Source organism: Sporosarcina sp. E16_8 (assembly GCF_017347095.1).
In the GTDB taxonomy this organism is placed as follows: Bacteria; Bacillota; Bacilli; order Bacillales_A; family Planococcaceae; genus Sporosarcina.
Window position 1 is genome coordinate 1 of record NZ_JADPRZ010000015.1, and the last position, 57,671, is coordinate 57,671.

Annotated in this window: 59 protein-coding genes and 1 riboswitch (1 of these 60 running past the window's edge); of the genes, 17 read left to right on the forward strand and 42 right to left on the reverse strand. The window is 40.0% G+C overall.

What is annotated here, in order from left to right:
* Positions 1 to 79: 79 nt before the first annotated feature.
* The 20 genes from I2484_RS21995 to I2484_RS11215 all read right to left on the reverse strand — a co-directional run bounded on the left by I2484_RS21995 (position 80) and on the right by I2484_RS11215 (position 17,357).
* Positions 80 to 247, reverse strand: coding sequence for a DUF7957 family protein (locus I2484_RS21995; protein WP_481886403.1), 168 nt, complete (start codon positions 245 to 247; stop codon positions 80 to 82).
* 237 nt (positions 248 to 484) lie between these two features.
* Positions 485 to 1,162, reverse strand: coding sequence for an endonuclease V (locus tag I2484_RS11125; protein ID WP_255551334.1), 678 nt, complete (start codon positions 1,160 to 1,162; stop codon positions 485 to 487).
* 25 nt (positions 1,163 to 1,187) lie between these two features.
* The gene (locus tag I2484_RS11130) at positions 1,188 to 1,610 is read right to left on the reverse strand and encodes a toxin-antitoxin system YwqK family antitoxin (RefSeq protein WP_207151096.1); all 423 of its coding nucleotides are present in this window, start codon (positions 1,608 to 1,610) and stop codon (positions 1,188 to 1,190) included.
* A complete protein-coding gene (locus I2484_RS11135) occupies positions 1,600 to 3,525 on the reverse strand; it encodes a T7SS effector LXG polymorphic toxin (RefSeq protein ID WP_207151097.1) in 1,926 nt (641 codons plus the stop codon). The genes I2484_RS11130 and I2484_RS11135 overlap by 11 nt, the downstream gene beginning before the upstream one ends.
* 437 nt (positions 3,526 to 3,962) lie before the next feature.
* Complete coding sequence (paaX, locus tag I2484_RS11140; RefSeq protein WP_207151098.1) at positions 3,963 to 4,841, reverse strand: phenylacetic acid degradation operon negative regulatory protein PaaX; 879 nt, start codon at positions 4,839 to 4,841, stop codon at positions 3,963 to 3,965.
* A gap of 57 nt (positions 4,842 to 4,898) precedes the next feature.
* The gene (locus I2484_RS11145; protein WP_207151099.1) at positions 4,899 to 6,104 is read right to left on the reverse strand and encodes an acetyl-CoA C-acyltransferase; all 1,206 of its coding nucleotides are present in this window, start codon (positions 6,102 to 6,104) and stop codon (positions 4,899 to 4,901) included.
* On the reverse strand, positions 6,101 to 6,973 hold the full coding sequence (locus tag I2484_RS11150; protein ID WP_207151100.1) for a 3-hydroxyacyl-CoA dehydrogenase: 873 nt from the start codon (positions 6,971 to 6,973) through the stop codon (positions 6,101 to 6,103). Before I2484_RS11150 ends, I2484_RS11145 begins: the two co-directional genes overlap by 4 nt.
* A 220-nt stretch (positions 6,974 to 7,193) precedes the next feature.
* Positions 7,194 to 8,711 carry an aldehyde dehydrogenase family protein gene (locus I2484_RS11155; protein WP_207151101.1) on the reverse strand — a complete coding sequence of 506 codons (1,518 nt, stop codon included), beginning with the start codon at positions 8,709 to 8,711 and terminating at the stop codon, positions 7,194 to 7,196.
* Between the two features lie 14 nt (positions 8,712 to 8,725).
* Positions 8,726 to 9,499 carry an enoyl-CoA hydratase-related protein gene (locus tag I2484_RS11160; protein ID WP_207151102.1) on the reverse strand — a complete coding sequence of 258 codons (774 nt, stop codon included), beginning with the start codon at positions 9,497 to 9,499 and terminating at the stop codon, positions 8,726 to 8,728.
* Between the two features lie 12 nt (positions 9,500 to 9,511).
* Complete coding sequence (locus I2484_RS11165) at positions 9,512 to 10,288, reverse strand: enoyl-CoA hydratase/isomerase family protein (RefSeq protein ID WP_207151103.1); 777 nt, start codon at positions 10,286 to 10,288, stop codon at positions 9,512 to 9,514.
* Positions 10,288 to 10,590, reverse strand: coding sequence for an EthD family reductase (locus I2484_RS11170; protein WP_207151104.1), 303 nt, complete (start codon positions 10,588 to 10,590; stop codon positions 10,288 to 10,290). The genes I2484_RS11165 and I2484_RS11170 overlap by 1 nt, the downstream gene beginning before the upstream one ends.
* Before the next feature lie 17 nt (positions 10,591 to 10,607).
* Positions 10,608 to 11,108 carry a 1,2-phenylacetyl-CoA epoxidase subunit PaaD gene (gene paaD, locus I2484_RS11175; RefSeq protein ID WP_207151105.1) on the reverse strand — a complete coding sequence of 167 codons (501 nt, stop codon included), beginning with the start codon at positions 11,106 to 11,108 and terminating at the stop codon, positions 10,608 to 10,610.
* Positions 11,109 to 11,135: 27 nt separating this feature from the next.
* Positions 11,136 to 11,948, reverse strand: coding sequence for a 1,2-phenylacetyl-CoA epoxidase subunit PaaC (gene paaC / locus I2484_RS11180; RefSeq protein ID WP_207151106.1), 813 nt, complete (start codon positions 11,946 to 11,948; stop codon positions 11,136 to 11,138).
* Positions 11,945 to 12,292, reverse strand: a complete 348-nt coding sequence (gene paaB / locus I2484_RS11185; protein WP_207151107.1) for a 1,2-phenylacetyl-CoA epoxidase subunit PaaB — start codon at positions 12,290 to 12,292, stop codon at positions 11,945 to 11,947. Before paaB ends, paaC begins: the two co-directional genes overlap by 4 nt.
* A 17-nt stretch (positions 12,293 to 12,309) precedes the next feature.
* A complete protein-coding gene (gene paaA, locus I2484_RS11190; RefSeq protein WP_207151108.1) occupies positions 12,310 to 13,260 on the reverse strand; it encodes a 1,2-phenylacetyl-CoA epoxidase subunit PaaA in 951 nt (316 codons plus the stop codon).
* A 633-nt stretch (positions 13,261 to 13,893) separates the two neighbouring features.
* Complete coding sequence (locus I2484_RS11195; RefSeq protein ID WP_207151109.1) at positions 13,894 to 14,358, reverse strand: hypothetical protein; 465 nt, start codon at positions 14,356 to 14,358, stop codon at positions 13,894 to 13,896.
* A gap of 13 nt (positions 14,359 to 14,371) precedes the next feature.
* Positions 14,372 to 14,797, reverse strand: coding sequence for a hypothetical protein (locus I2484_RS11200; RefSeq protein WP_255551337.1), 426 nt, complete (start codon positions 14,795 to 14,797; stop codon positions 14,372 to 14,374).
* A 106-nt stretch (positions 14,798 to 14,903) separates the two neighbouring features.
* Positions 14,904 to 15,992, reverse strand: coding sequence for a class III poly(R)-hydroxyalkanoic acid synthase subunit PhaC (gene phaC / locus I2484_RS11205; RefSeq protein ID WP_207151110.1), 1,089 nt, complete (start codon positions 15,990 to 15,992; stop codon positions 14,904 to 14,906).
* Positions 15,993 to 16,078: 86 nt separating this feature from the next.
* Positions 16,079 to 16,861 (reverse strand): 3-oxoacyl-[acyl-carrier-protein] reductase, encoded by a 783-nt coding sequence (gene fabG / locus I2484_RS11210; protein ID WP_207151111.1) that lies wholly within the window; start codon positions 16,859 to 16,861, stop codon positions 16,079 to 16,081.
* Between the two features lie 73 nt (positions 16,862 to 16,934).
* The gene (locus I2484_RS11215) at positions 16,935 to 17,357 is read right to left on the reverse strand and encodes a DUF4349 domain-containing protein (RefSeq protein ID WP_207151112.1); all 423 of its coding nucleotides are present in this window, start codon (positions 17,355 to 17,357) and stop codon (positions 16,935 to 16,937) included.
* A 388-nt stretch (positions 17,358 to 17,745) separates the two neighbouring features.
* Between I2484_RS11215 and phaQ the strand changes: the two genes are divergently transcribed.
* From phaQ to I2484_RS11230, 3 genes are all read left to right on the forward strand, one after another.
* Complete coding sequence (gene phaQ / locus I2484_RS11220) at positions 17,746 to 18,156, forward strand: poly-beta-hydroxybutyrate-responsive repressor (protein ID WP_207151113.1); 411 nt, start codon at positions 17,746 to 17,748, stop codon at positions 18,154 to 18,156.
* Between the two features lie 81 nt (positions 18,157 to 18,237).
* The gene (locus I2484_RS11225) at positions 18,238 to 18,744 is read left to right on the forward strand and encodes a hypothetical protein (protein ID WP_207151114.1); all 507 of its coding nucleotides are present in this window, start codon (positions 18,238 to 18,240) and stop codon (positions 18,742 to 18,744) included.
* A gap of 61 nt (positions 18,745 to 18,805) precedes the next feature.
* Positions 18,806 to 19,210 carry a MaoC/PaaZ C-terminal domain-containing protein gene (locus I2484_RS11230; RefSeq protein WP_207151115.1) on the forward strand — a complete coding sequence of 135 codons (405 nt, stop codon included), beginning with the start codon at positions 18,806 to 18,808 and terminating at the stop codon, positions 19,208 to 19,210.
* A gap of 882 nt (positions 19,211 to 20,092) precedes the next feature.
* Here I2484_RS11230 and I2484_RS11235 read toward each other — a convergent pair.
* The 11 genes from I2484_RS11235 to I2484_RS11285 form a co-directional block, all read right to left on the reverse strand.
* A complete protein-coding gene (locus I2484_RS11235) occupies positions 20,093 to 21,310 on the reverse strand; it encodes an acyl-CoA dehydrogenase family protein (RefSeq protein WP_207151116.1) in 1,218 nt (405 codons plus the stop codon).
* Positions 21,311 to 21,326: 16 nt separating this feature from the next.
* Positions 21,327 to 22,487, reverse strand: a complete 1,161-nt coding sequence (locus I2484_RS11240; RefSeq protein WP_207151117.1) for a CoA transferase — start codon at positions 22,485 to 22,487, stop codon at positions 21,327 to 21,329.
* Between the two features lie 251 nt (positions 22,488 to 22,738).
* Complete coding sequence (locus I2484_RS11245; protein WP_207151118.1) at positions 22,739 to 23,065, reverse strand: DUF3870 domain-containing protein; 327 nt, start codon at positions 23,063 to 23,065, stop codon at positions 22,739 to 22,741.
* Between the two features lie 219 nt (positions 23,066 to 23,284).
* Positions 23,285 to 24,733, reverse strand: coding sequence for an NAD-dependent succinate-semialdehyde dehydrogenase (locus tag I2484_RS11250; protein ID WP_207151119.1), 1,449 nt, complete (start codon positions 24,731 to 24,733; stop codon positions 23,285 to 23,287).
* 58 nt (positions 24,734 to 24,791) lie between these two features.
* The gene (locus I2484_RS11255; RefSeq protein ID WP_346014185.1) at positions 24,792 to 26,207 is read right to left on the reverse strand and encodes an APC family permease; all 1,416 of its coding nucleotides are present in this window, start codon (positions 26,205 to 26,207) and stop codon (positions 24,792 to 24,794) included.
* 95 nt (positions 26,208 to 26,302) lie between these two features.
* Positions 26,303 to 27,655 (reverse strand): aminotransferase family protein, encoded by a 1,353-nt coding sequence (locus I2484_RS11260; RefSeq protein WP_207151121.1) that lies wholly within the window; start codon positions 27,653 to 27,655, stop codon positions 26,303 to 26,305.
* Between the two features lie 600 nt (positions 27,656 to 28,255).
* Positions 28,256 to 28,747, reverse strand: a complete 492-nt coding sequence (locus I2484_RS11265; protein WP_207151122.1) for a DinB family protein — start codon at positions 28,745 to 28,747, stop codon at positions 28,256 to 28,258.
* Positions 28,748 to 29,002: 255 nt separating this feature from the next.
* Positions 29,003 to 29,770, reverse strand: coding sequence for a formate/nitrite transporter family protein (locus I2484_RS11270; protein ID WP_207151123.1), 768 nt, complete (start codon positions 29,768 to 29,770; stop codon positions 29,003 to 29,005).
* 292 nt (positions 29,771 to 30,062) lie between these two features.
* Positions 30,063 to 30,497: a hypothetical protein gene (locus I2484_RS11275; protein WP_207151124.1), complete on the reverse strand. Its 435-nt coding sequence runs from the start codon at positions 30,495 to 30,497 to the stop codon at positions 30,063 to 30,065.
* Positions 30,498 to 31,165: 668 nt separating this feature from the next.
* Positions 31,166 to 31,939: an SDR family oxidoreductase gene (locus I2484_RS11280; protein ID WP_207151125.1), complete on the reverse strand. Its 774-nt coding sequence runs from the start codon at positions 31,937 to 31,939 to the stop codon at positions 31,166 to 31,168.
* Positions 31,940 to 32,499: 560 nt separating this feature from the next.
* Positions 32,500 to 32,865 carry a YhfM domain-containing protein gene (locus I2484_RS11285; protein WP_207151126.1) on the reverse strand — a complete coding sequence of 122 codons (366 nt, stop codon included), beginning with the start codon at positions 32,863 to 32,865 and terminating at the stop codon, positions 32,500 to 32,502.
* A 203-nt stretch (positions 32,866 to 33,068) separates the two neighbouring features.
* Between I2484_RS11285 and I2484_RS11290 the strand changes: the two genes are divergently transcribed.
* Positions 33,069 to 33,992, forward strand: a complete 924-nt coding sequence (locus I2484_RS11290) for an MBL fold metallo-hydrolase (protein WP_207151151.1) — start codon at positions 33,069 to 33,071, stop codon at positions 33,990 to 33,992.
* Positions 33,993 to 34,205: 213 nt separating this feature from the next.
* On the opposite strand, the gene cax is transcribed toward I2484_RS11290, so the two are convergent.
* The 10 genes from cax to I2484_RS11335 form a co-directional block, all read right to left on the reverse strand.
* Complete coding sequence (gene cax, locus I2484_RS11295; RefSeq protein ID WP_481886404.1) at positions 34,206 to 35,261, reverse strand: calcium/proton exchanger; 1,056 nt, start codon at positions 35,259 to 35,261, stop codon at positions 34,206 to 34,208.
* A 226-nt stretch (positions 35,262 to 35,487) separates the two neighbouring features.
* Complete coding sequence (locus I2484_RS11300) at positions 35,488 to 36,690, reverse strand: YbfB/YjiJ family MFS transporter (protein ID WP_207151128.1); 1,203 nt, start codon at positions 36,688 to 36,690, stop codon at positions 35,488 to 35,490.
* A 326-nt stretch (positions 36,691 to 37,016) separates the two neighbouring features.
* Positions 37,017 to 37,451, reverse strand: coding sequence for a YugN family protein (locus I2484_RS11305; protein ID WP_207151129.1), 435 nt, complete (start codon positions 37,449 to 37,451; stop codon positions 37,017 to 37,019).
* A gap of 183 nt (positions 37,452 to 37,634) precedes the next feature.
* A complete protein-coding gene (locus I2484_RS21490) occupies positions 37,635 to 37,763 on the reverse strand; it encodes a hypothetical protein (RefSeq protein ID WP_255551339.1) in 129 nt (42 codons plus the stop codon).
* A 34-nt stretch (positions 37,764 to 37,797) separates the two neighbouring features.
* Positions 37,798 to 37,998, reverse strand: coding sequence for a hypothetical protein (locus tag I2484_RS11310; protein ID WP_207151130.1), 201 nt, complete (start codon positions 37,996 to 37,998; stop codon positions 37,798 to 37,800).
* Positions 37,999 to 38,016: 18 nt separating this feature from the next.
* Positions 38,017 to 39,450 carry a 4-hydroxyphenylacetate 3-monooxygenase, oxygenase component gene (gene hpaB, locus I2484_RS11315; RefSeq protein WP_207151131.1) on the reverse strand — a complete coding sequence of 478 codons (1,434 nt, stop codon included), beginning with the start codon at positions 39,448 to 39,450 and terminating at the stop codon, positions 38,017 to 38,019.
* A gap of 131 nt (positions 39,451 to 39,581) precedes the next feature.
* Positions 39,582 to 41,072 (reverse strand): glycerol kinase GlpK, encoded by a 1,491-nt coding sequence (gene glpK, locus I2484_RS11320; RefSeq protein ID WP_207151132.1) that lies wholly within the window; start codon positions 41,070 to 41,072, stop codon positions 39,582 to 39,584.
* A 57-nt stretch (positions 41,073 to 41,129) separates the two neighbouring features.
* Positions 41,130 to 41,954, reverse strand: a complete 825-nt coding sequence (locus I2484_RS11325) for an MIP/aquaporin family protein (RefSeq protein ID WP_207151133.1) — start codon at positions 41,952 to 41,954, stop codon at positions 41,130 to 41,132.
* Between the two features lie 140 nt (positions 41,955 to 42,094).
* Positions 42,095 to 42,676: a glycerol-3-phosphate responsive antiterminator gene (locus I2484_RS11330; protein ID WP_207151134.1), complete on the reverse strand. Its 582-nt coding sequence runs from the start codon at positions 42,674 to 42,676 to the stop codon at positions 42,095 to 42,097.
* Between the two features lie 63 nt (positions 42,677 to 42,739).
* On the reverse strand, positions 42,740 to 44,383 hold the full coding sequence (locus I2484_RS11335; RefSeq protein ID WP_207151135.1) for a glycerol-3-phosphate dehydrogenase/oxidase: 1,644 nt from the start codon (positions 44,381 to 44,383) through the stop codon (positions 42,740 to 42,742).
* Between the two features lie 1,112 nt (positions 44,384 to 45,495).
* Between I2484_RS11335 and I2484_RS11340 the strand changes: the two genes are divergently transcribed.
* The 4 genes from I2484_RS11340 (at position 45,496) to nagE (ending at position 49,041) form a co-directional block, all read left to right on the forward strand.
* Complete coding sequence (locus I2484_RS11340) at positions 45,496 to 45,759, forward strand: YqhV family protein (protein ID WP_207151136.1); 264 nt, start codon at positions 45,496 to 45,498, stop codon at positions 45,757 to 45,759.
* Between the two features lie 408 nt (positions 45,760 to 46,167).
* Positions 46,168 to 46,650, forward strand: a complete 483-nt coding sequence (locus I2484_RS11345; RefSeq protein ID WP_207151137.1) for a PTS sugar transporter subunit IIA — start codon at positions 46,168 to 46,170, stop codon at positions 46,648 to 46,650.
* 40 nt (positions 46,651 to 46,690) lie between these two features.
* Positions 46,691 to 47,509 (forward strand): PRD domain-containing protein, encoded by an 819-nt coding sequence (locus I2484_RS11350; protein ID WP_207151138.1) that lies wholly within the window; start codon positions 46,691 to 46,693, stop codon positions 47,507 to 47,509.
* Positions 47,510 to 47,586: 77 nt separating this feature from the next.
* On the forward strand, positions 47,587 to 49,041 hold the full coding sequence (gene nagE / locus I2484_RS11355) for an N-acetylglucosamine-specific PTS transporter subunit IIBC (RefSeq protein WP_207151139.1): 1,455 nt from the start codon (positions 47,587 to 47,589) through the stop codon (positions 49,039 to 49,041).
* A gap of 118 nt (positions 49,042 to 49,159) precedes the next feature.
* On the opposite strand, the gene I2484_RS11360 is transcribed toward nagE, so the two are convergent.
* On the reverse strand, positions 49,160 to 50,086 hold the full coding sequence (locus I2484_RS11360; RefSeq protein ID WP_207151140.1) for a dipeptidase: 927 nt from the start codon (positions 50,084 to 50,086) through the stop codon (positions 49,160 to 49,162).
* 715 nt (positions 50,087 to 50,801) lie between these two features.
* Between I2484_RS11360 and I2484_RS11365 the strand changes: the two genes are divergently transcribed.
* The 9 genes from I2484_RS11365 to I2484_RS11405 form a co-directional block, all read left to right on the forward strand.
* Entirely contained in the window at positions 50,802 to 51,371 is a 570-nt protein-coding gene (locus I2484_RS11365; RefSeq protein ID WP_207151141.1) for a biotin transporter BioY, read from the forward strand.
* 384 nt (positions 51,372 to 51,755) lie between these two features.
* Positions 51,756 to 51,864: riboswitch (TPP riboswitch) on the forward strand.
* Between the two features lie 100 nt (positions 51,865 to 51,964).
* Positions 51,965 to 52,951: an ABC transporter substrate-binding protein gene (locus tag I2484_RS11370; RefSeq protein ID WP_255551342.1), complete on the forward strand. Its 987-nt coding sequence runs from the start codon at positions 51,965 to 51,967 to the stop codon at positions 52,949 to 52,951.
* Positions 52,952 to 52,963: 12 nt separating this feature from the next.
* Complete coding sequence (locus tag I2484_RS11375) at positions 52,964 to 53,254, forward strand: thiamine-binding protein (RefSeq protein WP_207151142.1); 291 nt, start codon at positions 52,964 to 52,966, stop codon at positions 53,252 to 53,254.
* Positions 53,255 to 53,259: 5 nt separating this feature from the next.
* Positions 53,260 to 54,024, forward strand: a complete 765-nt coding sequence (locus I2484_RS11380; RefSeq protein ID WP_207151153.1) for an ABC transporter permease — start codon at positions 53,260 to 53,262, stop codon at positions 54,022 to 54,024.
* Positions 54,017 to 54,751, forward strand: a complete 735-nt coding sequence (locus tag I2484_RS11385) for an ABC transporter ATP-binding protein (protein WP_207151143.1) — start codon at positions 54,017 to 54,019, stop codon at positions 54,749 to 54,751. Before I2484_RS11380 ends, I2484_RS11385 begins: the two co-directional genes overlap by 8 nt.
* Entirely contained in the window at positions 54,732 to 55,532 is an 801-nt protein-coding gene (locus I2484_RS11390; protein ID WP_207151144.1) for a TatD family hydrolase, read from the forward strand. The genes I2484_RS11385 and I2484_RS11390 overlap by 20 nt, the downstream gene beginning before the upstream one ends.
* A gap of 330 nt (positions 55,533 to 55,862) precedes the next feature.
* Complete coding sequence (locus tag I2484_RS11395) at positions 55,863 to 56,087, forward strand: small, acid-soluble spore protein tlp (protein ID WP_186670957.1); 225 nt, start codon at positions 55,863 to 55,865, stop codon at positions 56,085 to 56,087.
* Positions 56,088 to 56,458: 371 nt separating this feature from the next.
* Positions 56,459 to 56,878: a MarR family winged helix-turn-helix transcriptional regulator gene (locus I2484_RS11400; RefSeq protein ID WP_207151145.1), complete on the forward strand. Its 420-nt coding sequence runs from the start codon at positions 56,459 to 56,461 to the stop codon at positions 56,876 to 56,878.
* A 65-nt stretch (positions 56,879 to 56,943) separates the two neighbouring features.
* On the forward strand, positions 56,944 to 57,671 hold the 5' end (the start) of the coding sequence (locus I2484_RS11405; protein WP_207151146.1) for a DHA2 family efflux MFS transporter permease subunit. The gene runs 748 nt beyond the window's last position; only the first 728 of its 1,476 coding nucleotides appear in the window; the start codon lies at positions 56,944 to 56,946; the stop codon falls past the right edge of the window.

Sequence of the window (57,671 nt, forward strand, 5' to 3'; positions counted from 1 at the left end):
ATAGTTCCCTTTTTCTCTAATTTACGTTGGACATTAATTTAGCAATCATTGGACAATGGTTACCGTCAATCGATGGACATTAAGCCGTGTCAGTAACATAAATATTATCTAAAGTATTTTCATTTTGAAGAATTGACAATAACACAATTATTTTGTTCTCAACTATCTCTATTTGTCTTATTTCATGTGTAAACTCGATACTACTTCCATCAATTGTTAACTTTTTATCTTTATAACTAACATTCATATAGACTCACTACTCTCTCAATAACTATTTTGGGTAATAATCTTGGATTGGTAAACTCTCCAATTCTTTAACCCATTAAGTCAAACTGAACTCCTCCACCTGCCCCCCATTAAGATTATCTGAATTATATATAAAAGGGCGGCAGTCAATTTAACCACCACCCTAAAAGCAAAATTCTTATTATATAATGCTATCTCTTTTTTCTTAACATCTAGTAAAATAAATACCTTAATGAATTCACTGGAAATATTCACCTCTTCTTTCGTGAGTAGCTAAATCTGCATATCGTGTCGTAATTGGTAATCGGCTATTTTTCTCTACAAAATGTAGGGTTATTTTTATTGAAGTCTCCAAATCAATCCAGTTACCACATGAAATAAAAATGGGTTTCACATCTTTTCTCGTTCTCAACACTGCCCCATATACTTCTCCATCAATTTTAATTAAAGTAAAATCTCCTATTTCGTTTTTCGGCATTTGAAAATCGGTATCTTTTATCTTTAAGTAGCTTTTTGCAACACCTATCGTAGGTTTCTTCAGATAGAATGAGGCATGTGTTGCGATTCCCATATGCCTATAATGAAGATAACCATTTCCATCAAACATAAAAAGATCCGGATCACTTTGTAGCTTTTTCACTGCTCGCATTACCAAAGGAAGTTCCCTAAAAGCCAAGTACCCTGAAATATATGGTACATCTATTTGTCCTAAACATTCTACTTCTTCAATAACTTTCTTTGTAATATAATCTATTACTACAATACAACAAACGCCATAATCTATTTCCCCCTCTGTCCAATATGCAATATCAATACCGGCTACTAAACGAATATCTCCTAATTGAAAACTATTTTTTAATGAAATTTTTGAAATCCATTTTTCTTGTTCTCTTTTAAACACTTCTTCTCTTTCCATTGTCCACCAATTTTCTAGCATAAGTTTAATTTGATTCTGTTGGTTCTATCTTTCCTTCTAACACATTGCCATGTTCATCATATTTTTTAAAAGTCTTTAATCTACCTAAAACTCTATATTCAACTACTTTTAAAACACCATTTTCATAGTACTCTTTTTGTATACCTTCTAATGTATTTTTGGCTAGATATTTAATTTCTTTAACTTGTCCATTAGGATAAAAATAAAGCATTTCTCCGTTCTTAACCCCTCCCTTAACTACATAGTAACTTGCTAAATCACCATTTTCAAAACAGTCATAAATTATACCAGTAAATAAATGTTCATTATCATCTTGATCATATTCTACTATAAAGGAATCATATTCATCCCCTCCATAACCAAAACTGCTCCCGAATTTTTTGCCATTTTTCACAATATATTCTTTATCAAATATCTTATCTTCCAATCTTTGGCACCTCCGATATTACTTCAAATCCGTCTAGTAAATACGTACAGTGTGGACAACATTTAAACATAATTCCACCAGGTTTAGTCCTATTAATTCCTGATCTTATTACATTTACATTTAATTCTTCTATTCGAGCATTAGGATTCGTCTTTAGGGCATTATTTACAGCTATAACTTCGGCATGGGAGCCAGCCCCCTTACTTAGCTGACTATAAGATTCAAATATTTCTATTGGTATATTATCAAGTCTATTTTTAAGTAAAGGAACTAACTCCGGAACTGCTCCATCAAAAGCATTTATAGCATAGTGGTATTGCCCAGTTGTTTTATCATATACTCCTGCAAGAGCTGGTCCCATTTTATCTTTTCCAAAATTAGGTCTACCATCATATATTTGTTCAAGTCTTTCCAATTCATTCTTTGTCTCACCACGTAAGTTAATTCGTTGATTAATTTGTTCAGATGTTAACTTACCGTATTTATCATGCAAATTGTCCAATCGATCTGCGTACCTTCCTCTTTGAAGGTTTTCAGCTCTACCTATCCCCTTATCAACATCAACCATAGGAGATTTAGTCGACTCTTGAATCTTACCCGTATCCTTATCACCAACAGTCCTTACTGATTCTTTCGAGCCTAGCCCTTTTACGCCTCCCACTGCTAAGGTCGCAGCCCCAAAGCTGTTTTCCCAATGTTCCTTGGAAAATGGATCCTCCGGCATTAATGCGCCCTTTACCATTTCCGTAATACCCAACGTCGCGTAATCGAAAAAGTCTTCTGGTGAATCTGCCAACTTACTCGTTCTACTTTTCGATCCCGAAATAAGCGCATCTGAAGCACCTATTGTTACATAATTCGCAAAATCATATGGAGAATCGAGTGCTTTACCGGTTCGTGTTTTTACTCCGTCTACAAAGTCGGTTCCGATTTCCTTAAAGCTATTGAAAGATTTCACGAAAGGATTGGGATTGCTAGTAGACGTGGGAGCGGGAACAGTGCAGACTTTTCCGCTATACATCTCGTAATTTCTCGTGGTTGAATAATTCGACCAATCCAGTGTTCCGGCATGCGTCGCCATACATGGAAGCGTTAAAATACTCGACCCATAAAGAGTTCTCGGTCCATCCACTAATCCATAGCTAAACTCAACCGGATCTTCACCAACTAACAGCGCTCCAAGCATCGTTGTCGGCTGACCATTCATGCCCATCCTGACAGGAAGACCGGCCATAACTGCGGTGTGTTGCGCCAAATCTTTCTTTAGCGTGTTTTTTGACGACAATGTTGCCCATTGATTCACTGAGAAGTTAATAGCAGTAACTCCATCTGTAAACAGCCCTTCAATATCCGAAATCCATGTTTCCATCGTCAGTAGATCTTGCGCAATTGGCGTTAACGAAGTCGTCTGATTCGCATCGAATTCATGCAATTGTGTGAGCGTAGTTTCTCGTTTAATTGTAGCAGTGTGAACGCCTTCCTGCACTTCGTTATCATTGAGATGCGGAAGGGCAACAATGTCCGCAACTTGATTCATGATGCTGTTCGCTTCATCCGTTAGACTCTCCGTCAGTTGCGCAATGTTCTTCAACCCACGTTCGATTTCTACGTCTAGGAAATGCTCACGAATGAAACCTGACGAATCTGGTTCGAGTGCATCAAGAGCAGCATCTATCTGTTTTAGCACGTATGTAAAACGGTTCTGATATAGCTTGAAAAACTGAAGGAACGGCAAGTGGCAGTCCGCGTAAAATGCACGGATTGCGTTGCCCCCTTCGCCCTTCAACGAATCCTCCATCGCAATGAGCCCTTGAACCGCTCGATGGATGGCTTCCATTTCGTTGCCTAGACGATCAAGCATCGTGATGTTCCGATGGAGTCCATCCTTTAACAGATGAACATCAAGTACCTTCAAAAAGCATCGCCCCCCAATTGTCCGGCAACTATGATAATCACTTTCAACTGCTCCCAATCTCTTTTAGTAGCCAATAATCCCCTGACGATAAACATCCCTCTCCCTGTCACATTCAAAAATCTAATAAATAAAAATACTTTCCTATCATGTCATACGAATATAAAGAGGTATAAGTTTCCTATTTAAAGGGAAATGGTCCATAAGGCTTATTCTTTTCCGATATTTTCATTACTAAAGTTACGAAGTCATAAGGCAAGCACTCTTTATAGACGAGATGCAGGATTATATAAGATAAAAATAAAAGCACCGCTAAATGCGATGCTAATTGATACTCTAAAAGCGTGCTGATGGGGACACCGTTTGATCTGTTTAATGACCTTTTATCACCCGAACAGAACCCGTTACTTTGGGCAGCCAGTTACTTTTTAGTTTGTTAATTAGTCACTAATAAGCGGGTGGTCATCTGCGTCATACGTTTTATCTTTCCTGCGCATGTCGTTGTCTTCTTGGAATACTCCTTCGAAAAAACGGCTTGCTGATTGAGCGAGCAATTTATAATATTGCTCAAATAACAGAGTGGCGCGATTACCACTCCACACTTCAGGCAGTAGCTCTTTTGGGAGACCTGGATCTGTAAAGAGAAACTTTCGGTATTCGTGTACAAGATTGGTCCGCTCCACGAAACACTCTGCATACGTCATTTTACTTTCGTTTATTATTCTTTGGTGGACAATGTATTTTTTGCTGTACGTCGCAATGAATTCTTGATATTTCCCTTCAATTTCTTGAAGTGGCCAGCTTTTTTCAACGAGCAACTTGTCCGCTTGCGGTCCTTTATAGTCACATACAAAGAAATCCACGTAAGACTGAATATCATACTTTTCAATAAGAAGGTTCACTTCTTTTTCGAGATCAATTGGCGAAATCCAGCATCCATTTGAAAAATTGCCGAATCCGCTCCATAATAACTCTTTTCGAAGTTCATCGCGAATTTGTCTTTTTTCTTCCGGAATCGTATACATAAGCATGCGCCATTTTCCGTCCCAGTCAGTTGGATTTAATTTAAAAATACGAATTGCCGCTTCTTCCATCCGTGCTTCTCCACGCGCTGTCAAGAAATAATAGCTTTTATTCCCTTGTTTTTCGGATTGAAGCCATCCTTGCTTCATCATTCTTGAGACGGCTACTCGAACCGATTGTTCATTATGACCAAATTCCTTCAATAACCGTATCAGGCTGCCAATCCATACTTTGTTGCCGTAATGGCGGATATAATCACCGTAGATTGTAAAAATCATTGATTGTGTATTTGCCATGATACTCACTCTTTCTTTTTTCGTTCCTTATGGTTGTATCACGATTCGATAGTTTTTTTATTCCGTTATGTTCTCAATAATTACTGCAATTCCCTGACCTACTCCAATACACATCGTTGCGAGTCCATATTGAACGTCCTGTCTTTTCATTTCATATAAGAGTGTCGTTAATATTCGGGCACCGCTCGCGCCTAAAGGGTGTCCAAAAGCGATTGCTCCACCATTGACGTTTACTTTTTTAACGTCTAATCCTAACTGCCTAATACACTCGAGCGATTGGGAAGCAAAGGCTTCATTCAATTCGACGAGCCCTATATCATGCATCGTCAGTCCCGCACGTACTAGCGCTTTTTTTGAAGCAATTATCGGACCAAGCCCCATAATGGCTGGTTCAAGTCCCGCGGTTGCTCCCGTAACGTATTTTGCTAAAGGTTTAAGATTTAATTCCTTCGCTTTTTCAGCACTCATAAGAAGCAAGGCACACGCGCCATCATTAACGCCTGATGCGTTGCCTGCTGTAACTGTACCACCTTCAAATAATGGCTTTAATTGTGCCAGTTTCTCAAGCGTAATGTCCGGCCTTGGATGCTCATCTTGATCAACAGTGATTTCATTGCCTTTTCTGTCCTTATAAACAACTGGAATAATTTCTTCGGAAAATCTGTTATCTTCTATTGCTGCCTTTGCACGTTGTTGGCTTTCATACGCAAATAAGTCCTGATTTTCTCGCGTTATTTTGTACCGCTGCGCGACGCTTTCAGCGGTACGCGGCATCGAATCCGCTCCGTACATTTCTTGTAGTTTTTCATTCGTAAAGCGCCAGCCAATTGTTGTATCTTGCAGTTCCATATTACCTCGTGGATTTGCCTTATCCGGCTTTGCCATAACAAGGGGTGCACGCGTCATACTTTCCGTTCCGCCTGCAATGTAAATATCGCCATCCCCAACTGCAATTGCTCTTGCAGCGTAAATAACAGCGTCAAGCCCTGAACCACAAAGACGGTTAATCGTTGTGCCTGCCACTTCGACAGGAAGTCCCGCCAACAAGGCGGACATTCGAGCCACATTACGGTTATCTTCCCCGGCCTGATTGGCGTTTCCGAGAACAACTTCTTCAATCTGCTTTGCGGGTAGGTTTGGACTCCGTTTGATAAGCGCCTTAATAACGACTGCTCCTAAATCATCCGGACGTACGTCTTTTAAAACGCCATTGTATCTTCCAATAGGTGTACGGACAGCGTCTACTATGACTACCTCTCTCATTTCGTAACCAACTCTTCTCCAAGTGTATAATCGTAGACACCTTTGCCACTTTTCCGTCCTAGACGCCCCGCTTTGACGTATTGTTCCAGGAGTGGTGCTGGTCGGTACTTCTCGCCAAGCTTTTCATATAAATAGTTCAAGTTGTTCAAACGTGTGTCAAGACCCACTAAATCCACGAGCTCGAATGGACCCATGGGGTAATTTAAGCCAAGCTTAATCGCTTTATCAATTTCTTCCGCTGTTCCAATGCCCTCTTGCAGCATGTAAAATGCTTCATTTCCGACTAGTGCACTGATTCGGCTTGTAACAAACCCGGGAAATTCATTAATAACAACTGTTTCCTTCCCCATAGTGACAGCAACTTGTTTAATCGTCTCTACCGTCTCATCACTCGTTTCCAAGCCCCGGACAATTTCAACAAGAGGCATTTTATGTACGGGATTGAAAAAGTGCATGGCGATTGTTTTTTCTGGACGTTTACCAAATGATGCAATTTCTGTCGGGCTCATCGTCGATGTATTCGTTGCAAAATAACACTCTTTCGAAGCGAGTTTTTCAATTTCTTCAAACACTTGTTTCTTAATCAATGCTATTTCAGGTACAGCTTCAATAATTAAATCCGCGTTCTCTGCTACTTTTGCAAGAATATTTTCATAACTTAGATTTTGGCGCGCTTTTTCAGCTTTATCCGCAGAGATTTTTCCATACGTAAGTCCTTTTTCAAATATAACTTCAATTTCGTTCTTTGCATTTTGAAGTGCAGTTTCGTTAATATCAACAATTGTAACTGAGTAACCACCAAGTGCTGCAACATAGGCAATCCCTCTACCCATCACGCCGGAACCGACAACAACTATACGATTAATCATCAGTAATCCTCCTTTTTTTGATGAAAGAATACGGACAGGAGATAATACATTCCTGTCCGTCATTTTTAAAAAGATAAGGAAATATTAGTTTTTCAATTTGGAGCAGTGTCTAGCTCCATGCGCCAACCCCTCGGTCATAAGCAATCCAGCTATGTGGCAAAGAGCGCCACGTCGCTAGATCGACTTATGCCTGTCGGGGCTAAACGGCGCCTTACGCTTTTCATAATCCAAATGGATTTACTGGGCGACTACCAAAGTACGACATGATGCTTTTCGTTTCAGTGTAAAGATCAAGAGATCCAATTGATAGCTCACGGCCGAATCCGGATTGTTTATAGCCACCGAATGGTGTACCTGGGAATGCAGAGAATGGCGTGTTGATCATAACGATTCCCGCTTGAATTTGGTTCGCAACACGTGTTGTAGTTGCAGTATTTGTTGACCAAATAGATGATGCTAAACCAAAATCCGAGTCATTCGCTAATGCAATTGCCTCTTTTTCATTTTTAAACTTCGATACGACGACAACTGGTCCAAAGATTTCTTCACGTACAACTTTCATGTCTTGTGTGACGTTTCCAATTATCGTCGGCGCATACCAAAATCCATTTTCAAAGCCAGCTGGTTTCAATTCTTTACCACCAGTAAGGATTTCAGCTCCTTCATCGATTGCGGATTGAACATACATTTTCACTGTGTCCAACTGGACTTGATCGATAACTGCACCCATATGTGTTGCTTTATCAAATGGATCTCCAATTGCGAGTTTTTCAGTTTTAGCAATAAATGTCTCAACGAACTCATCGTACACACTTTCATGAATATAGATTCGTGTACGTGCATCACAAGATTGACCTGTGTTATTGAAAGCTCCGTAGAGTGAACCATCAACGGCCGCATCAATATCTGCATCTTCAAAAACAAGGCTTGGGGATTTCCCGCCAAGTTCTAGTGTTACGCGTTTTACTGTTCCTGCTGCTTTTGCCATAATGTCTTTTCCAATTGGTGTAGAACCCGTGAATGCAACTTTATTCACTAGATCATGCTCTACCAAGTAATTACCGATTTCAGATCCAGAACCCGGTAAAATGTTAACGACGCCCGCTGGAACGCCTGCTTCGTAACAAATCTCCCCAAGAATAATAGCTGTAAGTGGCGTTAGCGACGCTGGCTTAATAACGACTGAGCAACCTGCTGCAATAGCCGGTGCAATCTTCCAAGCTGCCATCATAAGAGGATAGTTCCATGGAATAATTTGCGCACATACACCAAGTGGTTCTTTTTCTGTGTAGTTATGGAACTGACCAGGTACGTTGTTTACAGATCCACCATGTCCAACGATAGCGCCCGCGTAAAATTCAAAGTCTTCAATCGCTTGTGAAATCTGCCCTTTAGCAGCTGCAAGTGATTTACCCGTATTCAAAACTTCAAGTTCTACAAGCTCATTAAAGCGTGAGCCCATAATTGCTGCAATTTTGTTTAGTACACGTGCACGACGTCCTGCAGGAGTTATCTTCCATTTCCCGTTATCAAATGAATCTCTGGCAGCTTGAACAGCTTTTTCAGCGTCTTCATTCGTCGCTTTTGCTACTTCAGCAAGTAGTTCACCCGTCGCTGGATTATAAATCTTTGTGCGCTCGCCACTGCTACTTTCGACCTGTTCACCGTTAATGAAAAGCTTGTAGAAGTTACGTTTCATTGATTCTCGCTCTATTGTTCCTTCTTGAATTGTCGTCATTGGTTTGTTTCCCCCTATTGTCCTGAATAAACAGGTTTTCTTTTCTGCATAAATGCATCTATACCTTCGCGATGATCAGTCGTTAAACCGGCTATTCGTTGCCCTTGTGCTTCTTGCTCAAGATAGTCTTCAAATGATAGTTCTGTAACTGCCTTCAAAGAGCGTTTTATCAATCCTATTGCTTTTGTTGGCAGCGTCGCAAGATGTGCCGCAAATGCAGATACGTCAGCATCCCATGATTCTGATGAAATCAGTCGGTTTGCAAGACCCATTGCCACCGCATCTTTAGCCGGCACTTTTTCACCTAAAATGGCTAATTCTGCAGCTTTAGATTGTCCGACTAACTGAGTTAAATAATAAAGATTACCCGAATCTGGAATAAGACCGACATGGATAAATGCGTTCAAAAAACTAGCACGCTCTGAAACAAGTCTGAAATCACATGCAAGCGCAAGACTGAACCCCGCTCCTGCAGCCACCCCATTTACGGCTGCGATAATCGGTTTTCCACATTGTCTAATTTGTTTAATCATCGGTCCATAATGGTCTCTTAACACTTGACCATGATCCATAAGTTCATCAACTTCCGATAAATCCTGGCCTGAACAAAATGCCCGTCCCTCGCCTGTAATGACAACACAGCGCACTTGTTCATCGAATGAGGCCGCTTTGATAGCCTCTTTTACTTCACGATTCATCTGTGCGATGAAAGCATTCAGTTTGTCAGGTCTATTTAAGATGAGCCATGCAATCCCATCCTTGACATCGTAACGAATTGTCTCAAACATGTAGAACTCTCCTCACTTTCCGTGAAAATCCGGCCTTCTTTTCTCAATAAATGCGTTCATACCTTCTTTTTGATCCTGCGAAGCGAAAAGTAGATAGAAATTTTTACGTTCATATTGCATTCCTTCATATAAAGGATAATCCACTGCTTTATTTACCGAGTCTTTAATGAGGCGTAGCGAGAGCGGCGGTTGTTCGGCTAGCCGATTTGCAAACTTCAGCGTTTCTTCCATTAATAGTTCAGGCGCAACAATTTTGTTAATGACTCCGTGCTTGAGAGCTGTCTCCGCGGAAATCCGCTCCCCTGTCCATAGCCATTCAAGTGCTTTCGTACGGCCTGCAAGTTTAGTCAACCGTTGCGTACCTCCAGCACCCGGCATGACGCCAAGGCTAGCTTCAGGGAATGAAAACTCTGTACCACTCGCGGCAATTAAAATATCACAGCACAGCGCAAGCTCAAATCCCCCTCCTAAAACGAAGCCTTTTACTGCACCGATAATTGGCTTTTTAATAAGCGAAAAACGGTCCCAATCAGCAAATTGGTTCAACAGTTCAAGGCTGATAGGATCATCACCCCTCATTTCATCAATATCAGCACCTGCTGAAAATGAACGGCCTTTTCCAGTGAGTACGATAGTGCGAACAATCTCTTCACGGTCAAATGTTTCCATAGCCGTAATAATTTCACCAACCATTTTTCGATTCAATGAATTTAACTGGCGGGGGCGATTCAGTTCTATCACCGCAATGTTTCCTGTTACTGTGGATTCAATGAATTCAAAGCCGTTCATTACGCGTCCTCACCAATCATTAATGTGACAAGATTACCAGCAAACCCCATTAAATCCTTTCCGGATGCCTTGCCTTCAGGTGAACGTAAGCCTTGTTGCAATGCTTCTAGGCTGTCATAATACATCTCACATGTGAGGTAATATTTGCCCTCGCCCCCCATAGGAGACCCCGTGATTTTTGTCACTTTCATTTCACGAAGTCCAGGAATTTTCGCAGTAAGTGGTCCATGAACGTTAAAGTAATGATCATCAAATTTCTCTTTGTTCTCAGGTTGTTTGTACAATGCGATTAGTTTAGCCATTTTTTCTTCACCTCCATTTACATTAGTGTCGAAACTGGTTTCATTGCCTCAAATACGTTTTTACAGCTCTTGCAATACAAAATACTTCTGCAAGCCGTCGGTCCAAAAATATTTTCCATTGATACATAGCTGGATCCGCAATATGCACAATCCACATGCCACGAGCCGTCTTCCTCCAGATAGCGAGGCGGTGGAGCAATTCCAAATTTTTTCAGATTCACATGACCTTGTTCCGTTATACGGTCTGATGTCCACGGCGGATGAAAGACGAATTCTACCTCAACTGCCTCAACTTTTGGAAGTTTCAGCACTGCATTTACCGTATTCATTTTGATAAATTCGAGCGCCGGACATCCCAAAAAAGTCGGAAGTAAGGTGATCTTCACGTTATTCCCTTCAACTATGACCTCCGCTACCATCCCGAGGTCAATAATGCTCACTGAGTCAATTTCCGGATCTTTTACATTCTTAAGTACTTCAAAAATGCGCTCGATTGAAACACCTATAGAAGCAGACATACTATTCGCCTCTTTCCTTGTTACGTTTCACCAGACCGCTACTGGGTCGAGTTTGTAAACTTCTGAAAGTGTGAGGAGCGCTTCATCCAAGTCTTTTGTATGCTCACCGTTTCGTCCGTTCATCACGGGATGATTCGGAATCGCCGGTTCCTCCATTTGAAGGGCTTCGAACACTGGGCCGATGCTAGCATGCCATCGTTTCTTCATTTCTTCCTCACTGTCTAGTAAGTTATTGCTTTCAATCTTCGGTTTTAGATTTCCAAAAGAAAATACATCTCCAAAGTCATTCATAACGACCGTAATTGCATCATTCATTTTCTTTTTTGCAACATCTGTCGAACTCATTAATTGTTTAAACCACGTTTCCCAGTGCAACTTATGATAATAAAGTTCCATTTTCACTTTTATCGCCACTTCAGCAACTGGTTTATACGAGCTATGACATAAAGAATCGACTTTCACTTTTTTTGCTTGGGTGTAAAAATAACTTCTAACAACTTGATATGCCCAATCATATTGTGGTGTTTCCATATAATAGCCTTCGCCGTTCACTCGCTCAGTTAAAATGCTGTTGTTTCTGTCTTGTGCCGGGCGTAAATGAGCCAGATCATCTGCTTTTCCGACTCCAAGATCCTCAAGTAAGTGGTAGAACATTGCGGCATGTCCCATGCTGTCTTGGCTAATTGAGGAGGAAGCGACGTCTTCTTCAATATGGGGAGCGAGTCCGAGCCACTCAGATCCACGGAATGCATACAGAAAATCATCATCTGCTAACTGGAATAGCAAATGAGTGATTGCTTCTTTATATTCCGCACTCATACTATTTTCTGTCGTGCTCATTGCCGCTCTCCTCCCCATGACAAAATCTCTTTTTCATCGAGTACTTGTTGTTCGTATTGACGCCACTTTTTCTTTAGATAGCCATAGCCTTTTGTCGTCCTGTACTCTTTATTGTCAAGCCTGCCAAGCGTCATTTTCTCTTCGGCATCCATTTTCCGAACATTTTTCCGATTTACGATCCAAATATCTGCAACAGGCTCTCGCCGCATGAAATTTTCCTGTGCCAAAACGAGTGCCATATCTTCATTTGGAGCCAATAAACTGAATTGGTGTTGGAATGTCGAGTTCGGTGTCCGCTTGCTAAAAACTTCATATTCTTGATAAAATGTTTTTTCTCCAGTCATTTTACTGACCCCTTCCATTAATTAACGACTGCACTTAATGCATCGCGTACCCATGCATTATTTTCATAAGAAGTTCGGCGCAAGTTCAGACGTTCCTGAGAACGAGGCCCTTCATTTTTAATTATTTTCTTGAATTCATTCCAATCCGGCTGTTTGTACGTCCATATTTTGCTGTCAGCATCGAATTTTATAGTCGAATCCGGGATTGTTAATCCAAGAGATAAAATACGCGGAATATATTTATCAAAAAATAGTTGCCTGAACTCTTCGTTTGTTTTCGTCCGGATTTTATACTTAATAGTCAAATCTTGTTTCGATGAACCTGTTGTTTCTTTACTCGCAGGCCCAAAGAACATTAACAACGATTCCCACCAATAATTGATAGATTCCTGAATCATTGCTTTCTGATTTTCTGTACCTTCCGCAAGTGCCATAATAATGGATTCACCATGCTGTGCATGAAACACTTCTTCCGCGCAAATACGCTGTAATGCTCTTCCATATGGCCCATAAGAAGCTCCTAACATATTTGTTTGCGTAATAATTGCTGCCCCATCAACGAGCCAACCGATTATTCCCGCATCCGCCCATGTAGTTGTTTTCATGTGAAATACATTATGAAATTTCAAGTCCCCGTTGAATAAGTCTTGCATTAAATCTCCGCGATTTTTGCCATATGGCTTAAGTAAATCTTCAGTGACTCGGAGAAGCAGCTGACCGTGGCCCATTTCGTCTTGCACCTTGGCCATAATGCCTAACTTCCTAGAAAGCGACGGAGCTTTTGGTACCCATTCTTTCTCAGGGAGAGCCCCCATTATTTCGCTTATTCCATGCATGGAAATCAATTTAATCAATGTTAGTCTGTATTCTTCAGGCATCCAATCATCAGCTTCAATTTTGTCACCTGCTTCAATCCGATGCATAAAGTGAGCTAACTTTTCTTCTTCCGAATTGTGCAAACTCGTCATCTCATACCCCTCCCTAATTCAAGGTATGTGTTTCCGGCATGACATATAACACTTATATAACGTTAATGAAAATTAACGTTATATAAGTGGATGATACAAATCACTATATATGTTGTCATAAAGAATTCCATTGAATCCGCTACGGCGCTAGGGGATGCCTCCCGCATAAGCCAGGCGGCTTTCGCCGCTAGACTTAGGGCTTCGGCTACCCCTTGTAAGGCGCATTCGCTTTGGATGAAATGATCACAACACTTTACTCCGGCTTAAAAGTGGCGACCATACAAGTAACAGGTTGATGCTATATAGCAAGTGACACTGCCTTAAACTCGTAAAGGAAATGCTATAAAGAAGGAGTAAGTACTGGACATATCCCGCTGTAACTAGTTACGGCTTTGCATTTATTGCTCCTTTATGGATAGGTAAGTGGTTATTCACTGGTTGCCAAAAGCTTAATCTTGAGTACATTGTGCACCTGTATCTTTGGAGAGGGACGGACGAACCGCCACCATACGATTAACGAGAAAGCTGTGTAGGGATGCGTATTTATCGCATCCCTACACAGCAAGAAATCCCGATAATAGTGCAGTAGTCGTTCAGTTTAAAGCGATTGGATAGCACCTGTACATAGGGGGCCTAGTTTTTTAGCAGCGAGAATCTCACTAACAACGTAGTGGCACAAAGCAACAACAATCCAAAGATTCCAACCGCAATACCTGTATTTTGTAAAGTCAGGGTCGAAGCTGGCAAACCGCATAGGGTCGGATCGAATGAAATAGCACCTACCATCGTCCCCATGACTGCCGCTACCCCTCCGTTAAAAAAGCCCGCAAGTACCGATTTCCCACTAGCCACAGAACTGAATTGAGTGCCTATTACAATGCCAATCCATAAGTTAACTGTACAGATAACAGTAAAATCAATCGGAAAAATCAAATATAACGTGATTGCGATGACGAAACTGGTAATCTGTCCCGCGGCTAAAGTACCTGCAAAGCTGAGACGATCGCCGTTTCTATAACGTGACTTATAGAATAATGCATACATATAAACGCCCAACAAACTACTTAACACGAGCAAAAACAACCCAAATAAGATCATTGCACGCCGCTCCTTATGTTTTTCGAGAAGACCTCGTCGCTCTATATAACATCATAAATGAGCACAAGACGAAAAATTCCATCATGACAGCAAACGGAATACTGTATGACGCGGCAGCCCCAATCATCGGTGCCATCATTCCCGTCATAAGCCCGCTAATATATCCGGTGAGCAACGTTTGATTGTCAAACAATCCTCCGAACAAACTTCCCACCAGCATTCCTGTCAAAGCAGCAAGTATCGTAACCTCCATATAATAGAACGGGAATTCATATATCAAAAGAACACCCGTTCCAAGAGCTAGTCCCCCGCCCGCTACCATGGCAATATTCATGCCAAGATGAAATTCAATCAATTTTCTTCGCCTGTATAAAAACCGATAAGTGACAACGGCAAGTAGAAATTGAAAGATTAACAAACTCCAGATCCACGCCGACAAACGGATTCCCCCCTCCCGACATTCTATGAAAACGAAGTGTAAAAGAATCAAAAAATGCCAAGTGCTAACACAATTTTAAATTGTGTTAGCACTTGGCACCGATTTATCATGACGAATGTTCTGTTAACCATCCATCAATCAAAGGAAACGTATTAGTAATCGCTCTGCGACCGGCAACAACTGAAACGTGACCTGTATCCGTCAAATGGAACGTTTTGTCCTTACTTGAAACCTTAGCGTTAAGCGGTTCTACTTGGTTGGGTGAAGCGATGACATCATGCTTTCCAGCAATATTCAAAAGATTTGCTGTAATCTTACTTAACTCCACCTTCTGTCCTCTTACATAGAGCTCATCATTGATCAATTTATTCTCTTGATAAAACTCACCAATCCATTGTCTGTAGGCCTCACCAGGGAATGGAATTCCGTCATTCAACCATTTCTGCATCAACTTCCAATTGTTAACAAATTCCTCATTATCAGCACGATCTGCAAGACTGACGTATGGTCCATAGAAATTCGCAATCGGGTTTAATAGCTTGTTTCCATAATCAATCATATTATGTGGAATCATACCAAGTGTATCAACTAATTTATTCAAATTAAAATAACGTTTATCCAACCAATTCGAATATAAACCTGCATCTGAAAAGTCAAAAGGACTTGTCATAAAGACTAAATTTCGGATGGGCAATTCAGGATGGAGTGCCGCAAAAATTGAGGTCATTGTTCCCCCCATGCAATATCCGAGCAAGCTTATTTCCTTCGCATCCGACGTTTGCAATACTTTCTTAACAGCGCGCGGTATATAATCTAAAATATAATCATCCAACTTCATATATCTATCTTCATAACCCGCGGTGCCCCAATCTAGCAAATAAACGTCATGGCCTTGATTTGTCAGATGCTCGATTAAACTATTACCAGGTGTTAAATCCAATATATACGGTTTATTGATCAATGCATAAATCATTAAGATAGGAACGCTGTTCGTTTTTTTAATCGCTGGTTGATAGCGATAAAGTTTCGCTTTATTCTTTGTCCAGATGACTTCTTTAGGGGTTTGACCGACTTCCGGCTCCGGTTCGTTTGTCAGGACATCCGTCATCCGTTTAATGCGTTCAAAGCCTACTTTAACATCAGCCGGCATTGTTTCCATCCATTTCTCAACATCTTTCACGTTTGAATTACCCATTTTATTCCTCCTGTCAAGATTCAATCATTTATAAAGGGCTTCCTCCGCGGAAGCCCTCTTTCCAAAAGTTAATGAATAGCAGGTTATTACATGTATAATCCGCCATTCACATTAATCGATTGGCCCGTAATATACGTAGCTTGTGCAAGGAATAATACCGCTTCTGCGATTTCTTCCGTTTGCCCCAAACGCTGCATTGGTATTTTTGAAATGATGCCCTCTTTAACATTGTCAGGCATTTCTCCAACCATTTCTGTTTCAATGAATCCAGGACAAACGGCATTGACCGTAATACCGCTTCTCGCGGTTTCCAATGCCAGTGATTTCGTTAAACCAATTAATCCAGCTTTTGAAGCTGCATAGTTTGATTGCCCGAATCCGCCCGCCTGTCCGATGATTGAGCTTACGTTAATGATTCGACCAAATTTCTGCTCTAACATATGATTAATAACTTCCGAAGTTGTATAGAATACACTGTTTAGATTGACATCGATTACCTCGTTCCAATCCTCGTTAGATAGTTTGCGGAACGTACGGTCCCTCGTAATTCCAGCATTATTCACGAGGATATCGATCTTGCCAAAACGTTTTTTCACTTCTTCCATAAAGCTTTTTACATCGTCCGGTTTAGATACATCAGACTGAATTGCACAAGAAATTCCACCTTGTTCCTCAATTTCCTTTACAACAGCCTCCGCACAATCCGTTCTCGTTTGATAATTAATCGCAACATATGCCCCATTTTCAGCCAATACTTTAGCGATTGTTGCACCGATTCCACGTGATCCGCCTGTTACAACTGCCACTTTCCCTGCAAGTGGTTTACTACTTATACTTTTTTCAGTTAGTTCGATTATACTCATCGCCATCGCTACATACACTTCCAATCACTCTATTTTTTAGCCATTTAGTTGAATAGTTGTTTTATTTTTTTCTCATCTCTCACTGTTTCACTGGTTTATCTTTACCTATTACTTCAAGCGCTTCAAGCACTTTATCTAATTTCTTTTCAAGGTTTGAGACCGATTTTCTTAATTGGCTAATTTCTTTTGTCGCATCAAGTTTACTCAGTTCTTCGTCGAATTTATCATCAAGATCGTCCAATTTTCCTTCTAAATTAATAACGAGTGACGCAACGTCTGCAAGTTCTCCCCGCGTGGGTATATTAACTTGTTTCAAATAGGACTCAGTTGTCTTTTTTGTGAGTTCCTGATATTGCAAATAATGGTTTAAGGTCTCCCCCATTCCTTTGGAGAAGGATTCCTGCTTTAATGATTCTTGGATTGCATCATTCCAGCTTGCTTCGGTTTGATCATACATGTTTTTCCACATCTTAAATGGATCAAGTGGCAATGTTTGTGACAAAATATTCATCTCCTTAATCGTATTAAGTTCAGTAAATGCTAACTGATCCGTTATACATAATTATACAATCAATTGGTTGTTTGATATATAAATAGAAAGGGCTAACTATTCTTACTTCTACTCGGTTATCCAACAACATTCGACACATAACGCTCTACTGTAGGGTTTAGATAGACTTTCGCTAATGGAAGTAAACTGTCGTTCCACTTCTTGACGACTTTTCCAATGTATGAATGTTGGCTAGTACATATACATAAAATGTTCATTTACTTGAATAATTTTTACAAATCAAGATTTTACATTGCCTGAATTTTCGCGTTTGACAAAACAATCACATAGGTGTAAATTACATGTATGGACATTTCCAATGATTGGTTGGTGATAAACGATGGATTCAAAACAGGAGACAACTAAGAATGATAAAAGTGTCAATTTAGGAACTCCAAAAAACTTCCTAATTCCAATCATGCTATTACATTTACGGGATTTGAATTCTCATGGGTATGAATTGATGCAAAAAATCACACAGTTCGGATTCGATTCAGTTGATCAAGGGAATCTTTATCGGATTCTACGTCAACTTGAAAAGGACGCAATGGTCACGTCTGTTTGGGATACGACATCCGGTGGACCAGCAAAACGGATTTATACGATTACGGCAGCCGGTGAGCAATATTTAGAGGTTTGGGCAAGTTCGCTTGGGCATTATCAAAAAATGCTAGATCAGTTTTTCAATTTATACAATCCATTTTTCACTCCTTACAAGTCGCCTTTGAAAGATTCGGATGAGGAATATTAAAAAAGGGTCCATTGCACATTCGTTGCATGCAACATATAGCACGCCATGATTCACGTTTACACTAAAAAGGGGGAAGTATGTATGACGAAGAAAAGAACTGAAGATCAACAATCACTTAACGCTGTAGATTCAATCTGGGATGGCTGGTTGAACAGTTTCAAAACACTTCAAGGGTTCCAAGCTGAAATTGACGAAAAGTCATTACAAGCCATCGATAATCAGAAAGAAATGCTTAATTCTACACGTGGAATATTGAGCAAAATAGAAGAAGAGGCTAACAAGAAAACTGAAGAGTTGAAAACAAGCTTGCAAAACACGATGAATACGATTGAAAAAGAACAAGTCGGGTCAACTGTTTCCACCTGGATGAATCAAATGGAGGATATTAACAATTCGGTCCAAACGCTCTCCTGGGCTCCTAACAAAACCATATTGGATTTGTTTTCGCAGTCCCAAGATCAATTTCAAACGAGTGTGAAAGAAGCTTTGAGCCAGCAACAACAAGCGCGTTCTGAAGTACTGAAAACAATTGAAAAATTAACCGAGCAAATGAGACAAACGCAAAAAGGACTCCTACCATCCAGTTAATAATTAATTCGTCTGAACAGCACGTATTCAAAATCCGAGTTAACCGGGAGGAGTTAGAATAGTGCCTACCTATGATGAGTTAAAAATCGGTGATAAGGCTAGCTTTTCTAAAACCATTTCTGAATCAGATATTTATCAATTTGCCGGTATCACCGGCGATTTTAATCCATTGCATATTGACGCTGAATATGCAAAAAAGACCATGTTCAAAGAACGCATTGCACATGGCATATTAACCGCTGGATTCATTTCATCTGTATTAGCGATGAAGCTGCCTGGACCAGATACGATTTATTTATCACAGAACCTTCTCTTTAAAGCTCCCGTTAAAATTGGGGACACTGTCAATGCGGAAGTCGAAGTGTTAGAAAAAAAAGACTCCAAAAAAATCATTCGCCTCCGTACACTAGTAAAAAACCAACATGGTGAAATTGTCATTGATGGAGAAGCTGTTGTGATGAAGTGAGTTTTTCATGCATGTCGTTTTGCACTTTCCTTAAGCACTTACATGTTGTTTGAGATACGAAAATGACTAAACAGCTGGCTTAGGAATACCTGCCAGCGGTTTAGTTTTGTTAGGGTGAGAGGCATCCCCTAATCGCCGAGGCGTTATTGAGTGGTATCTTTCATTCAACTTAAATATGTACTGTTTTTATAGCATTTTAAATAGACCTTCTCTAGTCATTTCAGCCATCCATTACCTTTCTGCACGTGTGTTGATTAACCAGTAAATTATTGCTTATTTTGCGATAAAAGACTAGGCGCCCTATGTACAGCTGCTTTTGAATTGCTATGGACTGAACGGCTACTACATCATTAACCGGGCTTCTTACCGCATAGGTATGGCGGCCGTTCGTCCGTCGCCCTCCAAAAGTACAGATACACTAAGTGCTAACGCTTTTGGGAACAAATGAATAGCCACTTACCTATCCAAAAAGGAGTAGCCAACCGGACAGCGAAGGGTTCGGTTTGTATAATTTCTGCGTTCTTTGCAGAAATTATACAATAAATGCAAAGCCGTAACTAGTTACAGCGGGATATGTCCAGTGCTTACTCCTTTTTTATAAAATTTCCTTTTCGATTTTATAGAAGTGTCACTATTTATATGTCGTACTCTGTTACTTGTATGATCAAGGCTTAATTAAAAGGGAAAGAGTGCCCGAAATTTCATCTTCGGGCACTTGCAAGTTCTATAGAAAGGTTGCTATTCTCTCATCTTCCAAAGCAATTGCATTTTCCACTTGAACGTTATAGGTACGCGGCGGACGAATAGCCACACTTACCTTACTAGTTATTCATGTAATATAATGGTTAATCAAAAGAAGTGTTCCTATATCCATTTAGTCACTTAAACAAGAGATTTTACGTCTTCCTCTTCTTCCTTCCAAGCAGGTAACATTTCATTTAGTTTTTTATCTTCACGGTAACCTAACACATATTCAGCCTGCATGACCGTATGGATCTCACGTGTTCCTTCGTAAATTACTGGTGCCTTGGAATTCCGCAAATAGCGCTCGACTGGGTACTCATCTGAATAGCCGTATGCACCGTGGATTTGAACAGCATCATCTGCCGCTTTATTGGCAAAATCACATGCTTGCCATTTCGCCAGTGAGGTTTCCCTCGTATTGCGTTTCCCTTCATTCTTCAGTTCGCCTGCACGGTAGACGAGTAAACGGCTCATTTCAAATCCAGCTTCCATATTTGCGATCATCTGTTGGACAAGTTGATGTTTGCCGATTTCTTTACCGAATGTCTCACGCTCATGACAATATGCTACGCTCGCTTCTATACAAGCCATAATTTGCCCGACCGCTCCCGCCGCAACAGTGAAGCGACCGTTATCCAGTGCAGCCATTGCAATTTTGAATCCTTCACCTTCTTCTCCAAGCAAGTTCTCTTCAGGAACTTTGACATTTTCAAAAAATATCTCGCCTGTATTTCCAGCACGGATGCCTAGTTTTCCTTTTATCGCCTTGGAAGAGAAGCCTTCCCAAGTCCGTTCTACGATGAATGCCGATATCCCTTTATGCTTCTTTGATTTATCGTCTGTGTATGCAAATACTAAGAAGTTATCAGCTTGGTCACACAAGGAGATCCATGTCTTCTGTCCATTTAAAATATAATGATTGCCCTCTTTTATTGCTGTTGTTTGCATTGCTGCAACGTCCGAGCCAGCTCCAGGTTCAGTCAGTCCAAAAGCACCAATCTTTTCACCTTTTGCTTGTGGAATTAAGTATTTTCGCTTCTGTTTCTCGTTACCCCATTGAAGCAATGTCATGCTATTTAAACCCGTATGGACCGAAACAGCAGTACGGAATGCAGTATCCCCGCGCTCAAGTTCTTCGCAAACGATTGCCAATGAATTATAATCCATCCCACTTCCGCCGTATTGTTCAGGAATACAAACACCCATTAATCCAAGTTCAGCAAGTTTCGGCAAAATAGACGGATCATATTTCCCTTCACGATCCCAGTCCCCGATATGAGGCATAATTTCCTTATCCACAAATCCTCTTACCGTGTTTCGTACCATATTCTGCTCTTCTGTGAATGAAAAATTCATACAAACATCTCCCTTTTTATATAGTCTTATTTTGTATGGCTAAACGACCGATTATTTCATCATTATGTTCTCCCGGATTGGGTGGATGGAGTCTCATTTGGACAGGTGTCCGTGACAATTTTAATGGACTGCCTATCATCTTAATCTTTCCAGCGGTTGGATGTTCATGCTCAATGAACATATTGCGCGAAATCAATTGCGGGTCATTTACAACTTGCTCCATGTTTTGGATTGGACCGCATGGAATAGTATTTGCTCGGCATAACTCATGCCAGTGTGCAGACAGTTTTGTCGAAAAGACAGCTTGCAATAAAGAAATCAATTCTTTCCGATTTTCTACTCGCTTTGGATTCGTCTTAAAACGTTCGTCATTCGCTAGTTGTTGAACATCCATTATGTTGCAAAGGGATGTAAACTGATTGTCATTCCCGACTGCAATGACGATTTCACCATCTAATGTTTGAAATGTTTGATACGGAACGATATTGGCATGTTCATTGCCAAGTGCTGTCGGAATCTTTCCAGACATTAAATAATTACTTCCTATATTAACCAACGCACTAACAGCTGTGTCATATAGGGCTATATCCAATTTCTGCCCTTTTCCAGACTGTACACGTTCCAGTAATGCAGCTTGAATGCCGATACATGCATATAATCCTGTCAAAACATCCGTAATGGCCACTCCCGTTTTTTGGGGTCCAGATTCTTTGTTTCCCGTAATGCTCATCAGCCCACTCATTGCCTGAATGATAAAGTCATAACCAGGAGCATTTCTTTCCGGTCCTGTTTCTCCAAAACCAGTTATTGAGCAATAAACAAGACGAGGATTAATTTCCGCAAGTGTATCGTAGCCCAAGCCGAAACGCTCCATCGTGCCAGTCCTGAAGTTATTTATTAACACATCACTCTCACGAATGAGTTCTTTAATAATTTCAACCCCGTCTTCGGACTTCAAATCAACGGTAATCGCTTTTTTATTGCGGTTCGCACTCAAGTAATATGCGCTCACTCCGTTTTCAAATGGTGGGCCCCATTTACGCGTTTCATCACTACCACCAGGTGATTCTACTTTTATCACTTCTGCTCCAAGATCCCCTAAAATCATCGTGCAGTATGGCCCCGCCAACACACGGGATAAATCAAGGACTCGAATTGTATCCAGTGCTCCAGTCACATTTTCACTCCTCTCTTTAAACAATACAAAAAAACCAATTCAAATAGACTACAGTTTCGCTGTAAGTCTAATTGAACTGGCTTTTATCTGTGAATTCGTATCCGGAAAGGATTTTGAACAGATTAGGCAGCAATGGTTTTTCATGAAATACTGATCATGCGGTATGAACGTTTGAACGTTTCAGCATGATTCCTTATCTCTTACACTATCACATTCACGCATATTTGTAAAAATTTAAAATAATTAATTTGTTATACAGTTATTTTCCTTGTAGCGTTATTCGTTTCATATTGTTTGTATAAGTCTTTCAAAGCTGAAATTAGTGCATTTCCCGCCTTACCTAAATAATGTGTTCTTATCGCTTCGACAGGATTGTCAATTCCATCCTGCAAGCTATACCCACGTAGTAAATGATGAACGAAGTCCTGACCATGTTGCGTTGCCAGTGTACAACTGGCCGTAACAATCACACCATATTTTTTATCAATTTCAGCAGTAATCGTCAACGTTTCATATAAATTTTGTGCAGCCATTCCTGATGGAAGCCTCGCATGTCCCGCAATAAAAACAGTGTTCATTTAATCCCATTCCCCTCCGGATGAATTATAGCTCTCTAGTTAACTATCTTTCATCATTAAGAATAACATGCCAGGACAGATTAGGGTAAATATTCAAACACTACACTGTATATGTTGAATGGAAGATTCTACTCCATTCCGCTTCGGCGCTTAGGGGATGCCTACACCGGGTTTATATACCGTATTCAATAATTCGATATATATAGTCAATTATTTACGTTACCTAATCGCGATTGAAACATACTGCGTCTCTAAGAAGGCTTCAATTCCCTCGCGCCCGCCTTCCCTACCAACACCACTCTCTTTCATCCCGCCGAATGGAGCCTGCACTGCCGAAGGTGTACCATCATTCCAACCAACAATCCCAAAGTTAAGTTGTTCGATTAAACGTGTGCCTATAGAAACGCTTTCAGTGAATACATAAGCAGCCAAGCCATATGGTGTGTCATTTGCTAATGCGATTGCTTCTTCCACCGTTTCCACTTTTTGAACTGGGGCTACAGGTCCAAATGTTTCTTCGTTCATGATGACCATGGACGGATCCACGTTGCTAATGACTGTAGGGGCATAGAAAGTTCCCCCATCCTGTGCAATTAGCTTGCCCCCTGTCTTAAGAGTAGCTCCTTTAGATAGTGCATCTTCAACATGATGGATCACCTTATCGAGGCTTGCACGATTTATTAATGGTCCAATATCTACAGTTGCATCTGCACCATTTCCTACCTTCATTTGACTAACTACTTCAGAGAACTTTTCTACAAACTCGTCGTGAATACCTGACTGTACATAAATACGATTGGCACAAACACATGTCTGTCCAGCGTTCCTGAATGCTGAAGCAACAGCACCTTTCACCGCTAGATCCACATTGGCGTCGTTTAATACAATCAAAGGCGCATGTCCACCAAGTTCGAGTGATAGTCGTTTTACTTGATGTGCACTTTGTTCGATTAGAATTTTACCTACTTCGGTAGATCCGGTAAAGGTAACTTTTCTAATTTTGTCATTTTCCATGATTGCTTTTCCGATTTCACTTGAAGATCCCGTCACCAAGTTAATGACACCTTTAGGAAACCCTGCTTTTTCACATAGCTCTATCATTTTAATAGCCGTCAACGGGCTTTCACTAGATGGTTTAATAACAATGGTACAACCCGCCGCCAAAGCCGGGCCCATTTTCCTCGCTAACATGGCAGCTGGAAAGTTCCAAGGAGTGATAGCGGCTACGACGCCAACTGGTTTTTTCCAAACTTGCAAACGTTTACTCGTCGTATGTGTAGGTATGATTTCTCCGTAAACGCGTTTGCCTTCTTCAGCGAACCATTCCAGAAAAGAAGCGGCACTTGTCACTTCCCCAATGGATTCATTAATTGGTTTGCCCATTTCCATCGTCATTATTTGAGCCAATTCGTCTCGGTGTTCAATCATAAGTTCATATAGTTTTTTCAAATAAGTTGCACGCTCATAAGCTGTCGTTTGCGACCACAATTGAAACGCCTCATAAGCAGCATCAATCGCATCATTCGCTTCTTTTTCCCCGCCAATTGGGACGCTACCTACAATTTGACCATTCGCTGGATTTACAACAGTTAATTCGTCTAAACTTTCTCCAACCCATTCACCGTTTATATAGAATAAATGTTGCTTCACATTCAATGTTTGCTTCATTTTCTACTACCCCCATCCTTTATTTGTCCAACTAACCATTCGGTTTCTTCATTGGAACTTATTCTTCCTCAAGTATACGCTTTATTTCTTTCTTCATATGTTCATCCGACTTCTCTACCCCGTACTTGGACATTGATACCCGATATAACACGAAGCCTAGTAGTGTCCACACAAGAATGATGATCCACTCGTACGGCCAAATAAGGGCTGACGGCATTCCTGGCATATAAAGAACACAGATTCCGAAAGACATAACTATGGCAATCCAGCCTATCGTTGTGCCTCCCCGAAGACGATAAGGGCGCTTCATCTGAGGTCGTTTTTTACGGAGAATGACAAACGACAGAGCAACCATTAACCAAGCGACAACTAATGCAAGTCCACCTGCATCAACAAGCCAAACCAATGCCGGTCTGCCGAACAATGGCGCCAGTGTTGTTAACACCGCAATTAACAAAATCGCTTTATGTGGTGTCTTATACTTTGGATGCAGTTCCCCCAAGGATTTAGGTAGCATTCCTGCCTTAGCAAGCGCATAAATTGCACGACTTCCTCCTACATAGAAGCCAATCCAACTCGATAATATTCCACCGATTCCACCCAACACAAGGATATTCCCCATCATACGACTGCCGCCAAAAGCTTTAGCCATCGCATCGGCTGTCACTAAGCTTGAATTGGACATTTCCGAAGGCGTTAATACGAGCGATACACCGATAATGATAGCAATATACCATGTAATTGCCAGTACGACAGAGAATATTAATAATTGGCCTATCCTTTTTCGCGGAAGATTAATCTCTTCCGCGGCTTGTGGAATAACATTAAACCCAACAAACATGAAGGGAGTCATGATTAAAACAATCATGATTCCTGCCATTCCATCTTCAAAAAGCGGCTTCATATTTTCAACATTTCCCGCCAACGAGCTACCAGTGACCAACAAAATTCCAGCGATGACAATTATCAACGTAAGAATTGACATAATGGCACTCGTAAACTTAATACCATGGTAATTTATACAAGCAATTAGAATAGAACCTATTACACCAACAGCTACCCACGTAAAGTTGACATCCCAACCTGCAATCGTGTACATATACCCCATACTGTAATTGGGTATTAAATATTCAAAAACAGTCGGAAGGGCAACCGCCTCAAATGCCACTACGGATACATACCCAAGGACAATCGCCCACGTCGTTATGAATGAAGCAACCCTTCCCATCGCCGCGTAACTATAAAATAGTTCGCCGCCCGCAAGCGGTAGAGCAGAAGCTAACTCAGCATACGTAAGCCCAACAAAGATTACGAGAAGCCCTCCAATTAAGAATGCAAGAATTGCTCCCATGGAACCCGCTTCCGTAATCCAGAGACCTGCAGTTACCACCCATCCCCAACCGATCATTGCCCCAAAAGCAAGAGCAATAACATCCTTATTCCCCAAAACTTTCAACAATTTTTGATCTTCCACTTGTTCTCCCCCCAAATCAAAGACCATTCTTTTCGTGGATACTAGTAATATAAAGTCTTCATTGAATAGTGAGAGCTTGTTTCTTTAGATGCATATCAAACATTTGATAATTGACTTGCCAACCCCTGCTGAACAGCAAGTACAGAATCTCGTAGTTTTTCAAGGAGTGTGGTGATTTGCTCTTTCGTAATTGTTAGAGGCGGTGAAAAACAGACAATATCCGTACCGTCGTACGTAACAGCTCGGCAAATTACGCCTCTTGCATGTAAAGCTTCGATCACCTTCGCCGCTACTTTCAAATCGGGTGAGAAACGTTCATTTGTTTCAGGATCCTGAACAAACTCCATCGCACCTAGAAGCCCCATCGCCCGGACATCTCCTACGATTGTCAATTCATCTTTAATTTCCTTGAAACCTTTTAATAGTTCTTCACCCATTTTTCTAGCATTTTCAACCAATCCCTCAGTTTCTACAATCTCGATATTTTTCAACGCAACAGCCGCTCCAGTTGGATGTCCACTATACGTAAAGCCGTGGAACAATACACCATGCGACTTATCCTTTAGCACGTCATGAATTTTATCCGATACAATGACACCACCTAGTGGGAAATACCCGCTCGTTACTCCCTTAGCGAACGTGATCATGTCTGGTTCAACATTCCAGTTTTCAATTCCGAACATTTTCCCCGTACGCCCAAAACCGGTAATCACTTCATCGGCAATAAACATAATTCCATATTCATCACAAAGTTTACGCACTTCCTGAAAATAATCGCTTGGTGGGATAAGAACTCCGCCTGCCCCTTGAACCGGCTCAACTAGAAATGCTGCAATCGTCTCTGGTCCTTCTGCCTCAATCACTGCTCGGACCGATGCAATCGACTCGCTCGTCCCTATTTCGTAAGGCGTTTTCGCATGAGCAAAGCCTGTCTCCATATGTCCCGCCATATCCCAAAATTGTGGGATCCCGGTAGCACTCGTCGCACCTACAGCAACTCCATGGTACCCACGTTTAAGCGATATAATTTTATTCCGCTCAGGTTGTCCTTGGATAATCCAATAATGACGGACCAATTTAATGGCCGAATCATTTGACTCTGACCCTCCAGATGTAAAGAATACTGCATTTAAACTTGGTGGAGCGAGATCAGCTATTTTTTTCGCCAAACGGATAGCCGGTTCATGACTGAACGTTGAAAAAGTGGAGCTAAAAGCTAACTTCTCCATTTGCTCCTTTGCCACTTCCGCCAACTCTGTTCGGCCATGTCCAATATTGACATTCCATAAAGACGACATGCCGTCAATGAACACATTCCCATCACTATCTGTTAAATAAATACCATTCCCTTTTTCAATAATTAGTTTCGGCCCATTTTCTTGTTGCTCTTTAATGGATGATGTCGGATGAATAAAATGCTTCTTGTCCCATTCGATTAATTCTTTCATAATAATTCCTCCCCAATTCGACTATTTTTTAAAATCTCAAATACAGATACTGAACAGATACGTTAGGTATTATCACTGACTACTTTCGCATACTATTTCTAAAATGATAAGATAGTAGACCGAATAAACAGTGTATTATTCACGAATTAAAAGTAGAACCAAAAACAAGTCATTCAATTTGAAAGCGCTCACACTTCAAATAAAAAGAGCCAATTATAAAGACAAGGGATTAAATGATGAAATCCCGTCTGTATAACTGGCTCCTATCTAGTTATAGCTCCATTTTTGCAATAGAGTCTGCTAGACTTGGCAGTTAATTATTGTTTATGTCAGTTAATATAACAACCATGGATCTATATGTCAATGGTTTACCGAAGGTTCTGAATATATATCTTTATAATACTACCGTTGAATCCAAAGCAAGCTGTTACCACAATTTAAAAGGCTTAAATTGCGTCAATAACTGGCACCGGTGTAGTAACCCACCCCAACGTAGGCCCCTTACAGGGCTAGCCGAAGCGGTATTCAATGGAATCATGCATTCTATTCATATAGATTATTATCTAAATGTAATTCCCGTTTCTGCAAAGGTATTCCCTATTATTTATCCATTTCAATTGTTTTTTTCAATTGTTTTAAGTGACGTTTTTCATGTAATCCGACAAAAGGAAACCACTGAATCAATGGCACTTGGCCAAATATCGGGTGTTTAAATGATTTTTCACGAAGTACTTCTTTTGTGCTTGATTCATATACATCTAATAAAAAGAGGCGCGAATCATAAAGTGCGTTTTTCATCTCTATTATTGATTTGTACTCTTTCGTTGGTGCAGTATAGCCTGGTGCTTCCACTTTTATCAAGCGGATTGTGGAAAGTGCAATTGGTTTTTTAATGGATTTCGGGCTATCAGGATTTTTTAGTTCTTGGGCTATATTAGTCGCAATCACTGTCTCCATTCGGACAAGATGTTCGAATATTTGTTTTGGAGACCATCCGCCATTTGAAGGTATTCTGTTAAACTGCTCATCTGTTAATTCTTCAATTGATTGATATAGTTCTTTTCGGATGACAGTGTTTTTTCCTAAATTCATGTAAATATCTCCTTTGATAACCCAAAAAATATTTTCCGTTGTTATTTGTTAGTAGTGTAGTACGTTACACATGAAGTTTCAGTTAATAGTGCAGGCAACTAACTTGGTCATCGTTTTGTTTCTTTACCTACACTAGTAGTTTTCTTCTTTATTCGCAAGTGATTTATTAAAAAAACCCCTAATTTATGGCGATTTTAAATCATTTTAGACGAGAATGCTTGTCAGTTCATTCTTATAGTCATCGTTGGTAAGTTTTTAATTCTTTTCAGAATTCGCGAACCAGTATGCCGCTCCAATAAACACAGCCCCACCAATAATATTTCCGATCGTTACGGGTACTAAGTTTGCCACCAACCCAGCCAATGAAACAGTGTCCGGATGAGGGACCATCAAAGAGAGGGATAGCAAGGTCATGTTGGCAATACTATGCTCAAAACCCGAGGTGATAAATGCAAATAAGCACCAAAATATTATAATCAATTTTGCTGTTTCTTCCTTAAGTTTATATGCGCACCAAACAGCTAGGCAGACGAGTATATTGCAAAGAATCCCACGCATAACTAACTCTACGAACGGCGTATTCATCTTGGCGCTTGCCGCCGTATTGATATAGTCCGCTGTTCCACCAATGGCCAGACCCGAATAAACAAATAGGGCCGCAACGAGAATAGACCCAGCAAAGTTACCCACATAGCTGAATGTCCAAATTTGTATGGTTTCATACCAAGTCGTTTTCTTAGTCAATGTACCAATCGTCATAATCATATTATTACTGGTAAAAAGATCGGCTCCCGCCATTAACACCAAACTTAACGCAATCCCAAATGTAACTCCCATAATAATTTTCGTTCCCGCAAAGCCAGTTGGTCCAAGCAAGCCACCAATCGTAAAAATAAGTATAATCCCAAATCCAACGAAAACCCCTGCCATCATTGTCAATGTGAGGTATCTACCTTTACTCGTATGTAATTGATTCACCTTCGAAATTGCTGTATCACCCAACACGGCGATTGTTGCTTTCATCTCTTTTCCCTCCGACTAACATATATCTAGTTGTGATTTTGGATATCAAGCATTCTTTACTAATCCAAGTATGTATTCTTTCATTAATGACTATACTACTAATCGTACAATCGTGGTACTTTCGGCGGGATAAATGAATAGAGTAATTTTAATAATCCACTTAGCTCTTCTCATTCCCGAAACCCTTGATTTGGTATGTACATTTTCACTAAATAGAGGATTAAAAGACACAATATAAAAACGTGAAATACATTACTTTTTATTTCAGTAATGCACCAGATTAGTTCAAAAACTAAATATCAGAACGCAGATTAATTCTTACGATTAATTCAATAATTGGTGTTGTAAATGTTTCTGGAATCATCGGTGAAGGTAAATTTCCTGTATGATTTGTCATACCGAAGGAAGCTTCCTCTACAACAACCCAATCTAATTCTTTGATACCTTGAATCTCACCGATAAAATGATAATCTGCTACATAATAATAGGTTCCATCTTTATTTTCACTAGCCCTCCAAACTTCTGCTTCTTTTCTCGGATCAATGCCAAACTGTTCGAAGAAACGTTGAATAGCTGGTGATGTATGAACAATCGCCTTTGTATAATAACTGCAATCCTCACATCCACAATGGGCTTTATCAGAAATGAGCGGAAGAGGTTCATATAACTCTTTCGTTTTCTGAACTTCCACTTTGATAATATTTCCATTTATATTAAATTGTCTCATTTCCACTTTCTCTCCCCTCGTATATTAAACTATTATGCACACTAGCCATACATGTAGCGCAAAATTAGCACTACAACTCAGAGGATGAAAATGTGTACAGAACGAATATTGGTTATTATGTCTTTCCCTTCAAATTCAGGCGAAAGCCATTATCCAAAGTCTGTCTTCTTTCCTTTCCAATCTGTTTCAGGAAAAGCTACCTTCCCTACAAGTTTTCCTTTAAAGAAGATTCCAGCATTTAATGCAGTATTGGATATGTATTCTTCCCCGTTTTTCAATTGAATTCAGAAAATCTTAAACAGTCTTTTTGCTGTCAAAACACGGAAGCCATTCTCTCAAATAAACACGATTTTTTCTACAATATCAAATAGTTCAGTAGCATTATGCTGTGTTAATAATTTTAGTGTAAGATCCTCATCAACATTATTATAAAACTTTAGTTTCCCCCCTCTGTACTTGCTCTCTTTAGTAAAGCATCTTCCCTCCTCCTTTGACTCTTATTGATCTAACCTCCAGTTAATTCAATAAGAAATAAGAGCTGCATTAGCTACTTGATGATCCTTCACTAAAGTCCTCGTTACTTTAAGTACAATTCCACGCAAATTGTTGTATACATTGAAATCAAATACAGCAATAAGGTTCTAGAACCAGAGCCTTTTTAGTTTGATTTATCTTTTAAATCCACCTTCTGAATGAATAATCTGACCTGTAATCCAATTTGCTTCATCACTCACTAGAAATTTTATCGTTTTTGCAACATCTTTCGGTTCACCTATTCTACCAAAAGGAAACATCGGTGTTAATTCACTTTTTATTTCCTCTGTCATCCACCCTGTATCAGTTGGACCTGGATTTATTGCATTGACCGTTATTCCTAAAGGGGCTAGTTCAGCCGACAAAGTGATTGTTAAAGCATCCACTGCTCCCTTTGTTGTCGCATATGCTAATTCACCAGGCATCGGTCCTTGAAATTGACCTGAAGTAATATTGACTATCCTTCCACCAGATTTCTTATCAAACTTTTGAGCAAATTTACTACTTAATAGTGTCGTTGCACGAACATTTACCATGTAATGTTTATCTAATTCTTCGACAGTTATAGTAGAAAAATTATTGTTTGTTGAGTATGCTGCGTTATTTATCAAGACATCAGGATAGCCAAGTTGTTCAGAAACTCTACTTAATAGTTGTTCAGGTGCATCCCATAGAGTTAAATCCAACTCCATAGATGATACCTTAACACCTGTTTTTATTAATTCTTCTTTTAATTTCAGTGGCTCATTTAAATCAATGCTCCAAGGCATTTTTTTATCATACTCCGTCCAATAGGTAAAAAATATATGATAACCCGCTCCAGCTAACTCCTTGCAAATGGCCGCTCCAATCCCTTTCAGACGGCTTGCACCCGTAATAACAGCAATCTTTCCTTTTAACTGGTTCATTAAAACATTCCTCCATATCAAAAGTAAATATAAAATAAATCTTAATACTTTATTAATCTGCCCGTCAGAAAAAATGCGACTCTACTTGTTGTAGAAACACACCCAAAACGAGTAGCACTTATGGGAGATTAAATCCTACCCTGATTATTGCACCTGTCTTGCCTATAATTTCTGAAAGATGGAGCTGTTTCTTGATTTACCTATCAATACAACATTATCATTCTCAAGGCTCAGCCTTTTTTTAAAAAACCTTTTTCTTAGTTCCTTTGTTATGCGCTACTATCAATTATAAGAGTTTCTTCCATGGGAATTGACACCTACCGTGGCCAAAAAAACCTCTGATTTCTTATTAGGTAAATCATTACATCATATTTGGAATAAATACTTTCATAAACAGGAAGTAGCCTAGAGCACCGATGACTAATCAAATGAGGATTACTATAATCGGTAAAAATTTAGTTTTCATGTCCCCACACTTCCCTAAATTTTAACAGGAAGGGTTCTGGATTGATACTCTATTGCGCCTATTCAAGTAATTCACCCCATTATTTCAAAAGAGTTTAATTTTTATTAACAAACTCGTTAACCTCTTTTATTGAACTACTTGAGAGTGAGTAAATAGTATGAGTGTCTTTTGTATTCATAATTGTTCCATTATCTACTGTACTCCAAAGAAAGTATGAATCTTCACCAAGACTGAATTGATACTGGGGATTGGCCATATTAACAATACCTGGTTGCTTGGTTGAATCCCTCACTGCCGTATTGAATGTAGCAATTTCATTTTTTCCTTTCAAATCTAGATGTTCCATTTTTAATCCCGAGTTACTTTTCCCCACAGGACTGCTTGTTTCAATTTGTTCTTTTTGAGAACAACCTACTAATAAAAGCCCAATTATAATAAATAGAATTGATAATTTCTTCATATTGTCCCCCTTTCTACCAATGGACGTACATTGCTTCGGAAAAGTTACATAAATTCTAAGAATTAACCAAAAAATCGACTTGGCAAAATAACAATGACTGTGGTGTATACTAAACTTAACCCAAAAACAAAAACTGTTTTACTTCTTATAAAGCTGAACTACAAATAACAAGAAATCATTTGAGGTGTCTATCTGTGAAAAAAATGCGCTATGAAAATACGGATAAAAATGCATCACTTGCTACGTTTAAAGATTTACTGCAGTGGCGAAAAGAACGAAAAGGCAAACAGAAAGATTTATCGTTCCAAGTGCCGTTGGTAGATAAAACGGAGGCAGTGTTCTTGCAATCAAACCGTACAATTCCGACTATCACCTGGATTGGCCATTCCACCTATTTAATCCAACTAAATGGACTAAACATCCTAACAGATCCAGTTTGGGCAAATCGCCTTGGTACGGATAAACGACTCACCCCCCCAGGTCTGCCAATTGCGGAATTACCTCCAATCGACATTGTCTTAATTTCACATAGCCATTATGACCACCTGAGCTACGGTTCTATTAAAAGACTAAAAGGTAATCCAACCTTTTTTGTGCCTATAGGACTTGGGAACTGGTTTAAAAGAAAAGGATTAAATAAAACTGTGGAATTTAACTGGTGGGACGAGCATCAAATGAGCGGATTAACGATTGCTTTTGTTCCAGCTCAGCACTGGACAAAAAGAACGCTTACAGATACAAATCACTCACACTGGGGCGGATGGATTATCCAGCATTTAAACCAAACACTCTATTTCGTGGGAGACAGTGGCTATTTCGAAGGCTTTCGCACTATCGGGGAGAAGTATGCAATTGATTATTGCTTGATGCCGATTGGCGCATATGAGCCTGAATGGTTCATGGCTGCCCAACACGTCAGTCCAGAAGATGCTGTCAAAGCTTTCATCGATACGCGGTCCAAGGTGATGATTCCAATGCATTACGGCGCTTATCGGTTGGCCGACGATACCCCAAAAGAAGCACTTGATCGATTACAGGCTGAATGGGAGTCTAAAAAGTTAGATGGCAAGAAGTTAACTGTTATGAAAATAGGGGAAACCATTCAGATGGAGACTCCAACTACTTGAGCTAAAAAGAGCGAACTCCCTATACTATCAAGGGGTTCGCTCTTTAACATAGACAACTATTAAATTTCAATTTCGAAATTATTCTCGTAGTATCTCCGTTAAAAGCTCTTTTATGATTTTGAGTTCTTAAGCTAAAATTCAGGTAGCAGTTTAGCTGATGATATGTCGTAATTTTCTCTATTCAAAGCTACCTTTTCCAACAGACAGCAGACATTAGAGTAAATAAAAGCCGATTCCCATAATCAGATAAGCCGCGAAAAGGATCAGGCCCTCGAACCAATTTGATTCCCCGTCATTGCATAGAGTAATGACCAAGAACGTTGCGGATACCATTGCGACTAACTCTGGTATTGTGAAAACAAGTGACATCGGCTGCGACATGAAAAGTGATATCAATACGAGGATTGGTGCAACAAGCATGGCGACCTGCAACGTGGAACCGACTGCTATTTCCACGGCTACATCCATCTTATCCTTGACCGCCATCGTGATTGCTGATACGTGCTCAGCCGCATTTCCAACAATCGCGACAATTATAACACCGATGAACAACTCGGTCCAACCGAATTTTTCACCAAGCATTTCAAATGTATGAACTAGTTGCTCAGATACGAAAGCAACCGTTATTGTCGCTAATAGGAGTACAATAATCGACTTGCGCTTCGTCCACTCTGGCGTTTCCTGCTCCTCCATAACCTTATCAGAAGAGGCGAAGACACCACGGTGCGTAACGAGTTTGAAGAACAGCCCTGCAAGATAAAGGGCGATTAGGATAATCGCGATTCCAATACTCAAGTTAAATGTCGTTTGTGTATTCATTGACATCGAGAATATCTCAGGGATGACAAATGCCACGATTACAGCAAAAATAAGCAATCCTGAATTATATTGCGCATCATGAAGACTGAAATTTTGACGTTTGAATTTAATGCCCCCTGCGAAAAAGGAAAGTCCGAGCACAAGCAGCAGATTCCCAAGTACAGAGCCTGTGAGCGAAGCCAAGACGATGCTTACCATTCCCGCCTTCAATGTGAAAATTGAAATGATGAGTTCGACCGCGTTGCCAAATGTCGCATTCAACAACCCACCAATCCTTGGACCACTAACAATGGCAAGACTTTCCGTTGCCCGGCCTATGTATCCTGAAAGCCCAATGATACTTATACAGCAAACGATGAACATCATGATGTCTGACCAATTTAGGAATGCACCGGCAATCACGAGTGGGACTCCAGTGATAACAAGGATGGCAAATAACCGATTCAACAGAATCACCTCTTAGGATAATTAAAACCTCTCCCTATCTTTCCCTAATGAGGCTAAAACAAACGTGAGAAGATGTTCGCAACTTATTTTTATGTAACCGTATGGTAACGAAATGAAAGTTTAAAAAACCAACCGAAGTGTTGTCGGTTGGTTATTAGTTTTTCTTATGCATTTGCGAACGATTTATCCAAAGGCGTCATGCACCTGTAATCAATATCAAACTCGTCTGTTAAGGTTTCACTACTAGCGATTGTCCGTCTTCATTTTTCTGCAGTCTTAACGAAAATAGAAAAGCGAGTAACAACAAACCACAGCAGAGGAGCAACGCAGATGAGATTCCACCGATATGATCAATCATCCACCCACCAAGACCAGGTCCAAGAAGCTGCCCCGACGCGAAGTAAACAGTTACATACCCTAAAGCAACAGGTGCGTAAGAGGGATGAATCTGTTCAGTTGACAGTGCTTGTATAAGCGAAAGCATGCCAACGACTGTGATTCCCCAGAAAAATTGACTGATGACAAACCCAATGAATACGGGATAAATAACAGGTACAAGCATGGAAGCCGCCCCCGTGACTAGCGTAATAATTAGTGACTTCCTCCTCCCAATTTTATCAGAAATCGTTCCCCACAACGGTCCGCTGAAAATAGACATCAATCCGCCAATGGCCATAATTTGGCCCGCCATAAATCGATCAATCTTGGATTCTAAAATAAAGCTGAACAAAAAGCTTTGCGGAATTAAATAGGCAAAACCAATCAACCCATAAATAGTAGCGACAAGAAGCACACCCTTATGCAAATATACTTCCCGCCAAAGAGATTGGTCCTTCTGCTCCTTTTTCAATAACGGTATAGGTGGATCCCGCAAAATGAGCATAGCCGCTAGTGCAAACAACAGCGACAAAATTCCATATACAAACCACAGATACCGCCATCCGTCGATCGAGAACCAGGTAGTAAAAAACGGAATTAACAGGCTAGAAATAAGCGTTCCAAGCCCAATACCACTGACAAGGAAACCGATCATCATCCCCCTCCGTTGCGGAAACCAACCAACTACAATATTTACTAGTGGTGTATAGGCGAATGCAGTTCCAACCCCAAGTATACTCATACCTATCATACTTGCTGCGAAGCTTTGAACCGTTGCCATATAGAGTAACCCGGCAGCAACAAGCAATGTGCCGAAAATAACTAGCCTTCTAGATCCCCATTTTGCAGCTAATATACCAGCAAATAGAACCATCCCTAAATAGCCAATTGAATTTGTCGTCGCTAGCAAACCTGCCTGTTCATATGATAAAGACAAACTTTCTTTCATAAAAGGCATTAAAATACCATATGACATTCTTCCAAATCCAAGCGTACTAATCGTCACCATTACACTTGCAAACGCATACTTCCAAATTGGCTGTTCTTGATTCATTCAACCACCCCCAACTCGTTTCATTAATTCCGAACGCCACTCCACTTAACTCCATTTTTCAGTAGCATACTAACTTCTACTATAACAAGAATTCATTTAAGTAGGTGAATAATTCAGAATTAACAAATCCTTAAGTGGTTGGTATTTCACAGACTGGTGCCAATCATGAAATTATTATTGTTTAACGAACAAAAGCCCTGTAGTTTAAATATGGAATAGCTCATTTTGCTGCTTATTCACAGTACGTGATTTTATAGTTTCCTAAGCAATAAAAAAACTTCAATTAATGAAGGCTCAAAAAATCCCCCATTAATTGAAGTTTCCTGTTAACTTGATTTCAGGTGTTGTTGCGCATGCAAACAATCTATAAGTTCTTTTACAGCGACTTCGCCTGCATGAATCCATCTGTTTTTATCAATTATTTTCCCGTCTGGATCAATCGGTTTCTGGAATTGGTTAAACCCAGTTGCATTTAATAATGAACTTTCATCACTATCTAGACCGATATTTACGACATGCTTAATGATATAAGATGTTTCAAATTCTATGGAGGCGTTATATTCATCAAGTTCTCCTTCAGTTACAAAGAACGGAATTCTAACATAGATGGTTTCACCGCCTTCGCGGCATAAAATATGGTCAAAACACCCTTTATGATAATCCCAGTTTCCACCCAAATGATAACCGAGCCCCTGGATACAATCACTTACAACACCAAAAGAAGCCCTTTGCCCTTCAAGTTCAGTTTGTAATTTCAACATTATTTTTTCCTCCTTCTAAATTGCTCCATAAACAGCATTCACTAAAGAAGAAGGAAAAATACTACCAACATTTACAAGGACAATGACAGAACAAACTATGGCACCTTACTAACGGCTGTTAAACGTACGAGTTCCCTCCCCTATTCCCGCCAAACTCATAAGACGTATGCAAATCACCAAACGTTACTCCTCCATCTCTTTTGCTAACAGTGTGAGCTTGTTGATTGTTTTCCAATTGCGCATCGTGAAGGGAACACCTAGTCTTTGTAAATTATTCGCAAGTTTAGCGTTGCGAACACCAAGCCGAAACAACAGATAGACCACCCGGCCTTCGATCAGAAATTCATCAAACGGCTGTACGTTTTTTCCCCCGTTGAGAATTATGCTCGCCATGGGATGGGTTATGACCGTCTTGAATGACTTTATGACCGTCTTGAAGCATATTATGACCGCCACGCGCGACTTTATGACCGCCTTGAAGCAGTTTATGACCGCCATGCCCCTTTTCTTCATAAAAAAATTGATTGTCTCCTAAAAAAAGAGTCAATCAATTTCCTATAAATATTCACCCCAATAAATCCTTCACCCGCAACACATACGGTTTCTTATCATAGGAACGATATAATTCACCCGAAAGTTTAATCGGGTCGCCAAAGAAAAAACGTTCATATAGCGTTTCGCGTGTACCAAAAGAGCTCATCGTTAAATCCCATGCTAAACGGAAAACTTTGACACGATCCTCTGCATTTTTGGATTTAGCCTGCAAATATTGATCTAAATCTTTTCTAATACTTGATTGAAATGCATTTTCTGTCGGAATGGACATCAATCCACTTGCACCTAAAAGCTGAATGATTTCAGTAAACCTCGGGTATACTCGTGGAAATAGATTAATCGCGATTTTCAATGTTGTTCGATCTGGTCGCATAAATCCCCATTCATCGATCTCAGCCTCAGCCTCTGCTTTCATCACCAATGCTTTCATCGTTTCTAAAGCTACAATAATTTCTGAAGCCTTCTCTTGTACATGCTGATATTCTCCGATATTAATGGTTTCAATAATTGACTGGACTATTCCCAAAACAAATTCCGTTTTGATGATTTGTCTAGAAATAACTTGATGCAGTGTAAGTGGTAAAAACGAGCTAGAAGCCACAAAACTGTTCGCTACTTCTATATTGTCATAGTAAAACACGCGCTCCCACGGTACCAATACATTGTCAAAAACAACAATCGTATCCATCTCCTCATACCGCGAACTTAATGGGTAGTTAAATGTGGAGTCGCCCCCAACAAATGATTCTCTGCAGACAAACTTTAGACCTTGACTATTACTAGGGATAGAAAAGGCAAATCCATTCGCTTTATCATCAACCCCACCCGCAGAAATCACCATGATCTCATCTGTTATGCCACCCTGTGTTGCCAGCAACCGCGCACCCTTTACGATGATTCCCGCTTCGGTTCTCTCTATCACCTTGGCAGCAATTGGCTCATCGGAATCTTCAAAATAGAATGATGCTCGATTTACTTGTGGGTCGATAAATGTATGCGTCATGGATAAATCGTTTTCACGTGCATACTCATAGAACGCAAGAATGTTTTCAGGAAAACAATTTTCTTTTCCTTTCAATAAACCCACAGATGATGCTAGCGCCATTAACACCGTATTCATGTAGTCTGGACTTCTTCCCATCATGCCATTGTTCGATTTTGCCCACTGCTGAACCATTGATCGCCTTTTAACTAAATCCTCTTTTGTTGTGGGCTGTAAATAAGACAGACCTACCGGATTTCCAGTTAATGGTGATTTATAGGTCATTACATCTTTTACAAGAACCTCATGCTGCACATCATATAGTGCCGCCTGACTTTTCATGACCCCTTTAAATGCAGGATGCTCAGAAATATTGCCTGTTACAAGATTACCATCTATCCACACATTCGTTTGTAGCCGATCAATTCGTTCAAGATACTCTTTTCCTGTAATCGCTGGCATAGACACACCCCTAACTAATAGTAGCGGATTGTATTATCATCCATCTATTTCTTTAGTTGTATTCTATTATTTGTTTCTATCGATTGTTACTAGACTGTATCTATGCCAATACGTTTTAACAGAAAACCTTACTAAAAAACGATAGCCGCTTTGACTGCTTTTTGCCATCCAGTGTATAAGTCTTGTCGTTGTTGCTGCTCCATTTTCGGTTCAAAAGGTCGGTCTAGATTCCAATGAGCAGAGATTTCTGAGCGATCCGTCCAAAATCCGACGGCGAGTCCTGCTAAGTAAGCAGCTCCAAGTGCGGTTGTTTCACTAATCAGCGGACGCTCAACAGGTACATTCAATAAATCGGCTTGAAATTGCATGAGGAAATCATTTTCCACTGCACCACCGTCTACACGTAACATTTTTAAAGAGATTCCAGAATCTGCTTCCATTGCATCGAGTACGTCCTTCGTTTGGTAAGCAAGCGATTCCAAAGTTGCACGAATAAGATGTTCCTTCTCTGTACCACGTGTCAATCCGAAAATAGCACCTCTTACATCGCTATCCCAGTAAGGTGTGCCTAAACCAACAAATGCTGGTACAACATAAACCCCTTCTGTTGACTCGACACGTTTAGCATATTCTTCACTTTCGGATGAATTGCGGAACATTCTAAGTCCATCACGCAACCACTGAATGGCCGATCCTGCAACGAAAATACTGCCTTCGAGTGCATACTCTACTTTTCCGTCTATTCCCCACGCAATGGTTGTCAATAGTCCATGTTCAGACTTGACTGCTTTATCTCCAGTATTCATCAACATGAAGCAACCCGTACCATACGTATTTTTTACCATGCCACTTTCAAAACAAGCTTGTCCGAACAATGCGGCTTGTTGATCACCAGCGATTCCAGCAATCGGAGCAGCATGACCGAAGAAGTGACTTTTTTCCGTATGCGCATAAATCTCAGAAGAGGGACGGACCTCTGGAAGCATTGACGCAGGAACCCCTAAGATAGAGAGCAATTCCTCATCCCATTTTAATTCGTGAATATTGTACATAAGTGTTCTGGAAGCATTGGAATAATCGGTTACATGCCTTTTTCCATTAGTTAATTTCCACACAATCCATGTATCAATCGTACCGAATAGAAGATCTCCACGTTCCGCTTTTTCTCTTGCACCCTCTACATTGTCGAGAATCCATTTCACTTTTGTTCCTGAGAAATAGGCATCGATAAGTAAACCGGTTTTATCTCGGAACAGATCATTGTAACCGCTCTCTTTCAACTCTCGGCAAATTTCAGCAGTTTGGCGTGATTGCCAAACGATTGCATTGTAAATCGGTTTCCCAGTGTTTTTATCCCACACGACTGTTGTTTCACGCTGATTGGTAATACCGATTCCTTCGATTTGTTCGGCTACAATATTCTTTTCTGATAACACACCTGCAATAACTCCTAGAATGGAACTCCATATTTCATCCGCATTATGTTCAACCCATCCAGACTTAGGAAAGTATTGTGTAAACTCTTGCTGTGCTGTGTGAAAAATTTTACCGGATTTATCGAATAGAATCGCTCGCGTACTTGTTGTGCCTTGGTCAAGAGCCATTATATATTTTTCAGTCATTAGCTATTCCCCCATATATTGGATTTTGTCATAACAATATGGATATCTACTTATTAACTATTCTGCAATACTTGGTTTTGTTACTTGCGCTGAATCTTTTCTTAGTGAATACTGTGCGCCTAACAAGACTGCTAGTACAATACCACCAACAATCCAAAATGCAATACTAGTAACGCCTGTAAATACCTGCTGATAGAAAAGGGCACCAAACGCTCCTCCAAGTAATGGACCTGCGACTGGTATCCATGCGTAACTCCAATCTGACTTCCCTTTCCCAGGAATCGGCAAAAAGAAGTGTGCAATACGCGGTCCTAGATCACGAGCTGGATTAATAGCATAACCCGTTGTGCCACCCAATGATAATCCAATGGCCACAATCAAAGCACCAACGATTAGTGGATTCAGTCCTTCCGTAAACTCATTTGCACCGATTGCAAGTAGACCGACAAGCAAAACGAACGTACCGATTATTTCACTCGTTAAATTTGAAAGAGGATGACGAATTGCGGGAATTGTAGCGAATACGGATAACTTCGCTGCTTCGTCCTCCGTTTCCTTCCAATGAGGCAAATAATGAAAATAAATAATTATTGCTCCACTAATCGCACCGAGCATTTGAGCCAGGATATACATGGGAACGTCTGACCATGGAAATTTACCAATGGAAGCCATTCCGACTGTCACCGCTGGATTCAAATGTGCACCACTGACACCACCAACTGCATATACACCAATTGTAACAGCAAGTCCCCAGCCAACAGTGATCACAATCCAACCAGCGTTTTCTGCTTTCGACTTCTTCATTAATACACCACCGACAACTCCAGCTCCGAAAATAATTAAAATCATTGTCCCTACGAGCTCTCCTAAAAAGGGTGTCATCTCTAATCCTCCTCATTTCTATTTTCGTGGTTGAATTTCGAACATAAAAAATCCACACTTAAACACCTACATATCGTAGGGTTTAAATGTGGATTCCTGAGCTCAACCACTTTTATTGACTTGTACCTAGCATATACATATCACAATAGTCTGTCAACTACTTCTTTTTCAGCGAATAATTCCCAAAGCTGATGATCCGATGTCGTTACTGCTACAGCACCCGCGTCCAATGCATCTTGAACATGTTTCCTTGTTCGAATTAAGCCTCCATTAATGATTGGAATGCCCGTTCTCTCATACACTTCGCTAATGAGTTCCGGGATTACCCCAGGCAACATTTCAATATAATCTGGCACTGTCTGACCAATCAACGAGTAACTTTTTTCCAAAGCGATTGTATCTAGGAGAAACATACGTTGAATAGCGATAATTCCTTTGGCTTTCGCTTTCAAGATCATATTGGACCTCGTCGAAATAATACCCGCTGGTCTAATGTCATTGCATAGAAAATCGGCAGCAAAATTATCCGTTTTCAATCCTTGTATCAAATCCGCATGGATAATCACTTTTTTCCCATGTTTCTCTGCTTCTATTTTGAGAGTTTTAAGATTACCAACATGAACTTCCAAAAGTACAATGAATTCAAATGGGCTTTTTAGTAATTGTTCAAATTGCTTTAAGTTTCGCGAGGCGGGCAAAATCTTTTGAGTGTGAAAAGGCATCTATTGTACAGCCTCCTTTCATGCGCCATCTTGTAGAGTTTTCCATATCTCCAATATAGCATGTTATAGCACGGTTGTTGCGATTGTCATCTCATCTACTAGTTCTTTTTCATATTGTTGACGCACTGATTCTGACCACCCAAAAATAAATGCCATTTCATCTAGCACATCTTTTTTTCCAGCTTTAACGTTATCAATATTGAAGAACATATCTCCAGTTCTGCGCACAAAGAAATCAGTTGGCTTAACAACCATTTCATAGTCGATTGCATAACGTAATTTCACATAAAGAATACGTGGAATTACTGTGTGTGCTGCAAATGGAATTGCAAACACCTTATCAACATTGGTGCCATAAAGAGTTGCCAAGTGACGGCTATGTTGTTCTGAAAACCCAACTGATTGACCTTTTTCAATCGCTTGGGCCATAAAACGATTCATGTTGGATGAACCACCAATATCTCCACCTGAGATTGGCAAATTCTTCGTCACACAGTTATTAAAATGACGTATTTCTTCCTGACTAAGTTGAGCAACAATTTTATCCACTACGGTTTCCGCCATTTTACGATAACCCGTCAATTTCCCACCTGCAATTGTAATGAGTCCTTTCTCCGATTCCCAAATTTCATCTTTTCTTGATACTTCAGATGGACTTTTTCCTTCTTCATGGATGAGCGGTCTAACGCCTGCCCAACTCGACTCGACGTTTTCTGCTGTCAATTTAAGACTTGGGAACATGTAATGAATGGCGTTTAAGATATAAGTGCGATCCTCTTTCGTAATTTGCATCACTTTTGGATCCCCTTCGTAGAATGTATCCGTTGTTCCCACATACACTTTTCCATCACGAGGCACCGCAAAAATCATACGTTTATCGCGTGTATCAAAATAGACTGCTTGGTGGAGTGGAAAGTCTTTTTGGTCGAATACCAGATGAACCCCTTTTGATAAAATTAAGTGTTTTTCAGTTGTAGTCTTGCCTTCAAACCCCTTCACATCGTCCACCCAAGGTCCAGCAGCATTGACGATTTTTTTTGCCTTAATAGTAATTTTTTTATTTGTTACTGTATCTAACACTTGCACCCCTGCAATCTTTTCTTGATTGTAAATAAAGGTTTCCGCTTTCGTGTAGTTTACGATGGTTGCGCCTTTTTCAGCGGCCGCTTTCATAACTTCGATTGTCAGGCGAGCATCATCCGTACGGTATTCGACGTAAATGCCACCACCTAATAGTCCTTCTTGTTTCACAAGCGGTGCTTTCTGCAGCGTTTCTTCTTTTGTTAACATCCTTCTTCTTTCCGATTTCTTAACGCCTGCAAGAAAGTCATATACTTTTAAACCAAAGGAAGTCGAGTATTTGCCAAACGTTCCACCTTTATGAAAAGGAAGGACCATCCATTCTGGAGTGGTAACATGGGGTCCGTTTTCATAGACGATTGCTCGCTCTTTTCCAAGCTCCGCTACCTCTTTGATTTGGAATTGTTTTAAATACCGTAATCCCCCGTGAACAAGTTTTGTCGAACGGCTTGAAGTACCAGAAGCAAAGTCCTGCATCTCGACAAGCGCCGTTTTCAACCCACGTGACGTAGCGTCTAAAGCGATTCCAGCTCCTGAAATTCCGCCTCCGATAATGAGTAAATCAAATTCCTCTATTGCTAATTTATCAACTATTTTTTCTCGTTCCAGTGATGATAAGATTGTCATTTATCTCGTCTCCTTCTAAAATGTGGTATATTACAGGTGGAAAAAGACCTCAAGAAATAAGTTGCGATAGGCAACCATTCCCTGAGGTCTCTCATTAGCTCAAACCCAATATATTAACTTACGTTTAGCTTACCATATATCCAATTAATCTCAAAATAGTTTGTTTAGTGAATAACACTTTAGCCAGGTTCATTATTCCTCACTTATCTATAAAAAACACTTTAATTCCCAGACATTACATGTTTCTCTACTCACGTCTGTTGATCAACCATTTATTCGCATAAAATACTGGTGAGAAGGGCTTGATATCCTCCATTTTAACTGGACCATTTCCGGCTCGCTTTCGGCAAAATAGTCACAACAGGTTTAAGGAGGAATTGCAGTTCATTCCTCCCTCGAGGGGCGTGTGTGGCTAGAAGTGACTTCGTCACTTCTAGCCACACGCTTTTCTCTAATACTGTTGCGAGTAGTTCCCTGTCGCGTTCCTACAATGTTCAAGTGAAAAATGCAGTTGCTTTGAAAGAAAAGAATAGATGACTTTCTATAAAGGGTGTAAGTGCCCGAAGATACAATTTCGGGCACTCTAGTACTTTGTACAATATGTTCCTTGCTTACTTTCAGCAAAGAGTATGCATCTAATCATGTGATGCCTTACAGAAAGTGACACTTCCTTAATATAAAAAAGAAAAACTATAAAGAAAGTTTCAGCCGACAAAATTGCATCTTTGGCGGCTTTTATCCAGGTAGATGCCCCTCTATTCTTTCGTCCCAGAAAGCTCCAAATGCACTACGTGAACTTATGCGTTTGGAGCAGGGCGGATGGAGGACCACCATACGATTACCGGGAAAACTATGTAGGGATGCGACAAAGTCGCATCCCTACATATCCAGACATCTCGATAATTGTATAGAAGTCGTTTAATCCAAAGAAATCCAAATGCAACTATACAAGTAGTTGCCAGGGGTGATCAAGTTATTTGCTGGTTACTTTTGATAAATCAACAGACGTATTCTCTACTAATAGAAGGAAAGCAAACATATACTTTAGGAACTACGACAAGGGACAAACTAATATAGCTGACTAACAATGGGTGGAGGCGTTGTATTTATTGATGGAAAAAGCACTTCTTTTCATAATAATATTGAGAATTTTATCAGGAAGTATTGATATTACAGCAGCAATGTTTATGTATAAATTTAACGATTTAGAAAAAGCCTTTTATATCAACACCCTACTTGCCTTAGTAGGTCCTGTTATATTAATTATTACGACAGGAATAGCATTGGTTGGCCTAACTGAAAAGATTTCATTCATAAGGATGATTTGCCTCTTTGGTGGAATTTTACTCATCCTTATCAGTTTAAAATCCAAATAAATTAATCAAAAAAAACATTCAAATCAGCGCTATCATTATTAGGGCGGAATGCATATCCTGATAGCCTCTACCACTTTCCGTGAATAAGCCGAAATGTGATACTGTCATGCAGACTAACAAAAGAACTACCCTCGGTGCATTTCCCATTGTAAGAACTATAAGTTTTCAACTTTGTAAAAAAAAGCTTATTCTCCTATTGCATTATAATAAATTTAATGATATTATCCGAATAGAAGTTTAATAGCGGATCACATGTTACTGACTCGATCAGGCATGGTGGTAAACTTAGAGGATTTTTAAAAAATCTTCTTTTTTACCCCATGCCTTTTCTTGTTCTGCTCGTTGTGATTATGCAATATAAATAGGTATACGAGCCCCACATCGCCGACAATAAAGGAGTCCACAGACATGCTATCCAAATTATTCAAGAAAAGAAAACTACAAATATTCGCACCTGTTAACGGAGAAATCATACCGCTTGACCAAGTTCCAGACCCCGTCTTTAGCCAAAAAATGTTGGGTGAAGGAATTGCTATCATGCCAGTACAAGGTAATATTCATGCACCTATAGATGGAACTGTCGTCTTAGTATCTGATACAAAGCACGCGATTGGCCTTCGTTCAAGTGACGGGACGGAAATTCTTATTCACGTCGGATTGGAAACGGTTTCATTAAAAGGAAAAGGCTTTACAGTATTGGTCACAGCAGGCGACAAAGTTTCCGTCGGCCAATCACTCATTGAAGTAGATTGGGATTATATTCGCGAACATGCCAAAAGCATTATAACACCCATCGTGATTACAAATAGTGCAGAACGAAATGTGCAATGCGAAGTTATAAAAGAAGGCATCATGGGAGAAACCGTTTTAATGACCGTTTCTGCCAAGTGATGCACCGTTAAATCCAGTGAAAAGAAGGCGGTGACTTTCGATGAAAATAACAAAGATTCTCAATAACAACGCTGTAGTCGTACTAGATGGCCAGCATGAGAAGATTGCTGTTGGCGCCGGGATTGCTTTTAATAAGAAACGAAATGATATCGTGAATGTTCAAAAAATCGAAAAGCTGTTTGTTATGAGAGAGAATGACAAGCTACAGCAGCTTCTAAGTCGTATTCCGGAAGAACATTTCACCATTTCAGAAGAAGTTATTTCATATGCAGAGGCGTATATGGGGACAAAGTTAAACGAGCATATTCATATCGTCCTTACTGATCATCTCTCATTTGCAATTGAGAGAGTGAGAGATGGTATTCATCTAAACAATAAGCTCTTGCATGAAATAAAAATATTATATAGAAGAGAATTTGAAATTGGTCTTTGGGCAATCCAACATATAAAAGAAAAATGTCAAGTTGATATGCCCGTAGATGAAGCTGCTTATATCGCTCTTCATATCCATACCATGAAACCACAAGGAGGTGATTTGCACCAAACGGTAAGACAAACGGCGATTATAAGAGATATGGTCAAAACAATTAAGGAACACTTAATGATCACGATTGAAGAGGACGATATTTCTTATCATCGCCTGATCACGCATCTTCGCTCTGCCTTAACAAGAATAAATCAGTATGGCCTTCACACGATGGACGAGGAAATGTTGGTCATGATTAAAAAAAAGTTTCCTCTTTCGTATAATTGTGCGACCGAGGTTGCAAAGGAATTAGTTGTATTACATGCTGTCGAGCTGCATGAACAAGAGTTGGGCTATATCGCACTTCATATTGAACGATTAAGAAAACCATAAGGGCAACATGAGTCGTCATCATTATATATTTTCCCGAACAATCTATCAAAAAAACTATGAATAGGGGTGAGTTTAACATGATGAAATACCTTCAAAAACTTGGTCGTTCTTTGATGTTACCTGTAGCTGTCTTACCTGCTGCGGCAATTTTGATGGGGATTGGGTATTGGATTGACCCTGAGGGTTGGGGATCAGGGAATGCATTAGCTGCTTTCTTAATTAAAGCTGGGGCTTCCATTATTGATAATATCCCAATTCTTTTTGCGGTTGGTGTAGCACTTGGGATGTCTAAAGACAAAGATGGTTCAGCTGCTTTAAGTGGTTTGGTTGCCTTCTTAGTTGTAAAAACATTATTAGCAACAGGTACGGTTGCTATGCTACAAGGCGTTGATCCAGAAAATGTGAACGCCGCATTTGGTAAAATCGAAAATGCTTTTATTGGTATTCTTTCCGGGATTATTGCATCAATCATGTACAATCGTTTTAGTCATGTACAATTACCAGATGCATTGGCATTCTTTAGTGGTAAACGATTAGTACCCATTATGACTTCTCTTGCAATGTTAGTAGTTTCAGCAGCATTGTTCTTTATATGGCCAGTCGTCTTTACAGGATTAGTTTCTTTTGGTGAGGCAATTAGTAAAATGGGCGCTGTTGGTGCGGGACTATATGGATTCTTTAACCGTCTACTAATTCCAACTGGTTTGCATCATGCGCTGAATGCGGTATTCTGGTTTGACACAATCGGTATTGACGACATCGGAAAATTCCGAAACGGAACGGGCATCAAAGGTATCACAGGTATGTATCAAGCAGGTTTCTTCCCAATCATGATGTTCGGCTTACCAGCTGCAGCACTTGCAATGTATCATACCGCTAAAACAAAAAGGAAAAAGCAAGCAGCATCATTGATGATTGCAGCAGCTTTCGCCTCATTTTTCACAGGTGTTACTGAACCTCTTGAATTTGCATTTATGTTCTTAGCTCCAGCTCTTTATGTTGTGCATGCGGCTTTAACCGGTCTTTCCTTGTTTATTGCTGCAACGTTCCACTGGACAGCAGGTTTTGCATTTAGTGCAGGATTTGTCGACTTTTTCTTGAGTCTGAAAATCCCACTCGCCAATCAACCATATATGTTAATTGTTCAAGGTTTAGTGTTTGCGTTAATTTACTACTTCTTATTCCGATTCTTAATCGTCAAATTCAACTTGAAAACACCTGGTAGAGAAGACGATGAGGATGTAGAAGATGAGGAAATAAACGGAGTTGCAAGCACTACTACTGGAAATAAATTCTCAGGTATGGCCGCTAAGATTTTTGATGGTTTAGGCGGAGACGCTAACGTAACTTCTATCGACTACTGTGCGACACGTTTACGCGTGGAGGTAAAAGATATGAATGCAGTAGATCAAAAGAAAATTAAAGATACAGGTGTACCGGGTATAAATGTGGTAGGTCCACAAAGTATTCAAGTTATTGTCGGAACAAGTGTACAATTCGTAGCGGATGAAATTGAAAAAATTCGCAAATGATAACAAGCGATTATGAATGGACCGGGCCTCTGCAGACCCGGTCTTTTTTTGCATTTTCGTCATTACTTCTTGGTACGCACTACTATTCACTTAATCTGTTTCAGTTTATATTTACCGTTTATTTAGGACGATGATCCATAAAGTTTTGGTAGGCAAAACCTTTTACCGTCTCTTCACTGTATTTTTTTAGCAACTCATTTAGTAAATTCGGATGCATAGATGCATCCTCTAAATTAACAATTTTAGACGAAATACCATCGAAGTCTGAGCCTAATCCAATTTGTTTCTCCCCTCCTAACGAACAGAAATGGTCAATATGTTCAATTAGGTCTGTTATCGCCACTTCCCCTTGTTCCTTCACAAACGGCGGATTGTAGACGACATGGACGAGCCCATTTTTTTCAAACAGTGCTTTTGCTTGATCATCTGTCAGATTACGAACATGATTGCATAACAATTTGGCATTCGAATGGCTCGCAATCGGATAGTTTGCTTCTTCCATGACATCCCAAAAAGCCTTTTCACATAAATGGGAAACATCGGTCAAAATTTTATGTTCGTTATTGAAATGAACAATCTCTTTGCCAAACGAAGTAAGTCCCGCTCCACGTGGCTCCCCCGCACCGTCTGCTGCCAAGTTGGCATTATTCCAAGTAAGTCCTATCGAACGAACACCCAGTTGATGGAGAATAGATAGCTTTTGCAGATCGTTTCCGATTGCATCAACACCTTCAAGTGTCAACATCGCTCCAATTTCTCCGTCTTTTAACTGATCGAATTCGCTCCATTCCTTGATCAGTTTCATATTCGGATTGTTCCCAAGTACATCTGTATAGAAATAATGAATTTGATCTAAAACGGCTTGGAATTTTTGATCTGATTTTATTTCGGGATACACGAATATAGCGAATGCTTGTACCTTTACTCCCCCCTTTATTAATTTTTCATAACTCGTATCAAGCTCCAACGAATCTCGAAACTTCATTTCCCCCTTTGATTCATACAATCTCAGCAATACGTCACAATGTAAGTCGATAATTCTCAATTTATTTCCCACCTTTCACCGCTTATCTTTTTAGGTTTTCATTAACACTATTTCGACCTGGTAGAAAGTTATACAATGGCCGTCTATTAAAGTAACAACCTTTTTTGTAGGTCCTCCACTTTAGGAGGATTGGCAGATTTGATAATTACTATCGTATCTCCTTTGTAGGTTTTCCTATACTTGATGCACATACCGTTACACCTTCCAATTATATATATAGCATCAATGATTAGAAATATCTGATAGTAACGATGTTAGCAAATAATAATTAGGATTTCAACTTCATCTCAGAATAATAAAACCAGCACTCAGCATAGTCCAAGTGATGGTTTTCGATTATCTATGCGACAAACAGTCTTGAAAGTTTAACTACTCACACTAATCCCCTGAAAATGTACTCAATATTTAGTTATCATTCATACAATGCTCTCCTTTAGAATTTCCACCATTTCATTCAATTTGTCATTACTCATTGCGTGTCGTGACATGAAGACAACTACATCGCTAATGGGTCTCGATAGCATACTAAGCTCTCTCATTTTTAATGTAGAGTGATAACGAACACGTAGTTCGAAAAGGAATCGCACTTTAACCAGCTCGATTCCGCACAGACGTTTTAGAAATAATCGTGTTGACGAAATTAGATAAGCTATTATACAATGAATGAGTCAACTATAATTGATTTATGAATAACACAAAAAGGGGATCTGTAACTATGACAGAATCAAGTTATAAACTAAGAATGATGATTATCTCTGCACTATTCGCAGCAATTATTGGTGTATTGGCACAAATAACCATTCCATTACCACTTGTACCAATTACTGGACAAACACTTGCTATCGGACTTGCTGCGACAATATTAGGTGCACGATATGGTACATTGTCAGTACTCATTTATTTATGCATGGGCGCAATAGGTATACCGGTATTCGCACAGATGTCTGGCGGTTTAGGTATTCTAATCGGGCCTACTGGTGGGTATTTAATCGGGTTCATCCCAACTGCTTTTATCATTGGCTTTTTTCTTGAAAAAACGAGCTTCACAGTTAAAAATGCAATTATTGCAAACGTAATCGGAATGTTTATTGCGTTAACGTTTGGTACAGTTTGGTTAAAAGTTATTGCAAATCTATCTTGGACCGCAGCATTTACAGGTGGATTTGCTCCATTCCTTCTTGTCGGCGTCATTAAAGCAACACTGGCAGCATGGGCTGGCATTACTGTTAGAAATAGGTTGAAATCAACTAGTCTATTAAACACTTGGACTGCTGAAGCGAAATAGTTCATACCGGGTTCCCTAAACGACTGAAAATTGTTTTGGAATCCGGTATTTTTCATTATTCAACTGCTAGTCAAATCGACTTCATGTCTATTCTTACACGTTTGTTGATTTACTAAAATAACTAGTAAAGAAGTGTCACTTTCTATAAGACATTACATGATTAGATGCATAAACTTTGTTAAAAGTAAGCAAGAAGCACATTATACAACGATCATGAGTAGCCGAAATTGCATCTTCGGGCACTTACACTCTTTCCATGTTATGAATGCATTTATTATTCTAGTCTTCAAACTATTACGAAGCCTTTTTTCAATTTGTACTTGATTCATTGAACTGACTGTGGCAGAGTAGTAGATGTAATGATCATAAAAAATTCATACAGTTACAATTATGTGGGGGTACCAGTTAGGCTGGTTGAGATATACTCAAAAAGTATAGACCCTTGGAACCTGATCTGGTAAAAGCCAGCGGAGGGAACATACTCATTAGGCATTCCTATGTTTATGCGTTCTTCGGTTTCACGAAGGACGCATTTTTGTATTCCAATTAATTGTTTACTTGTAATTGCTATGAATAGCTGGGGAGGAACACGATTGAAAAAAGTTTGGTTGTTCGTCGCGCTGATTTTATTACTTACAGCATGTAGTAGTGATAAAAGCAATGAGTCGAAGAAAGATGGAGAATTGGAGAAGATCCAAATTGTACTCGATTGGACGCCGAATACAAACCACACCGGCTTGTATGTTGCACAGGAAAAAGGTTTTTTTAAAGAACAAGGACTTGATGTGGAAATTATGCTACCAGGCGAAGCGGGTGCTGACCAACTTGTTGCGGCAGGTAAAGCACAATTTGGAATCAGTGCACAAGAATCGATTACAGCAGCACGCACACAAGATATACCAATCGTTTCCATTGCGACGATTCTCCAACATAATACATCGGGGTTTGCCTCTTTGAAGAAAAAAGGCATCGAATCACCGGAAGATTACGAAGGAAAGACATATGGTGGCTGGGGTGCTCCAGTTGAACAGGCGCTCATCACTTCATTAATGGTAAAAGAACATGCAGATGCCAATCAAGTTGAATATATCAACATGGGTAATTCCGACTTCTTCACAGCAGTCGAACGTGATATCGACTTTGCATGGATTTACTACGCGTGGACAGGAGTTGAAGCAGAACTTCGTGGTATCGACTTAAATATGCAGTATCTAAAAGATTTCTCGGATAAGCTCGACTATTACACACCCGTCATTACGACGAATGAAAAAATGATTAGCGACAATCCAGAAACAGTCCACGCTTTTGTCAAAGCAGTTGCAAAAGGGTATGAATTCGCAATTGAAAGTCCGGATGAAGCGGCATCGATTTTATCGAAAGCGGTTCCTGATCTTGACGAAGAACTTGTCAAAGCGAGTCAGCAATGGATTTCAGCTAAATACAAAGACGATGCACCTCGTTGGGGTGAACAAAAGCTTACTATTTGGGAAGGCTACGCAGAATGGATGACTGAAAATAACTTGCTCGACGAAGTATTTATTGCAGAAGACGCATTTACCAACAAATTTTTACCCAAATAAGGAGGAACTAACATGGCAAACGCATTAGTTAGTATTCAAATCATACCAAAAACACCCAACGGAGAAGATGTGATTCCCTACGTTGATGCCGCCATCGCTGTCATTGAAGAGGCAGGCGTCCCTTATCAAGTATCCCCACTTGAAACTACAATGGAAGGAAATTTGACTGAACTTCTGGAGATTGTTCAAAAAATGAATGAACGAATGGTTGAAAAAGGTTCCTCAAGTATCATTTCACAAGTGAAAATATTTTATAAGCCGGAAGGTGCTTCGATGGAAAAATTGACGGAGAAATACCGTTGAAAAGTATGTTGAAAAGAGGATGGCGGCCAACATTGGTCATCATCCTTTTACTTAGCATTTGGGAAATTGCAGGTCGTGTTTTTAACATTCCTGCATGGTTGCTCCCGGTCCCTACGCAAGTGTGGCAAGAAGCGATTCATGGTTGGATGCATTATTCTGGCCATATCTTATCGACCATTCGTCTCACGCTTATAGGTTATATGATTGGAATCATTGTCGGGCTAACGGTCGCAACGCTCTTATTTCGTTTACCCGTTTTACAGGAAGCTTTCTATCCACTGCTCATTTTATCACAAAATATTCCAATCATCGTTTTAGCGCCTTTGCTTGTCATCTGGTTCGGATTCGGTATGATACCGAAAGTAATCGTCATTGTACTCGTTTGCTTTTTCCCAATCACCATCGCGACATTGGACGGGTTACGGCAAACCGACCGAGATCTATTGCATTATATGAAAATGACAGGTGCGACAAATCGGCAAGTCTTTTGGAAGTTGCAATGGCCCTATGCCCTCCCTTCCATATTTTCCGGTTTAAAAATTGCAGGTACATATAGCGTTATGGGGGCTGTCATTTCAGAATGGCTCGGTGCGAATAAAGGAATTGGTGTGTATATGACACTTGCATCTTCTTCCTTTAAAACAGATCGTGTGTTTGTCGCAATTTTACTCATTATGATTTTAAGCTTAACCTTTTTCGCCATTATTGCACTCATTGAAAAATGGCTATTAAGATGGCAACGGCAAGGAGAGAATTCATCCAATGGGTAAGTTAACTTTACAACATATATCAAAGTCTTATGGTGAAAATCACGTACTTCAAGATGTTTCATTTCATGTCGATGAAGGCGAGTTCGTCACGATTGTCGGTCCTTCCGGCAGTGGAAAAAGCACATTGTTTCAGCTAATTGGCGGGTTATATGCCCCGGACAACGGTAAGATTACGCTAGATGGCATAGATCTAAACAACTCCCGTGGCCACATTAGCTATATGCCACAAAACCCATCCTTGTTTCCATGGCGGACCATTATACAAAATGTTTTATTAAGTTCTGAAATTGCTGGTCAAAAAGATATGGGTAACGCGTTAGAGTTAATTGAAAAAGCAGGACTAAGTGGGTATGAACAGTCCTATCCACACCAATTATCCGGTGGGATGAAACAACGTGTCGCCTTCATTCGAAGTCTCAACAGCCCGCAGTCCATCATCTGTTTAGATGAACCCTTCTCTGCCCTCGATGAATTTACGAGATTTGAAATGCAAGAATGGTTACTAACAATTTGGGAAGAATACCGCAAATCGATCGTTTTCATTACGCATAATATTGAAGAAGCTCTTTATTTATCAGATAGAATTCTAATCCTTTCTGATAAACCGGCATCCATCCATAAGCAAATCATCGTTCCTTTTCCACGCCCACGGTCGGAAGATATTTTATTAAGTGAGCAATTTATGAAATTGAAAAGGGAGATTCATTATGAACTACGAGGCAGATGAAAAACTTGCACTCATTGATGCACACATCCATCTTGACCAATATGTAAAATCCGAGCAAAGGGCAATCATTGACTATATGGAACGCCCGTCCACCGCACTAAACGGTCTGATTAGCGTTTCGATGGATCTAGTTTCAAGCATCAACAACTTGAAACTTGCGGAATCTCATTCTGGCATCCATCCGGCCTTTGGTTATCATCCTGAGCAAAAGCCACCGACAGACAAAGTCATGCAAGAATTATTTTCATTCATGCACTTATATAAAGATCAGATGATTGCCATTGGTGAAGTTGGACTCCCCTATTATTTGAGGGAAACAAATCCTGCCCTTCAACTAGAGCCATATATTGAGGCTCTCGAAGCGTTCATTAGTAAAGCACAAATGTGGAATAAACCGATTGTTCTCCACGCTGTTTACGAAGATGCTGAAACGGTATGTGATATCTTGGAAAAACATTCTGTGAATAAAGCGCATTTCCATTGGTTTAAGGGAGCGCCATCCACTGTTGAACGGATGATTAGGAATGATTACTATGTATCTGTGACGCCCGATTGCGTATATGAACAAGAGATCCAAATACTGATTTCCCAATACCCCATTGAACGCTTAATGGTCGAAACAGATGGTCCATGGCCATTCTTGGGACCATTTGAAAATGAGATGACGCATCCAACTATGATGCACCAATCCATTGCAGCAATTGCATCCGTAAAAAAACTGGATTACCGTGATGTATATCGACATGTTTACGACAACACAGAAAGATTTTACTTTTGTTGAAAGGAAATGCGCTTATAATTAGCGCATTTCCTTAAGATTACCTTCTTCCACTACAACCTCTATTGGAATAAAGATCCATTTTGATATCCCATGAATTCATCGCCCACATTTTGAACTATCTAGCCCATCTCTTTACCAATAAACCATGCTACTATAATAAATTCGCCTAGCTCACGTTATTCAGCTTCTTTACCTTATTCAACATGTAGTAATCGGTGGATGTAACTACTTGTTCACCCTTTCCCAAAAAATATAATTGGCAAATAATTAGTGTGAATTTGGGAATGCTATCTCTTGAAGGATTTTTTATAAAATGAAGGAGGACGTAAAATGACTAGCATCAAACCGAATGATTCAGATGACAATGTAAATAGGCTAAAAAAAACAATCAGTAATATGGAAGCAGCAGAAGTAGCAATGGAATTCGCTGAGGGGAAAGAACTTGCTGCAATCAAGGAGAAAAATGAGCGACGGAAAGAAAGCATTGAAGGATTGCGAACTGAAATTAGCGCGGAAGAAAAATCAAGAATTAACGGATATATAAAAAGGATGTAAGTATAGATTTGTTCGATGCTATGCCTACTTGTTCACTCCTACTTCGCTACACGTTTAAAGCTATACACATTTTTGTAGCTACTGTCTAGTATTGACAACAGAACCCACCATGGCTCTTACCCATGCGAACCATGGTGGGTCATTTTCAGTTTGAATACTATTTACAGATTAAGCCAAGATATCTACTCTTTCCCCCTACAATTTAACCTCGCCTTCTGACTATATATGTTGAACAAATGAATACTTATATTAACTGAGCGAAGGCCATTAGCGCCGTAATGAATTCAATGGGATCCATGAAATTTCATTGACAAAGCTATTCAATTCAAGGTAAGGTTAGCAGGCTAACTAATTTATGAAGGATTGATACCATGATTGAGGAAGACATTCGGATATTGTTCGCGAAAACATCCGCGAAAGCAAGAAAAGATTACGCGGATTCATTAAGAGAGGTTAAAATCTACGCCGGGCAAGATCATCTGCTTTGGCAATTGTGGAAGAAAGACGGTGCGAGCCAAACGGAGTTGTCTGAACTCATGGGCTGTGAACCGCCGACCTTGACAAATATGGTGAAAAAACTAGAAGAATATGGACTTGTGACTAGAACGAAAGATGCGGTGGATGGACGTGTGACAAGGGTTTTCTTAACGGAGAAAGGAAGCGCACTTGAAAATTCAATCGCAGAAATATGGCGTAATCATCAAGAAAAAATGTTGAATGGCATTAACCTAGAGGACCGAATAATACTGAAACGTCTCCTACAAAAAATCGAATCCAATTTGAATACTTGATTATTTTACTTAATTACTTAGCATGCTAAAGAAATAATATTTGTTCGAAAAGGGAGTTCATTTAATTGGAGATTAAAGAAACAACTAATTTTAAAACAGGACCGATTTTAACAGTGCTGTTAATCGGTGCTATCGCGGCAATTTTAAATCAAACAGTACTAAACGTTGCATTACCAACATTGTCTGAGGAATTTAAAGTGTCCACAGCAACTGCTCAATGGTTGATTACATTGTATATGCTAGTGAATGGTATTTTCATTCCAATTACGGCATTTTTGATGGCTCGTTTTTCAACCCGCCAACTATTTTTTACATCAATGATTGTTTTTTCAATCGGCACGCTAATTTGTGGGACTGCACCAAGTTTTACAATTCTTTTAGCAGGACGTGTTGTGCAAGCGATTGGGGCAGGAATTGTAATGCCCTTATTAATTAGTGTTGTGTTCCGACTTTTCCCAATGGAGAAGCGCGGTGCTGCAATGGGAATCGTTGGGGTTGCAATTATGTTTGCACCAGCAATCGGCCCTACGCTTTCAGGTTTTTTAATTACGACTTTATCATGGCGCTTTATCTTTTTCGCCATTTTACCATTTTCTCTATCAGCGTTAATCGCTGCTTTCTTTGTGCTAAAAAACGTATCAGAGCCACGACCTGCCAAGTTAGATATCTTGGGCGTTATTACGTCAACGTTCGGCTTCGGCGGTATTTTATACGGGTTTGGTATAGCTGGCAAAGCGGGTTGGGGCAGTTTAACTGTCATAATTCCCCTATCTATAGGCGTAATCTCACTTAT

Coding starts and splice junctions, on each gene's coding strand:
- I2484_RS21995 (WP_481886403.1), bottom strand. CDS start 247: ATGAATGTTAGTTATAAAGATAAAAAGTTAACAATTGATGGAAGTAGT.
- I2484_RS11125 (WP_255551334.1), bottom strand. CDS start 1,162: ATGGAAAGAGAAGAAGTGTTTAAAAGAGAACAAGAAAAATGGATTTCA.
- paaX (WP_207151098.1), bottom strand. CDS start 4,841: ATGGCAAATACACAATCAATGATTTTTACAATCTACGGTGATTATATC.
- I2484_RS11145 (WP_207151099.1), bottom strand. CDS start 6,104: ATGAGAGAGGTAGTCATAGTAGACGCTGTCCGTACACCTATTGGAAGA.
- I2484_RS11150 (WP_207151100.1), bottom strand. CDS start 6,973: ATGATTAATCGTATAGTTGTTGTCGGTTCCGGCGTGATGGGTAGAGGG.
- I2484_RS11155 (WP_207151101.1), bottom strand. CDS start 8,711: ATGACGACAATTCAAGAAGGAACAATAGAGCGAGAATCAATGAAACGT.
- I2484_RS11160 (WP_207151102.1), bottom strand. CDS start 9,499: ATGTTTGAGACAATTCGTTACGATGTCAAGGATGGGATTGCATGGCTC.
- I2484_RS11165 (WP_207151103.1), bottom strand. CDS start 10,288: ATGAACGGCTTTGAATTCATTGAATCCACAGTAACAGGAAACATTGCG.
- I2484_RS11170 (WP_207151104.1), bottom strand. CDS start 10,590: ATGGCTAAACTAATCGCATTGTACAAACAACCTGAGAACAAAGAGAAA.
- paaD (WP_207151105.1), bottom strand. CDS start 11,108: ATGTCTGCTTCTATAGGTGTTTCAATCGAGCGCATTTTTGAAGTACTT.
- paaC (WP_207151106.1), bottom strand. CDS start 11,948: ATGAGCACGACAGAAAATAGTATGAGTGCGGAATATAAAGAAGCAATC.
- paaB (WP_207151107.1), bottom strand. CDS start 12,292: ATGACTGGAGAAAAAACATTTTATCAAGAATATGAAGTTTTTAGCAAG.
- paaA (WP_207151108.1), bottom strand. CDS start 13,260: ATGACGAGTTTGCACAATTCGGAAGAAGAAAAGTTAGCTCACTTTATG.
- I2484_RS11195 (WP_207151109.1), bottom strand. CDS start 14,358: ATGATCTTATTTGGGTTGTTTTTGCTCGTGTTAAGTAGTTTGTTGGGC.
- phaC (WP_207151110.1), bottom strand. CDS start 15,992: ATGGGTAATTCAAACGTGAAAGATGTTGAGAAATGGATGGAAACAATG.
- fabG (WP_207151111.1), bottom strand. CDS start 16,861: ATGGCGATGAGTATAATCGAACTAACTGAAAAAAGTATAAGTAGTAAA.
- phaQ (WP_207151113.1), top strand. CDS start 17,746: ATGGATTCAAAACAGGAGACAACTAAGAATGATAAAAGTGTCAATTTA.
- I2484_RS11225 (WP_207151114.1), top strand. CDS start 18,238: ATGACGAAGAAAAGAACTGAAGATCAACAATCACTTAACGCTGTAGAT.
- I2484_RS11235 (WP_207151116.1), bottom strand. CDS start 21,310: ATGAATTTTTCATTCACAGAAGAGCAGAATATGGTACGAAACACGGTA.
- I2484_RS11245 (WP_207151118.1), bottom strand. CDS start 23,065: ATGAACACTGTTTTTATTGCGGGACATGCGAGGCTTCCATCAGGAATG.
- I2484_RS11250 (WP_207151119.1), bottom strand. CDS start 24,733: ATGAAGCAAACATTGAATGTGAAGCAACATTTATTCTATATAAACGGT.
- I2484_RS11260 (WP_207151121.1), bottom strand. CDS start 27,655: ATGAAAGAATTAATCGAATGGGACAAGAAGCATTTTATTCATCCGACA.
- I2484_RS11265 (WP_207151122.1), bottom strand. CDS start 28,747: ATGAATTTAGGAAAAAACACTGTCATCCGAAAAGAACTATATCAATCA.
- I2484_RS11270 (WP_207151123.1), bottom strand. CDS start 29,770: ATGAAAGCAACAATCGCCGTGTTGGGTGATACAGCAATTTCGAAGGTG.
- I2484_RS11275 (WP_207151124.1), bottom strand. CDS start 30,497: ATGAGACAATTTAATATAAATGGAAATATTATCAAAGTGGAAGTTCAG.
- I2484_RS11280 (WP_207151125.1), bottom strand. CDS start 31,939: ATGAACCAGTTAAAAGGAAAGATTGCTGTTATTACGGGTGCAAGCCGT.
- I2484_RS11285 (WP_207151126.1), bottom strand. CDS start 32,865: ATGAAGAAATTATCAATTCTATTTATTATAATTGGGCTTTTATTAGTA.
- I2484_RS11290 (WP_207151151.1), top strand. CDS start 33,069: ATGCGCTATGAAAATACGGATAAAAATGCATCACTTGCTACGTTTAAA.
- I2484_RS11300 (WP_207151128.1), bottom strand. CDS start 36,690: ATGAATCAAGAACAGCCAATTTGGAAGTATGCGTTTGCAAGTGTAATG.
- I2484_RS11305 (WP_207151129.1), bottom strand. CDS start 37,451: ATGTTGAAATTACAAACTGAACTTGAAGGGCAAAGGGCTTCTTTTGGT.
- hpaB (WP_207151131.1), bottom strand. CDS start 39,450: ATGCCAGCGATTACAGGAAAAGAGTATCTTGAACGAATTGATCGGCTA.
- glpK (WP_207151132.1), bottom strand. CDS start 41,072: ATGACTGAAAAATATATAATGGCTCTTGACCAAGGCACAACAAGTACG.
- I2484_RS11325 (WP_207151133.1), bottom strand. CDS start 41,954: ATGACACCCTTTTTAGGAGAGCTCGTAGGGACAATGATTTTAATTATT.
- I2484_RS11330 (WP_207151134.1), bottom strand. CDS start 42,676: ATGCCTTTTCACACTCAAAAGATTTTGCCCGCCTCGCGAAACTTAAAG.
- I2484_RS11335 (WP_207151135.1), bottom strand. CDS start 44,383: ATGACAATCTTATCATCACTGGAACGAGAAAAAATAGTTGATAAATTA.
- I2484_RS11340 (WP_207151136.1), top strand. CDS start 45,496: ATGGAAAAAGCACTTCTTTTCATAATAATATTGAGAATTTTATCAGGA.
- I2484_RS11345 (WP_207151137.1), top strand. CDS start 46,168: ATGCTATCCAAATTATTCAAGAAAAGAAAACTACAAATATTCGCACCT.
- I2484_RS11350 (WP_207151138.1), top strand. CDS start 46,691: ATGAAAATAACAAAGATTCTCAATAACAACGCTGTAGTCGTACTAGAT.
- nagE (WP_207151139.1), top strand. CDS start 47,587: ATGATGAAATACCTTCAAAAACTTGGTCGTTCTTTGATGTTACCTGTA.
- I2484_RS11365 (WP_207151141.1), top strand. CDS start 50,802: ATGACAGAATCAAGTTATAAACTAAGAATGATGATTATCTCTGCACTA.
- I2484_RS11375 (WP_207151142.1), top strand. CDS start 52,964: ATGGCAAACGCATTAGTTAGTATTCAAATCATACCAAAAACACCCAAC.
- I2484_RS11380 (WP_207151153.1), top strand. CDS start 53,260: ATGTTGAAAAGAGGATGGCGGCCAACATTGGTCATCATCCTTTTACTT.
- I2484_RS11385 (WP_207151143.1), top strand. CDS start 54,017: ATGGGTAAGTTAACTTTACAACATATATCAAAGTCTTATGGTGAAAAT.
- I2484_RS11390 (WP_207151144.1), top strand. CDS start 54,732: ATGAACTACGAGGCAGATGAAAAACTTGCACTCATTGATGCACACATC.
- I2484_RS11395 (WP_186670957.1), top strand. CDS start 55,863: ATGACTAGCATCAAACCGAATGATTCAGATGACAATGTAAATAGGCTA.
- I2484_RS11400 (WP_207151145.1), top strand. CDS start 56,459: ATGATTGAGGAAGACATTCGGATATTGTTCGCGAAAACATCCGCGAAA.